The following is a 57671-nucleotide window of genomic DNA, read 5'->3' as shown; positions in this document are numbered from 1 at the left end:
CCACCGCCGGTTGTACTTGACCAGGGGCATGGAGTACAACACCGAAATAGCGCCCAGATGCCCCAAGAACAAGGTAATGCTCAGACGCGCATCGGTCAGGAACAGGCCCGCCGCTATTAGGCCGGCTACTGCGGCTAGCCCTAGCAATTCCCGGCGGTGCCCCCGCATCCACTGCTTACGCTTCGAGAGGCCCGGCTGCTGCCCGTGTTTGTAAGGCAGCACACTATCGAGGTTGTATAGGAAAAGAGTAGCCGTGAAGATCAGGGCGCCCAGCCGCGGCGGAATGTGAACCCGCCAGAACAAAAAAGTGGCCCACATCAGCCCCAGTGCCGCCAACGACAGCCACGTGCTGCTGTACAGCAAGGCGTCTGTCAGTGGTCTGAGGCGCTGAGCATGGGCACGGGCAGACGGAAGCAACAAACGAACGGACAGCATACGCGCTAACTCAGGGTGAGCTGGCACCCGCCTTCACCATCCCCGAATATACTGGAGCGGACTACTTCCCGGTTTCGGTGTGGGCCGCGTCTACCTGCTTGGACTCCGGCGAGCCATGCTGACGCAGGAAGATGGACAGCCCCACAATGGACACGATGGAAAGAAACTCGCTCTGCCAGTTCTGAAACGACTCAAACCAGAACCGGCTGGTGGTCATGTAGTCCAGGGTACCAACGGCGGACTTGCCATTGTGGACCTGCTCAATGCTGTAAACCTCAGCACCGCCCTTGGCGTGTAGCCAGAAAGACCCGAAAAACAGCAGAAAAAACGCAATGCTTAACGACCGGCGGTACAAAGCCAACTGCCAGCCGCCGCGCTTCACGGGGCCAGGGGCATCTTCCTTGGTTGGGTTGGGTTCCTGATCCACTTCCTCTTCCTCATAGAGCTTCTTGGATTCAGAGGAGCCCCGCTGCCGCAGCCAGATGGTCAGCACTACATACAGGCCCATCTGCAGAAACTCACTTTCCCAATTCTCAAACGTAGCCTCCAGAAAGTGTCCAGATTGCGCGTACGCACCCAGGGTAAGAGGTAGCAGCTCCATGTCCTCCAGCTCCGAGTTATAGTCGTGCCACCCCGTAAAGAGCTGCCCAATTAGGGTAACCAGCACCAGCAAACCGCCCACCAGTAGGAGGCTGTTTTCGTAGAGAAATTTTAGAACATTGGACTTTGGGGGCTGTGTCGGCATACCCTGCTTCATACGCTAAGCGAAGCCCGAAAGGATACTACGCTTGAGCTTGCCAGGCTTCCGCGGGCCCCAAAACACAGCAGCGCCCGACGGTCAGGTAGACCATCGGGCGCTGCTATGGGTGTAGAGAGGTTATGTACTCAGATTAGCTCAGGGCCTCTCTTACGTCTACCTCGTTCTGGGGGTTGCCTTTCGGGAAGGTTTCCTCATATAATTTAATGCTGTCCTCGATGATGCGGTAGGCATCCTCACGGCCCATGAACCGCTCCACGCTTACTTGCTTGTGCTCCAGGGCTTTGTAATCCTCGAAGAAGCGCTGCATTTCCAGCAGGGTATGGGGGGTAGGTCGGCAATGTCGTTGTAGTGGTTCACCGACACATCGTTGGCAGCCACAGCAATGATTTTATCGTCTTCCTCATCCTGGTCAATCATCTGCATCACACCAATTACTTTGGCGTCTACCAGGCACATCGGCACGATATCCACGGAGCAGAGCACCAGGATATCCAGCGGGTCCTTGTCGTCGCAGTAAGTTTTCGGGATGAAGCCGTAGGCTGCCGGGTAATGCACGGCCGAGAACAGCACGCGGTCCAGCTTGAGCAGGCCGCTGTCTTTGTCCAGCTCATATTTGCCTTTCGAGCCTTTCGGAATTTCAATGATGCCGTTTACAACTTTGGGAGCGTCTTCGCCACGCTCTACGTCGTGCCAGGGGTTAAAATGGGCCATTTTTTAGTAGCTGTTAGCTGTTAGCTGTTGGCTATTAGCTGAAAATTGAGAGAATGAAAACGTGTTATGACCAGCCATGAGCTGTTAGCTGCTGACTGCGGGCTTCGTTAAACGGAAAGCTAGCAACCAGTAGCTAACAGCTCATGGCCAAAAATTAAAAGCCCAGTACTTCGGGCAGCGGCTGCCCGGTGCACCCGTCGGGCTCCTGAATATGGAGCCAGCGGGCCAATGTGGGCGCAATATCGGTAATCTTTGCCGGAGCCGATGACTGTCCGTGCTTTACGTGCCAGCCCCAGAATACTACCGGCACGTGCGTGTCGTAACTACCCGAGGAGCCGTGGGTGGTGCCTTTGTTAACGGGGTACTGATACGATTCCAGCCAGCCCGGCTCCAGAATCACCAGCACGTCGCCGGAGCGCTTGGGGAAGTAGCCATTTTCTAGGTACATCAGCATCCCGCTTTCCCAGTGCGACTTCTGCACATCCTCAGCGGCCAGGGCCCGCGTAACGCCGGCGTAGCCCAGCATGATGCCGGCCACCTCGCGCTGCATCTGGTAGAGGTCAAGGTTTTTTTCGCGTAGCAGCGGCCGGTTCAGGTATACCTGCTGGTTTTCGTAGCTGAGCACCCACTTACCGGGGCCGTGCAGACGCACCAGCTGCTGCTGCAAGGAGTCGCGCATCAGGCCCGGACCCACAGAACCAGCCGGTATTTTCTTGTCAATCAGGAAATTAGGCGAGTGGGCCGCTCCGTGGTCGGCGCTGAGGAATACCAGGGCCTGCTTCTTTCCTACCGTTTTATCGAGGGTGGCGAACAGGCGCTCCAGGTCCCGGTCCAGGCGCAGGTAGGTGTCTTCGGCCTCAATGGAGTTGGGCCCGAACTGGTGGCCTACATAGTCGGTGCTGCTAAAGCTCAGGGCCAGAAAGTCGGTTTGGCCGCGCTGGCCCAGCTGCTCGGCCCGCATGGCTTCCAGGGCAAAGTCCAGGGTCAGGGAGTTGCCAAAGGGCGTGGAGCGAATCAGGTCTAGGTTGCGGGGGGTAGCGGTGGGCGCCTTCTCGCCGGCGGCTTCCATATTGCCTTTTACCGCCGTGGTGGGCGCTGCGCTCAGCGTCGGTAGGTCGTGGGGGAATACGGGCTTGGCTTCGCCCTTAAAGGCTCCTTCCCAGGCCACGTCGTCGGGGGAACTTTCGGTGTACTGCGCAATGGGCAGCAGCGTGTTCCAGGCCTGATCCAGGTACTTGGCGGCCCGGTTTTCGGCGTTGAACTTGGCTACCCACTCCGGTAGCTGCTGGGTGTAGAAGGTGCTAGTAATAAACGCCCCGTTGCCGCCATCGTACCAGTAGGCCGCGTTGGCCGCGTGCCCGGCCGGCAGCACGGAGCCCCGGTCTTTGATGCAGACGCCAATAACCTTGCTCTGGAAGTTGGTAGCCAGGCGCAGCTCATCGGTGATGGTGGTCGTCAGCATGTGGCGCGGCGACTGTTGCCCAGCCGCCGCCGAGCCGCCTACCGCCTGCACGGTTTTATCCTCGGTTACGTAGGTGCCTTTGCCTTCCTCGCGCACCAGCCAGTTATTACCAATAATGCCGTGCACCGAGGGAGTAGTGCCGGTATAGATGCTGGCGTGACCGGGCCCGGTGTAGGTAGGCACGTAGTTGTAGTGGGCGTTTTCGTAGCTGAAGCCTTCCCCCAGCAGGCGACGGAACCCGCCGCGGCCGTACTTGCTCCAGTAGCGGTAGAGGTAGTCGTAACGCATCTGGTCAACCACAATCCCGACCACCAGCTTGGGGCGGTCCAGGGGTTTACCTTGTTTCTGTGCGAGGGCAGGTACAGCCAGCGTAGCGGCCAGCAATAGGCTCAAACTCTTTTTCTTCAAAGTGGACAGGACGTTATGACGCTACCCTGCGGGCGGCGCCGGATTCGGCGGGCGCAAAGATACTCCGCGCGGCCGGGGAACCAGCTCGTCCACAGTCAAAACCGCCCCGTGCGCGTAGGCAAGAATGGGCGTTCCGCTGGCGTCTGACTTGCCGGCGCGTCGTTCTTGCTGCTTTACTGCATTCCTCATCCTTTTTGCTATGCCTGCTACCCCCCAGCCCTACGCGCTGATCTTCGATATGGATGGTACCATCATCGACAACACGGCCTTCCAGGCCAAAGCCTTTCAGCTGCTGTTTCGCGACTTAGGCCTGACCACCAACGCCCGCAAACTGCTGAACCGGCTCAACGGAATGCCGGCTACTAACATTCTTAAAACCGTCTTTGCCCATCCCGTCCCCGATAAGCAGCTCAAGGAGTACGCCGCCCAGCGCGAGTTTCTGTACCGGGTGCTGTACTGGGACAAGCGGCGCGAAACGGCTGGCCTCACCGCGTTTCTGCAGGCCGCCCGCGCCGCCGGATTTAAAATTGCTCTCGGCACTGGCTCTGCCGCCGACACCATCGGCTACATCATCGACCACCTAGACCTGCGCCGCTACTTTGATGTGGTGGTAGGCAAGGACGACGTGGACCGCGGCAAACCCCACGCTGATACCTACGTGGCTACCTCGCGGCAACTGGGCATTCCGCCGGAGCGCTGCCTGGTATTCGAGGATGCCATTATGGGTGAGCAAGCCGCATACAAAGCGGGTATGCGCTGCATCACCCTAACTACCACTCTGAAAGCCGCTGACTTCCAGGCCCCTCTTGCCGTCATCAAGGATTTCACGGAGCTTACCCCCGACAAGGTGGTGGAGTTGCTGGAGCAGCACCCCGCAACGCCCAAGCCCAGCAAGGAACTGGCCAAGCGCCAGTACATGCAGCTGTAAAAGCGCACCTTTGGCGCCTCATCGCAGCTGATTTCATTCCCCTTGAACAACCAACGTAGCCGGGCTACGATGAAACGCGAAAGGTCGCGCCCTTACAACTATTCTAACGGCACAGCAACAGCACGAAAAGGCCCGCTTCCTTGCGAAAGCGGGCCTTTTCAGTAATGTCTGAGCTATATCCTTACCGGCTGGCAGCCAAGGCTTCAGCACCACCCACGATTTCGAGAATCTCGGTGGTGATGGCGGCCTGACGGGTCCGGTTGTAGGTTAGCTTCAGTTGTTTCAGCAGCTCGCCGGCGTTGTCGGTGGCCTTGTCCATGGCCGTCATGCGGGCACCGTGTTCCGAGGCGTTGCTTTCCAGTACTGCCTTGTAGAGCTGCACCTTCAGCGACTGAGGAATCAGGGTCCGCACGATTTCCTCCTTCGAGGGCTCAAAGATGTAGTCCACATTCGAGGTAGCGGGCGCGTTAGTAGGCTGCTCGGTGGGCACCAGCGGCAGCAACTGCTCAGTCCGGATGATTTGGGTAGCAACGTTTTTGAACTCGTTGTACACCATCACCACCTCGTCGTACTGACCGGCCCGGAAGCCGTCCATGACCTGTTCCGCCGCTTCCCGGACGGTATCGAAGGAAAGCTTGGTGAAGACGTGCTGGTAGTCACCGAGCAGGGGCAGGCGCTTGCCGAAGTAGTCGTGAGCCTTGCGGCCGATAGCCATTACGGTTACGTTGCCAGCCGCGGCCTGGGCCGCGTAGCGCTCCTGAATCACGGCGTTAGCGCCTTTGAACACGTTGCTGTTGAACGCGCCAGCCAGACCCCGGTCCGAGGTAATGGCAATGATCAGCACCCGGCGCACATCACGCTGCTCCGCGTACTCGCTCACCACATCCTCGCCAGCCAAAGCCGTCAGGTTGCCTAGAATGCTATTGAGCCGCTGGGCGTAGGGGCGCATGCGCAGGATGTTGTCCTGGGCCCGACGCAGTTTGGCCGCCGCTACCATTTTCATGGCTTTGGTGATTTGCTGCGTGCTTTGCACCGACGTAATGCGGCTCCGAACTTCTTTTAAGCTAGCCATCTATTTCGAATTAAGAATGAGGAATGAAAAATGAAGAACTGAGGTCAAGCCATAACGGTGTCACGACGTACTTCCCCATTTCTTATTCCTCATTCCTCACTCTTCATTAGTAATTACTTAGAAGCGTAAGCGGCCGACAGATCTTTGGCAACCTGACGGATAGCGCCGGTTGTCTCGTCGTCGAGCTTGCCAGCCTTCAGGCCTTTCAGCACCTCGGGGTAGCGGGTGTTCATCACCTGGGTGAACTCCTTTTCAAACTCACGCACCCGGTTTACTGGCACCAAGTCCAGCAGACCATTGGTAGCGGCGTAGATGATGGCAACTTGATCCTCTACCTTCTGGGGCGAGAACTGGGGCTGCTTCAGAATTTCAAGGTTACGACGGCCCCGCTCAATTGTGAGCTTGGTTGAAGCATCCAGGTCCGAGCCGAACTTAGCGAAGGCCTCCAGCTCGCGGAACTGCGCCTGGTCAAGCTTCAGCGTGCCGGCTACCTTCTTCATCGACTTGATCTGGGCGTTACCACCTACGCGCGATACCGAGATACCTACGTTAATGGCGGGACGCACACCCGAGTTGAAGAGGTTGGTTTCGAGGAAGATCTGGCCGTCCGTAATCGAAATTACGTTGGTCGGGATATACGCCGAAACGTCACCAGCCTGGGTTTCAATGATGGGCAAAGCCGTCAGCGAACCACCGCCTTTCACGAGCGGACGAATGCTGTCGGGCAAATCATTCATGTCCTGAGCAATGGCGTCGGAAGCGTTGATCTTCGCGGCGCGCTCGAGCAGGCGGCTGTGCAGGTAGAATACGTCGCCAGGGTAGGCCTCACGTCCGGGAGGACGACGCAGCAGCAGCGACACTTCGCGGTACGCCACAGCCTGCTTCGACAAGTCGTCGTACACCACCAGGGCCGGACGGCCCGTGTCGCGGAAGAACTCACCGATAGCAGCGCCCGTGAAGGGAGCGAAGAACTGCATGGGAGCCGGATCAGAAGCCGAAGCCGATACCACTACCGTATAGTCCATCGCACCACCTTTGGTCAGGGCGTTTACTACCTGCGCTACGGTGGAGGCTTTCTGGCCTACGGCTACGTAGATGCAGAAAACCGGCTCGCCGCGCTCATAGAACTCGCGCTGGTTCAGGATGGCGTCAAGGGCTACCGTCGACTTACCCGTCTGACGGTCGCCGATGATTAGCTCGCGCTGGCCCCGGCCGATTGGAATCATGGCGTCGATAGCCTTGATACCGGTCTGCATGGGCTCGTTTACTGGCTGACGATAAATTACACCGGGAGCCTTACGCTCCAGGGGCATATCGTAGGTAGCGCCCTGGATGGGGCCCCGACCGTCGATGGGCTGGCCCAGCGTGTTTACCACGCGGCCAATAATGCCGTCACCAACCTGAATGGAAGCAATTTTATTGGTACGACGTACCGTAGCACCTTCCCGGATTTCAGAGTAGTCGCCGAGCATTACGGCGCCTACGTTGTCTTCTTCAAGGTTCAGCACAAGGGCTTGGAGCCCGTTTTCAAATTCGATCAGTTCCCCGACTGGGCTTTGCCCAGGCCGTAGATGCGGGCTACACCGTCGCCTACCTGCAGAACCGTACCAACCTCTTCGAGTTCGGCTTCGGTTTTGAAGTTAGACAGCTGCTCCCGCAGAATGGCGGATACTTCATCCGGACGTACTTCTGCCATGGTGGGTTATAGTTGGGGTTGGTAGGGATTCTTCGAGAATTCGTTGCGCAGCTTGCGCAACCGGTAGCTCACGGAGTCGTCAATTAGCCGGTCGCCGATGCGCAGCACAAAGCCGCCGATCAGCGAGGCATCTACCTTTTCCGTGAGAGTAACATTGGCCAGGCCAGATTGCTGACGCACTACCTGCCGAAGGTGCTCACGCAGCTCCGCGGTTAGCGGGGTAGCGGTGGTTACTTCCGCCGCCTGCATGCCGCGCAGCAGGTTGTACTGGGTCAGAAACTCGGAGCCGATAAACTCCAGCGCGCTTTCGCGGTTGTGCTGGGTTACAATAGAGAAAAACTTCTCCGTCAGGGCCGACACCTTACCGCCAAACACGGCCTGCAGAATAGCAAGCTTCTTGTCGTGCTTCACGATGGGGTTGCGGAGTAGCAGGCGCAATTCACGGTTCTCATTCAGCGTTTTGCTGAACAGGTCCATGTCCTGCTTTACTACTTCCAGCTCGCCGCGCTCCTCGGCCAGATCCAGCAACGACTTTGCGTAGCGGGAGGCAACTCGTAGTTCAGACATTGTTAGGGATCTTAGGGTCTTGGGGCTTAGGGTCTTGGATAAAGCAATGGGTCAGGATAACCCAAGATCTTAAGCCCCAAGACCCCAACAACCTAATTCAACTTTACTTCTTGCAGGTACGAGTCCACGAGTTGCTGCTGGGCTGGCTGGTCGGCCAGTTCGCGGCGCAAGATGCGCTCGGCAATATCAATGGAGAGCTTGGCAGCAGTGTTTTTCACCTCGGCCAAGGCAGCGTTTTTCTCGTTCTGGATGGCTTCGCGCGCCTGCACAATCATGCGGCTACCTTCTTCCGTAGCCTTGTTCTTGGCCTGCTCAATGAGCTGGTTAGAAACGTCGGTGGCTTCTTTCAAAATACGGTCGCGCTCCATGCGAGCTTCGGCCAGCAACTTCTCGTTGCCCGCCTTTAGCTGCTGCATTTCCAGCTTGGCCTGGTCGGCCATGCGCAGCGCACCTTCGATTGAGCTTTCACGCTCTTTCAGCGAGCTAAGAATTGGTTTCCAGGCAAAGGCGCGCAGCAAGAGCAGCACGATGCCGAAAATCACTAGCTGCCAAAAGATAAGGCCAAATTCGGGCGTTACAATTTGCATCGTAGAAACTAGTAGGTAGTGAGTGATAGGTACCGGTAACTCGGGCGGTGGAGACGGAAGTTCCGCCTCAGCTTAAGGCCGCCGGCTGGTACCGGAAAAGCCAAGACAGCCCGCTACGCCGTGCGCTGAAGCGACGCGCGCAGCGGGCTGCTCGTGTACTACCTCTATTCCTAGAGATTGAACGAAATCAGCAGGCAGACTACTACTGCGAACAGCGCCAGACCTTCAATCAGAGCGGCTACGATCAGCATGGCAGTTTGGATCTTGCCCGAAGCCTCCGGCTGACGACCAATGGCTTCCATAGCCTGACCACCGATACGACCAATGCCCAGACCGGCACCCAGAGCAACCAGACCAGCACCAATAGCAGCACCGAATACGGCCAGACCAGCAGAATTAGTAATGGCCTGCAACAACAGAGAAAGAAGCATAAAAAAGAGGTTTGTGGGGAATGAAAAACAAAAAAATCAGGGGTGAGAAAGGCTTAGTGGCCGTGAGCCGGCTCGGCAGCGTCGCCACCACCTATCTGGTAATCAGCGTCGTGATGCTCCTCTACCGCGCCACCGATGTACATGGCCGTCAGTAGGGTGAAGATGTAGGCCTGCAGAATGGCTACCATTAGCTCCAGCGTGTTGATGAACAAGCCGAAAGCCAGCGAAACTGGGGCAACACCAATGTTGCGGAAGATGAAGATGAGCGAGATAAAGCTCAGGGTTACAATGTGGCCGGCCGTGATGTTGGCAAACAAACGAACCATGAGGGAGAAGGGCTTCACGAAGATGCCAATCACTTCTACCGGAATCATGATGGGCAGCAGGGCCTTGGGTACGCCGGGCGTAGCGAAGATGTGGTGCCAGTAGTTCTTGTTGGAGCTGAACAGGGTGATGAGCAGCGTCAGGACAGCCAGGGTCAGGGTAACGGCAATGTTACCGGTGAGGTTAGCGCCGCCTGGCAGCAAGCCCAGCAGGTTGTTAAACCAGATAAAGAAGAAGATCGTCAGCAAGTAAGGCATGTAGCGCTCATACTTCGGGCCAATCGACTTTTTGGCTACTTCGTCGCGAATGAACACGATAATAGGCTCGAAGAAGGACTGAATGCCGCGGGGGCACCGCTGCCGCGCTTGGCGTAACCACGAGCTACAGCCGTGAAAACGAGGAGCAGCAGCGCGGCGCTCAGCATCAGGGAGGCTACGTTTTTGGTAATCGAGAAGTCGTATACCTTGCTACCATCCTCTGATACTAGGTGCTCGTGCTCCAGCTTCAGGCCGTCATAGACTTTACCTTCCGCCAAGCGAGAAGAGGAGAATACGCTCAAGCCTTGCGTGGGGCGGTAGGCAATAACGGGCAGCGGAATCGTGAGGTGCGTACCATGCTCTCCGCCGCCGAGGGTAGCAAAATGCCATTCGTGGGCGTCTCCGATGTGGTGCAAAATCATCTCACCGGGTTTGAAGTCCTCCGTGTCGGTGGCTTCTGCGGTAGTAGCCGCCGGTTCGTTGGCGTACACCGAGAACGATAGGAAGCAGAAGAGAGCTAAAAGTAAGCGCTTCATTCAGAGGGGCTTAGGGCTATATGCACAAAATCTTCATTTTGTATTTTCACCCGGTTTTGAAAACGGGCGCAAGTTACTCAGAACGCTCCAGACTTCAAACCCAGCAAAGAGAAAATACAGGATGAAGAAGCTCCCGAGGAAGGCCCAGCGGGCGTCGCCTTCCTTACCGCCGCCCCGGAAAAGGTACACCAGCACTAGCGTCAGGGACAAAAGCAGGCGTACTACCATGGTCCCGAAATAGGCTACCATAAAATTATCGGGATTGGCTTGCACCAACCGGGCCGTGACGCGGTAGGTCAGAAACGTCAGGATGGCGAAGAAGGCAAATGTGTAGGGCGTGAACGGATGAATGACCCGCGGCCCAAACTGGCTGTACAGGGCGTACAGGATTGCCCCAGTCAGCAGGCAGAAGAGTAGGTAGGGACGAAGGAAAGGCTTCAAGGCAAGTAGAGGAGAGGGTGCGTATGGCTGATATAGCGGAGCAGATGGGAAGCTTTTAGCAGGTCAAATGAGGTGAAATCCTCCTCGGACGCTTCTTGAACAGTCCGCCAATCGTCACTGAGCTGGCCTATGGTCAAGTCCTCAGGGTTCTCCTCCACGAGGTAGAGTTGTTCTTTAGGAATATCCCAATAGAAATCCTGTTCTAGTGGAATATGACCGTCCTGCCCGTATTGGTGCTTCAGAGCTTGTAAAGAGAGAAGCAGCACTTTCTCTAGCTCAGCAATGGCAATAGAAGGTGTAGTGTCGCTCATTACTGTTCCCTAGTAACAGAGCGAATGACATTATATAAGGCGGCAAATAACCCGAGCAGCATCAGGCCCAGGGTAAACCAGGGCGTCTCGGTGCGGTAGTGCTTATCAAGCCAGTAACCGGCCCAAGTGCTCAGGCCAATGGTTGCCATCATCTGAACCGCAATGCCGGAATAGCGGGCGAAGGCACGCATTCGGTCGGAATTGCCCTCGGAGTCGGGGCGCCGGGGGGCGAAGGTGTGGGACTGGACATGAGGCGGGGGTAGCGGTGAGTGATGCAAAACTACGCGGCGCAGCGTTAGGAGTTGGCCCTGGACTGCCGACAATGATGGGTCCGGGCAGAAACCTGTACTTTTACCTACCATGCTACGTTGTGGGAAACACCCGGCGGCCGAACGATTCGGCGGGGCCGCTGTGTTTTCTGTTTGCACCTTTCGCCCTGAGCTCTTTGCTGCTTTGACGACGACAACTTTTTCGCTTCTACGCCTGCTTTCCGCTCCCACTGCTGCCTTCCTCCTGCTGGCGGCGGGCTTGGCTGGATGTGCTTCCGAGCGTCCGTCCTTGATTGGGCACGCGTACGATAATGTGGTGGCGCGCGACAACGCGTATTTTCTGGCCCGAGAGAAAATGCTGGCTACGGAGGCAACCTTATATAAGGCCCGCGTTAACGACTACAACCGCGTTCTGCCGCTTTTCCCTACCCTGAACGATGCCACGGTAACTACGGTCACGGCCGACCTAGATGACATCATCAAGAAGGCCTCCCTACCCATCCAGCACCGCCCGGGCTCCGACTGGACTGATGACAGCTACCTGTTAGTGGGTAAGGCTCGCTACTACAAGCGCGAGTATGAGGACGCGGCTAAGACGTTCAGGTACATCAATACCACCAGCAAGGATAACAACGCCCGCCACGAGGCCCTGATTTGGCTGATGCGCACGTTCCTGGCCACGAAGGAGCTGGAAAATGCAGCGGCCGTATCGGATTTGCTGGACAAAGAACAAGGCACAGAGCGTAATGCACGGGAGCTGTTCCTGACGCGGGCCGAGTTTTTCCTGCTCACGGGCGAGCAGGCCCGAGCCATTGAGAACCTGGAAAAAGCTATTCCCTATATCGAGCCCAAGAATGAACAGTCGCGCACCCGCTACATTCTGGCCCAGCTGTACCAGGCCCAGGGTGAGGATAAAAAGGCGTACGCGCAGCTCAACCAGATTCTGAAGAAGAACCCGCCCTACGAGCTGGACTTTTTTAGCAAGCTCATGCTTGGCCAGGTGTCGGACCTGAACCAGACTGACCGGGCCCGGCTGGACAAGTACTTCGCTAAGCTGCTCAAGGACACAAAGAACAAGGAGTACCGCGACAAGATTTACTACGAAATGGGGCGGCTGGAATACCGTCAGCAGCGCTACCCCGAGGCGCTGGCCCTTTTGCAAAAAGCAGCCCGCACGCCTTCCACAAACCGAGTGCAAAAGTCGTATGTGTACTTGCTCAGCGGCCGGATTTACTACGAAAACCTACAGAAATACCGACTGGCTGCCGCCTACTACGACAGCACCGTGCAGGCTCTGCCCGCGAGGCGCCAGAATACGCGGCCATTTCTGAGCGGGCAGCCATTCTGAAAGACTTTGCCCAGCAGCTCACCATTGTAGAAACGCAGGACAGCCTGCAAGCCTTGGCTCGGCTGGATTCTGCTACCCTGCGTACCCGCCTAACAGCTTATGCTCAGGCAGAAGTAGATGCTCAACGCAAGGCTGCGGAGCAGCTAGCGGCCCAGCAGGCCCGGCAGGAGCAGCGTTCTGGGCAGGCCCTGGGAGGTATTAGCGCGGGCCGGGACTTGCAGCCGGAAGTGAACACCGACGACTTTCTGGCGGCTAATACGGGCGTTAAGTGGTACTTCGATAACCCCACTGCTTTAGGTACGGCGCGCAACGATTTTATCCGGCGCTGGGGCGACCGGCCGCTGCAGGATAACTGGCGCACGGTTAGTCAGGCGAGCAGCTCGCCGGTCACGAACCGGGGCGGCAATGTACCGGTCAGCATAGCCGGCAACGCCAGCACTACCGTAAACGGTGCCGGTGGGCTGGGCACAGCGGCTACCCCGGAGGCCGACCCAGCCGTGCAGTTGCGGACCCTAGTGGACCGCTACCGCCAGAACATTCCTCTAACGGAGCCCCAGCGCAAACAGTCAGATGCTCTGACGGAGGAAGCCTTGTACGCCTTGGGTAGCATTTATAACCAGCAGCTTCGGGAGCCAGTGCGCGCCGCCGAAACCTATGAAACGCTGCTGACTCGCTATCCGCAGGGCCCGCATACGCCCGAAACGCTTTACATTCTGTACCTGATTTATAAGCAGCAAAACAATTCGGGCAAGGCCGAAGGGTATGCGGAGCGTCTACGCCAAGCTTATCCCAACTCTTCTTATGCCCGCTTAGTAGCCGACCCAGAATACCTGCGGCGCACTTCCGTAGCTAATGCTCAGGTAGCTGTTCTCGTTGATTCGGCTTTCAGCTTCTACAAAAACCAGGATTTCAAGAAGGCCGGCGCTGTGCTGGTCCGGGCGCGTAAGCAGTACCCCGAAAATGACCTGAATGACCGAATTGCCTTCCTCAATACCCTGCTGACTATCCGGACTCAACCGCCGCTTACAGCTAAAGCAGCCGTAGAGAAGTTTTACAAGGATTACCCCGAAAGTCCGTTGGCTCCGCAAGCTGCTACTCTGCTTAATACATACAAGCAGCAGGCCGAGGGGCAGATAACCGGCGCTCTGGCCTCTACTGACAAGCCGGTAGTATCTGTGTTCAAGCCGGGTGAGGTAGAAAACCGCATGCGGATTTACTATGGGGAAAATGAGTCGCCGGCCGCGCCAGTTACCCCGAACCCTACTACCTCTTTACCTGCCCCCGCAGCTTCGCCAGCTCCTTCTGCGCCAATTACCACCTCTCAGCCAGAGCAGCCAGCCGCCGTTACACCTGCCTCCCCTGCCACTACTCCCCCGTCGGAGGTTTCACCCCAGCCTGCCTCCTCCACTCCCCCACCGGTAGTAGATGAGGCCAAAGCAGCCCGAATGGCCGCCGCTCAGGCTCGTGCCCGCGGCAAGAAAGCTCCCGCTGCCTCAAAAACAGCTCCCCCGCAACTACTTCTGTAACTACCCCACCTGGCCCTGTGGCCGGAAACACTTCTGTTTCTGCGCCTACCCTACCCAGCACCGCTGCTACTACGGTAACGCCTCCTGTTACGAGCACTCCCGCTCCTACGGCTCCGGTAGGTACGCCCTATAAGGCCACCCCGGCAGCAGCGCACGTAGTCGTGCTGGTGCTAGCCAAGGATGCCCCGGCACTGCAAGGCTTATCCGAACAACTCAGTGCTTACAACAACCGGTACTTCAAGGCCAATAATCTGCTGGTGCGGCAGCAACCGTTGGGAGCTGGGCAGGAGGTAGTGCTTATCGAATCATTGCCCGGCGTGAAAGTGGCGCAGAGCTACGCCTTGAAACTGCGCGGCCCTCAGTCGCCGCTGAGTAAGCTGCGGGGAACGGGTTACCAAACCCTCCTGATTAGTATTGATAACTTGCCGCTCCTGCTGCAAAGCCAGAACCCTGAGGAATACCAGCGCTTCTACCAGCAGAACTACTCTAAATAATTGCCAGTGGCCCCGGTTCAAAGGCTGTCTTATAGCCTCCTATAACCGGATTTTCTTGGCCCCTGGCACGTAGCACCTTTTTTTGCAATGGCTCAATCTGCCACGAAAACCAAGTCCTCCTTTCGTAAAACCAACCAGCCGGGCGCTATACCGGGTGGGCCCGCCTGCTATGGATTATTTTCGGCGCGGGTGTTTTAGGCACTGTGCTGTACGTACTGGCCGTTAGCGTAAACTTTCTGAACCTGTTTGGGCGAATGCCCAATCTGAAAACGCTGGAAAACCCGCGTAGTGAGCTGGCCTCGGAAATCTACTCCGCCGACGGAGTGCTGATGGGCAAGTACTTCCGGGAAAACCGCACGCCGGCGGAGTATGAGGACCTTCCCCAGCACCTGGTAGACGCCTTAATTGCCACTGAGGACGCCCGCTTCGAGGAGCATTCCGGTATCGACCCTAAAGCTACCGGCCGGGTAGTAGCGGGCCTACTCACGGGCGGCAGCGGCGGCGGGGGTTCTACCCTAACCCAGCAGCTGGCCAAAGTGCTGTTCCGGACCCGGGAGGACCTAAATGACGGCAAGCTCAACGACGTTCCCGGCGTCCGGATGCTTATCACCAAGACCAAGGAATGGATTTTGGCCGTTCGGTTGGAACGCAGTTACACTAAGCGGGAAATCCTGCGCATGTACCTGAATACCAATGACTATGGCTCTAATGCCTTTGGTATTAATACGGCCGCTAAAACCTTCTTCAGCAAAACGCCTAAGCAGCTCACCCGCTCGGAGGCTGCTACCCTGGTAGGCGTGCTCAATGCTCCTTCCCGTTTCAGCCCCAAGTACAACCCCGCCCGCTCCAAAGCGCGGCGCAACTGGGTGCTCCGCCAGATGCAGAAGTACGGCTACGCGGACGCCCAAACCCTGCAGGCTGACACGCTGAAACCCATTGTTCTGCGTTACAACGTTGAAAACCAGAACGAAGGTATTGCGCCTTATTTCCGGGTAGAGGTGAGCAAAATGCTGCGGCAGTGGGCCAAGGAAACCGACCATGACCTGTACTCCGACGGCCTGAAGATTTACACGACCATTGATTCGCGGATGCAGAAGTACGCTGAATCGGCGGTGGCCGAGCATATGAAGCTGCAGCAGAAATGGTTTGACGCCCATTGGAAAGGCCAGCAGCCCTGGCGCGACGAGAACGGGCGCATTATCCCGAACTTCCTTTCTACCTCTATTCAGCGGACGGAACGCTACAAGTCGCTTACTAACCGCTTCGAGGGCAACCGAGACTCCATCAAGTACCACCTTAATAAGAAGTACCGGATGAAGGTATTTACCTGGAACGGTGGGGAAAAGGAGGTGCTCATGTCGCCGATGGATTCGCTGGCCTACTACAAGCGGCTTCTGCATTCTGGGTTCATGGCCATGAACCCACTGAACGGCCAAGTACGAGCCTGGGTGGGCGGCATCAACTTCAAGTACATCAAGTACGACCACGTCAAGCAAGGCAAACGCCAGCCGGGCTCCACGTTCAAGCCCTTTGTGTACGTAGCCGCCATCGACCAAGGCTACTCCCCTTGCTACCAACGCCCCGACGTAGCAACTACCTTTCCGGCGGAACGTGGCCGGGCTGCCTACACGCCCAAGAACTTTGAAGGCGGTTATTCGGGGCGCGTTTTCACGTTGCGCCAAGCCCTGGCCCGGTCCATGAACTCTATTACGGCCTGGCTGGTGCAGAAGCTAGGCCCCGAAACCGTAGTTAGCTACGCCAAGCGGTTGGGCATTACCTCCCCATTGAAGCGGTACCGGCCGTAGGCTTTGGCTCCTCCGATGTCAGCATTTATGAGTTATCAGGCGCTTACAGCACTTTTGTTAACAAGGGCATCTGGACGGCTCCCATGATGGTTACGCGCATTGAGGACAAGAACGGTAACGTACTGCGCGAATTCACCAGCCAAACCCGGGAAGCCTTAAGCGAAGAAACCGCCTACCTGATGACGCACATGCTACGCGGGGCCACGGAAGAGCAGGGCGGTACTAGCATCATTCTGAAGGGCGGCTTCAAATTCCCCTACGAAATAGGTGCCAAGACGGGCACCACCTCCAACTACTCCGATGCCTGGTTTATGGGCCTCACACCCGACCTGGTGTGCGGTACCTGGGTAGGTGGAGAGGACCGTAGTATCCACTTCCGCACCGGGGCCTACGGGCAGGGCTCCCGCTTGGCGCTGCCCATTTATGGATTGTTTATGCGCAAAGTGTACGCCGATAAAAGCATTGGCATTAACACCGGTCCTTTCCCGAAGCCGACTCAGCCCCTGAGTATCGAAATTGACTGCTCCCGCTACTATAACGGAGCCGGCGCCCGAGACACAATTCCGTATGAGCAGAAGCTAAATCAAGTAGAGCTGGACGACCTCAACGAGGAAGATATTTAACCACCTCGTTGAGCCCAGCATATTTTCCAGAGCGTGGCCGGGACTTCCCGGCCACGTTTTTTGTTAGAACCAGTGCCTCTTACACTCGTGGGCTGAACCTTGGCCGCCACGCTTTGCGTACCTAACTTCCTACCACCCTCGCTCTTTTAGCGTTTTTTCTGCCCCTTATGGCTGCTAACGCCCAGTTACAGGAACAAATCCGTCAGCTTCCCCACCGGCCCGGTGTCTATAAATACTTCGGCGACGAGGATACAATTATTTACGTGGGCAAGGCAGTCGACCTCCGCAAACGCGTCAGTAGTTACTTCACCAAACAGGACCATAATAAGAAGACCCAGCAGCTGGTAAAGAACATCCGTCGGATCGAATTCACCATTGTTGACTCGGAATCGGATGCTTTCTTGTTGGAAAACAACCTGATTAAGCAGCACCAGCCTAAGTACAACATCCTGCTGAAGGATGGGAAAACCTATCCCTATTTACTGCTGACCAATGAGCGTTTCCCACGCCTAATTCCAACCCGCAACAAGCGCCCCGGTGACGGCCGGTACTACGGCCCTTACGCCAATGTAACCGGCATGAACCTGCTGCTAGAACTTATCCGGGCACTGTATCCGCTTCGCACCTGCACTTATAACCTCTCGTCTCAGAACGTGGAAGCTGGCAAGTTTAAGGTGTGCCTGGAGTATCACTTGGGCAACTGCAAAGGCCCCTGCGAGGGTCTTCAGGATGAGGAAACTTACACTCAGCACATCCAGCAGATTCAGCAGATTCTCAATGGCGACCTGCGTTTGCCCAAGCAGTACTTCCGCGAGAAGATGATGCAGGCGGCCCAGGAGCAGCAATACGAGTTGGCTCATCAACTTAAGCAGAAGCTGGACAAGCTGGACGAGTTTCAGGCCAAGAGTACCATCGTCAATGCCAACCTTACCAACATTGACGTGTTCAGCATTGCTTCCAACGAGAAGTCAGCCTTCATCAACTACCTTAAGGTGATGAATGGTAGCATTATCCTCACCCAATCGGTGGAGGTACAGAAAAAGCTCGACGAACCCGACCATGAAATTCTGGCTCCCATGATTATGCAGATGCGGGAGGAGTTCGAAAGTCAATCCAAGGAGATTCTGACCAACGTGGCGGTGCCCGACCTGCCGCTGCCTGGAGTTAGCATTACTCAACCGCAAATCGGCGACAAACGAAAGCTGCTGGAGCTCAGCATCAAAAATGTACTCTACCTGCGCAAGGAGAAGGAGAGCATGAATGACCGCAGTAAGGACCTCAATGAGGTGCGGATTATGGAAACTATGAAGAAGGATTTGCGCCTCACCGAGCTGCCCAAACACATTGAGTGCTTTGATAACTCTAACTTCCAGGGCGATAACCCAGTGGCCGCTATGGTGTGTTTCCGCAATGCTAAAGCTAGCAAGAAAGACTACCGCCATTTCCACATCAAGACCGTGGTAGGCCCCAACGACTTCGACTCCATGTACGAAATCGTGACCCGTCGCTACCGCCGCTTGCTCGATGAAGGGGCCAGCCTACCTCAACTCGTCATTGTAGATGGCGGCAAGGGCCAGTTGGGCATGGGGGTTAAAGCGCTAAAAGACCTTGGCCTCTGGGGACAGATACCCATCATCGGCATTGCGAAGCGCCTGGAGGAAATCTACGTTCCAAATGATCCACTGCCCCTATACATCGACAAAAAGAGCGAAACCTTACGCCTAATTCAGCGCATGCGCGACGAAGCGCACCGCTTCGGCATCACGTTCCACCGCTCCCGCCGCGACGCTGCTACCCTCAAAACCGAGCTAACGGATGTCAAAGGGTTAGGACCCATTACGGCTGATAAACTTCTGACCAAGTTTAAGTCTGTTAAGAAGATAAAGGAGCTAACTGAAAATGAACTGATAACAGAGGTAGGCAAAGCCAAGGCGCGCATCTTACTTGAATACTTTAGCCAGCAAGATGCTGTGGCCACCAATGAACCAAGCGAATAAGTTAGTAGATACAATCAGGTATATAAACAAAAAGCCCCTGCTAAATAGCAGGGGCTTTTTGTTTATTCTAATTCTGTGTACCTCAAGTAATCCGGTTAATCCGTGATTTTAGAAACTCCACAGGTTGTACTCGTACTCAATCAAATCGGCCGCAGCCTGCTGAGAAGCAAGGATACCTTGCTGCTGACCACCATAGATTTCATCTAGGCGAGCATCATTGGGGTTCGACACCTTCACGATGTACGAGTTGAACAGCCACAGTTCGAAAGCATCCGCAAGGTTCTTGTGCTGAGCGTCGTTCTGGGGGTTAAACCAAATAGCCTTATCTGGGTTAGCCCGGAACACTCGTACTAGGTCGCTGTACTTGAACGTGCCAATAGGCTTCTCAATACCAGACGTGTTAGCACTCAGCGTAGAGGGAACCAATAGCGTGATGGCTTTAATATCGTGATACATCCGCGACCGTTTCTTGTCGAAGATCATATCCTCTTTCATCTCCATCTGGTAGATGTCCTTGGGGCGATACTCGTAGCTCGGTGGCGCGGCCGGAGCAGCCTTAGCTGTTGATTTGCCTTTGCCTTTTTTCGCTGGAGCACCCCAATCGTCACCTCCGCCCAGGTCACTGTCAGAGAAGCCAGCGGCCTTCTCCTCATCACTCAAACCAGCACTGGCTTCCACAAACGACATGTTTGAGGTTACCTCAGCACCAGAGAGGGTTGTGGTTAGAGAATCATTCCGATACGCCTGTAGCTCACCGCGCTTCACTGCGTCCAGGATTACACGGCTGATTTCCTTGCCCTCCGAGAACATAGGTTTGTTCTGCTTCTCGCGCAGGTCAATCGCACGCGTAATGGTCTTGCGGAACAAAATGTCCGAGGCCGGAATGGGGCGATACGAGCCATTGCTGCTCGCGGTGGTAGCTTGTTCCTGAGCCGAGGCTGCCACCGACAGCGTCAGGCCGGCCGACAGAGCGGCGAAGGAGAGGAATTTGTTCATACCGTGATAATCAAAAAAGCGCAGTACTTGGTTCAGGTAAGAACGCTTAAATCAGCGGAATATTGAAGGTCTTCGAAACGTTTACCGTTTCCGTGTTGCCCTGGAAGTTCATACGCTGTACCTCTTTTACTTCAATATACAGACGGTCACCTTCACGAGCGGTATTCACTACGTCGTTCAAGTTGGCTTCAGGCCCGTTGATAGGACGGGTAGGCATAGCCGGACGCTTACCCCGTACCAGCGTGATTTCGTAACGAGTAACGCGGTAACGAGCATCCTCGGGCAGGAAGGTAGCGAAGCCAGCATCAGCAATAGCGCGCAGCTGCATGTTGCGTACTGCCGTAATTGGAGTGCCTTGCTTTTCATTAGCCTCACGACCACCTACTATGCACTTGATGTCCGGCTTAGGAATGGGACGAACTTGGAAGGTTTGCGAGCCAATGGGGTTACCACCGCTGCTTACGCTCAAAGTCACTTCCCGTGAGTTCGGAATCAGGGTTACCTCGCCCTTAGCCGAACCTTTGATAGTAGAAGCACCCGAAGCCGAGAAGCTAGGATCGTACTGAGCACCTAAGGCGGGAACCTGTACGCTTAGCTTGTTACCACACTTGAAGTACAGCGCCTGCACCGATGCCGACTGAATCTGCATTACGGGCTTGGTTACCGTGTACTCCACCTTTTTAGTAAAGGTAGTGTCGCGGCCGTTCTGCTTGAAGCGAATTGTGCCAGTCCAAGAAGCTTTGGCATTTCCAGAGGCATCAAAGCCACCAGGGCGAGCCGTGAATTCTACAATGCCATGACCATTCGGATCAACACGCAGGGGCGAACCGTTTAGCGTCATGGTAGGACGCAAGTCCGAAGCCGATGCAGTCAGGAAAAGTTCTGCTTTGTACTTAGTACCAGCTGCTACCGTATTCGACTCAGCGCTAGCAAAAGCACCTATTTTGTCGAATACGATGGTAGTAGCGCCAACCTGTGCCGCCAGCTTGTTCAGGGCGTCAGCCTCGTACTTCAATACCTCCGTTTCTTTCTGTGACAGTACTGCCAAAGCAGCTACCACCGGTGTGTTCTCGAAGTTCAACTGAGCAAAGTCCTTGGACTTCTGATCAGCGGTTACGCTCTCGTCATCTTTCGGCTCCAGAGCCAGGGCCGGAGCGGTAAAGCCGGGCACCATTTTCTGCAGGTCAGAAGCATAAGCATTCAGCTCGTCCTTCATCTTGTAGCCCAAGCCATTGCGGCTACCCGCCCCACCGAGCATTACGTTAGCTACCTTATCGGCAGCTTCCATATTCTTGTACTCGTTCTTGCTTTTGTTTTCCGTGGCGTCCAGCAATTTGGTGCGGATGTCACGGAGGTAGGCGACCATTTTAGCCGTCCGCTCCCGTACACCTTCGCTTTGCTTTAGAATAGCAAGGTCTTTGGCTTGGTTACGGTTACGAGCTACAATTTCCTCAATACCTTTTACGGCACCTTGGTTGGTTTTAGCAGTCTTATCGTTTACCCCGATCAGGCTGTCATCTAGAAATTTGAACTTCAGCAAAATAGCTGAATTCACTTGTAGGGCGAGAAGTGCAGTCAGTACCAAGTACATCATGCCAATCATCTTCTGCCGTGGAGTTTCTTTTCCTCCCGCCATCGTATCTCTCTGTGTCTATAACTGCTGAGTAGAAAGAAGAGCGCCCAAGGTTTGCTCGGGCACCATCATTACAATCTTGGCAAATTAGTTGGTAGCGCGCATAGCGTTCAACATGTTGCCGTACACGCGGTTGAGCGAGCTCAGGTTCGAAGTCAGGCTGGTTACTTCCTGCTTGAACTGATCGGTTTCTTTGCCGGCCTCCGTCAGGTTTTCCATGGCCTGGGTCAGGGTGCCATAGAACTTATTCATAGACTTCAAGTGCGTATTGGCGTCCTGAAGTTCCATTTCGTACACAGCATTCAGAGCACCCAGATTCTTGGTTACATTCTGAACTTGTACGTGATACTCGCGGGCGTCATTGGTGGCATCGGCCATAGCCGTCATAGCCTGGGCCGTGTGCGCGTATGACTCGTTGATACGCTCGAGCGACTGGGCAGCGGAACGAACTTTCGAAGTGTATTCTTCGGTAGCGTTAGTAGCATCACCCAGGGTAGAAAGCTGCTGCGTAGTGGTGCTGAGGCGGTTCAACCCCTGGCCCAGCGAAGCAATAGCCTCGGGAGTTACGTTGGCATCCTTCAGCATATCGTCCAGCTTGCGGGTCAAGCCCGTGCCTCCATTGTCAATAGCGTTGGTGCGGAAGCTGGGGTTGCCAGTGGAAGGGTCATACCCCTCGCTCAGTTCTGGGTAAACCAACGACCAGTCTACTTCTTTGGGATTGGGCTGAAAGGCACTTAGGAAGAAGATCAGAGCTTCTGTTCCCAAACCAACGATGAGCATTTCGTCAGCACCCTTCAAGTGAAGAATTTTAAATAGAGCCCCGATAATTACGACTGCAGCCCCGATGCCGTAAATTTTCGGCATCACCACATCGTAGAAAAAGTTACCGCCCTTTGCTGCCATGTTGTAAAAGATTGAAAAAAGGTAGTTGGAGTGATTGTGAAAAGTCGAAACGCAAGTCAGAGAAAAGCCGCAGCCGGCAGAACGGGTAAGGAAACCGCTTAGTTTAAGGCTCCGTTGGAACCCATACCAATCTGAATCATGGCCGTGCGGAAACCGATATAAGAGCGGGCGGAATCCTGATACTCAAAGTTGCGGGTACCCGTCTCAAGGAAGTAGGCAATGTCCTTCCAAGAACCGCCGCGTACTACTTTGCGCGGTTCGTTGTCGTCCGGGTTAGTTGGGTTCATATCCCATACTACAGGCACGGAAGCCTCCATATAGGCGTCATCACACCACTCCGATACGTTGCCTGACATATCGTACAGGCCGAAATCGTTCGGGAAGAAAGCGCCAACTGGCGAAGTATAGGCATAACCGTCAGAGGCGTAGTCACCGCGGCCTGGCTTGAAGTTGGCCAGCATGCAGCCTTTCGAGTTACGCAGGTAGGGGCCGCCCCAAGGGTAAGTAGCTAGGTCACGGCCACCGCGGGCAGCGTACTCCCATTCTGCTTCAGAAGGCAAACGAAAGTTCGGCGTGGGAGCCAAGCCAGCCTCGGCGTTGGCGGCGTTCTTATTTTTGGTGCGCCAGTTGCAGAAATACTTAGCGGCAAACCAGTCTACACCTACTACCGGGTAATCATCGAAGGCAGGGTGGGTGTAATAGTACTCCATGAGCGGGTCACCCATGTGATACGTGAAGTCACGCACCCACACGGTAGTATCCGGGTAAAGCTCCGTCATCACGTACTCCTCGCCGAGTACATCGATAGAGTCTTGCCGGATGGCATTCATAAACTGACGGTATTCATTATTGGTAATCTCCGTCTCATCCATGTAGAAGCCGGCGATGGTCACCTGCTTGTTCATGTTCACCATGGAAGCCGAGATATCCTGGTCCGTCTGGCCCATATGGAAGGTGCCGCCGGGGCAAGGCACCATACCGAAGGGAACTTCCTGCGGGTTAAACTCCGGACGGTCCTCCGCCCCGACTAGGTCGCCTTGCGGTCCAGTACCGAAACCACAGCCCCCAGGATAAGCGTCGAAAGCGCGACGAGAGGCAATAAGAGAAACTTGTTCATGTGAGAAAGAAAAAGACTGTCTAGGCGGCGATACCCAAAGATTACAATTTTCCGAGCTGGCAAATCTAGCAAAACATCCGGTCGTAAACAAGCCAATCGGCCAACACTAACAGTTTGTCTACGAATCACTTTCACAACCAGCTTAACGAAGAAGGCCAGCAATTTATTGAATGCCCCATGGAGATACAATGGGCAAACCATTGTAAAAGGGCTATTTTCTATTTAAAAGCCCTAAAATTAGAAGCTGTACCGTGGAGTATGGATTGCCGGCTTAATTTTTAAACCGGGTTTTGGCAGCCGGTATCCCAACATTATTTCAAATGAGCTAGATGCTTTCGCATCTTGGCCAAATGCAATTATGTCATAAGCTAGTCCCAACCGCAATGCATTATCCTTAGCAAAGCTAATCCCTCCCAAAGCGGTAAACGCGTCCCCAGATCGGTATCCTAGTCCTCCCAGTACCGATCGTCGAAAGTAGCCCTTGCGCCAAGCTCATATGAGTTATTACGCAGGGAAAACTTATCCTCATCCCCAAATTCGCCCGGCAATACCATCTTCACAAGAACAGTTGGTGTTAGGACAACGGATGAAGTCAGGTCAATATTGTAACCTGCTGTTAGATAGGCATGATTCTCATTCAAATATCGGGCCGAACGCCCGCTAGTAGCGACCTGGCTATTGAATTTATACTCCGAGCGTAGCAGATTATTAACGCTTAAGCCTGCATACAGCCTGGGTGCCTCATACCATAAACCAGCTCCTACATCAATCTTCCCATCCGAACCTTCTAACGGCACATAGATATCGTTTTCGTCGTTGGCTCTGAATTTACCTTGGTAGATATTATTAAATACACCTTGGATACCCAAGCCTAACCGGCCTTCGCCAATGGTAAGATGCCGAGAGTAAGACAGTTGCACGTTTGTTGTGTTGAGCTGTGCTATTCTATCTCGATAGACACCGATGCCTATGCCACCAGCCAAGATAGGTAGGGGCAACGATGCTGTAATAGAAGCAGTGGTAGGCGAGCCGCCCTCATCGAAGGTGCCGTTGTAGCCGATATATTGCGAGCGGCCAAGAGCAGTAATTTCACCGTAACCTTTTACCCCAGCGTATGCAGGGTTGAGGTACATGCCGTTAAACCCATAGTGGCTGAACTGAGGCTGCTGCTGAGCTACAGCTTTACCCATGAACAGAACTGCACAAAGGCAGAGTATACTTCTCTTCATATCAATAAACGACAAGCCAGGAACAGATGAAAAACGGCAGGCAGGACGTCTTCAAATGTAACGAAAAAACTGCCTAGAACATTTCACGGCGTATACGCAAGAGGAGCAGTAGTGGCTGCTCCTCTTACCCTATTACTCAGATACTTTACTTGTTACTCTTTTTCTCTTTCATGGCATCTGCTCCGTGGTGCAGACGGATGTAAGCCTCAATAGCCCCCGTCATGGATGGAGCATTCGGCTGAGGAGCCTCAATATCTAATTCTAAACCTGCTTCGAGCACAGCTTTGGCGGTAGTGGGGCCAAAAGCAGCAATGCGCGTTCCATCCTGCTCGAAATCAGGGAAATTGATGAACAACGAGCTGATGCCAGACGGGCTGAAGAATGCAATGCAATCGTACTTCACATCGGATAAATCCGACAAGTCGCTGGCTACAGTGCGATAGATAACTGCTTCCGTAAACTTGAAGTTGTTTGCCCGCATAAACTCCGGAATATCATCCTTCCGAATATCGGAGCAGGGGTACAGAAACTGCTCGCCTTTATGCTTCTTGATGACATCGAACAGATCGGCAGCTGTCCGCTGGCCCACGAAAAGCTTACGCTTACGCAGCACGATGTATTTCTGTAGGTAATTAGCCGTTTGCTCCGAGATGCAGAAGTACTTCATTTCTGCAGGCATCTCAATTTTAGCCTCCTGGCAAATGCGGAAGAAATGGTCAACGGCATTGCGGCTCGTAAAAATAATGGCCGTGTGCTCCTGAATGTTGACTTTCTCTTTGCGGAAATCCTTGTAGGAAACCGGCTGAACCTCAATAAACTCCCGAAAGTCTACCTTGATGCCGTACTTCTCGGCAATGGCAAAGTAGGGGAAACGTCGCTAGAGGGCTTTGGCTGGGTGACAAGAATGCTGGAGATACGCTTGGCATGACGGCCCGTCCCCGGTTTGTCTTTGCTCTCGGCCATAAGGTAGAAAAAAGGGTAAATCTAAGGCAATAAGGAGAGGGTGCGGGCAGAACCGGTGCAGGCCGGTACAAGGTGTGTCAGTAGGTAAAAACGATCAGCTTGAGCAGAACGATCAAAGGAATCACTTCTGTGGCGCAAAGGTACGAAAACAAATGTAGATTTAGTAGGGATGTCTTATGATGCAAGGTGCGCCCAACCCGGAGCACAGTACCAATCAACAGCAAGGAAACCACCCCGTTGGAAACCCACAGCACCGTCTCAGGTAGGCGCTGATTGAGACCCAAATACAGGAGCATAACGGCGGGCAGGAACAGCCCATAAACAGGATGGTGCGGATAAACTCGCGGTACTGAATAGTTACTAAATCCGCTACATCGAAAATGTAGCCCATCAACTCCAAAAACAGGTATTTACCAAGTACAAACCCCGCCACTAAGGCCGTGTACAGCAATACCCGCACAACAATTGCCGATTCCGCCACATCAAATAGGCGACGCAGAATAACTATGCTTTGGATGTTGGTGTGGATGGCAACGAGCAGCAAAGCAAAGGAAAGCGCGAAGAGCAGCACTAACACTAAGTTCAGCCAGGTTAGCGTGGGCTTGATTAGAAAATCCTGCTCAGCGGAGCCTTTGCCCCATAAGCCCTCTAGCTGATAGATGCGGGTGAAACCTGGCTGGTAGGTAGCCCGCAAACCACCATAACACAGGCCAATCAGCAGCAGAAAGCCAACGAATACATTCTGGCCTTGATGCCCGCGCGGACGGGGTTGGGCGTCGAGGGGAAGGGCGGCGGATTTGCCCGCCTGCGTAGGCTTAGCAGGCACGGCGTTTACAAAGGAAGCCAGGTTGGGCGAGGCATCGGGCTGCCACACGCACAGCAGATGAGGGCCTGGCACGCTACCCGGGGGTAGCAAACGGGCTAGGTCCAGGGTATAGGTGGCTGGCGTCTGGGCGGTGAATACGAGCCGGTTGTCAATGAATAAGCTCAGCCTTTCCCGGGCCGTAAAGCTGATGAGCAAAGACTTGGCAGGCCGAATTGACAACCACTGATAGTAGGCGTGAGCCGGCGGATGGTAGTCGGATAGGTAAAGGACCAGGCGGTTACGTGCTTCGTCGTGAATCAGCCAATCTTGGGTTAGGCCCGCGCGCGGAGCCGGCGGCAACGGCCGGTATTCGGCGGCCCGAAGCAATAGCGGAAACAGGCTCAGACCAGTTAGCCAGAGCAAGGCCCAAAACCGACGAAGGCTGCTGCTACGCACTGATAAATGGCGTACTAATTTGAGGCTACCCGCTGCCGCTCTGCCCGGCTGTGATACACCCCCAGGAATACGCTCAGTACCAAGGAGAAAGCAACTAGCGCACAGATTAACAAGGTGTTACCCAGGTAGGCAAAGTTAATAACGAACAGAATCACTACCACATTCAGCAGGCCCAGCAGCACCACCGTGCTGATTTGCTGAAAACCCATGGCTAGAATGCGGTGATGCACGTGGTTCTTATCAGGGGAAAAGGGCGACCGGCCGGCCATCATCCGAACAATAAATACCCGTAGGGTGTCAAACAAGGGCACGAACAGAATGCCGGCCGCTACGGATGGTGCCGAAGAAGCAAAGGGCTGACCTACCTTCAGGCCCATCTCGATGAATTGAATGGTCAGGATGGATACAATAAAGCCGCAGACCAGGGAGCCGGTATCACCCATGAAAATCGTGGCTTTGTGGAAGTTGTAGCGCAGAAAGCCCAGCATCCCTCCTACTACACAGACGGATACGAATACGTAGTTACCAAACTGCTCGCCCCGTACTGGTAAAAGTAATAGCCGAATGTGCTGACGATAATCAGGACGATGGAGCCCGCTAAACCATCCAAGCCATCAATCAGGTTAATGGCGTTGGTTATTCCAACGATGGCAAAGAAGGTAAAGGCGTAGCTAATGCCCACTGGCAGTTCTTGAATGCCTAAAATGCCTTGAAAGCTGGTGATGCGCACATCCGCCATTATCATGACGATGCCGGTAGCTAGGAGCTGACCCACAAACTTCTTGGAAACCGAAATACTTACTAGGTCATCTTTCAGACCCACAAAAAACAGCACGATGCAGCCTGCTAGCAGTTGCTGTACGCCGTTGTTGAGGGGAGCGAAAATGGTAAGGGCCGACATAAAGCCAGCGAATACAGCTACTCCGCCCAAACGCGGAGTAAGCGACTCATGCACGGTCCGCACATTGGGCGTGTCGAGCATGTTTTTCAGGTGGGCAATGTATATAATGGACGGAACGGCGAACAATGCCACCAGAAACGCCCATAGGGAGGACAGACCCAACTGAATTCCGAGTGCATTCATTGCGGTTCGGCGCTTACGGTAAGATGTATCCCAGGATGGGATAGGTAATTGAGAGGCAAAGATACGGCTAACTATGCAGTACGCCCGGCCGCTCCAGCAAAGCAATGTGCGTTAAGTTGTCAGAAACGATGGAGTCGGGAACGAAGATGAATTTTTTATCAAAAATCTTCGAGTCAACATAGTAGCTCACCCAGTACTGATTGTTCAGGTGGAATAAGGCTGGGTCAATGGGCTCGATTAGCACAGCAGACCGCGGCTCTACTTCCAACATAACGTGCCGCAGGGTTGAGGTGCGGATTGGTTCTCCTTCCGGGTCAACCCCGTAGCCATTAGAGCTTACAATGACATTCTGCAAGGCGAAGTCGTTGTGATTCAACAGGTACACCTGCCAGCCCAACTGGTTTTCTGAGGCTTCTGTCGCGTTGTCGTCGGGCACTACGGTGATGGACACTCCTTCAACGGGGTCGAAAACGATGTCTTTTTTCATGGGTTAACTGTTCTCGTACATCTCGGCACCTAGCAACTGGCTCAGGTGCGGAAGCAACCGGTCCTGCACTTCTGCTAGGGTACGGGCCGTCCTAGTTCTTGCTCCAAGGAAGTCACGGCCTTATCAGTGATGCCACAGGGCACGATGTGACCGAAGTAGGCCAAGTTGGTATTGACATTGAGGGCAAAGCCGTGCATGGTCACCCAGCGGCTGCACTTCACGCCCAGCGCGCATATTTTCCGCGGGTTAGCAGCCCCCTCCTCAAAATCAATCCAGACGCCCGTCAGGCCAGCAATCCGACCAGCTCGTACGCCATACTCGGCCAGAGTAAGAATGATGGCTTCTTCTAGCACGCGCAGGTAGCGGTGAATGTCAGGGAAGAAGTTGTCGAGGTCGAGGATGGGGTAGCCAACTAACTGCCCGGGACCGTGATACGTAATGTCGCCGCCGCGGTTGATGCGGTGGAATGTGGCCGCGTGAGCCGTTAGGCCAGCTTCATCTAGGAGCAGGTGCTCGGGTTTACCGCTTTTTCCCAGCGTGTACACGTGGGGTGCTCGCAAAGCAGTAAGTAATTAGGAGTTGGCTCAGGCAAGGCACCAGTTTCGGCAGCTTGGCGGTTGCGAGTTTTCACCGCTAAGGTATCGGCTAGTAGTTGCTCCTGCAGGTCCCAAGTCGGCTGGTATTCACCTACTCCCAAACGCCGTACTTCCACCCGGCGGTTTTGTCCGGTGGCAGCTACATTAACAGCACCGACTGGGGTAGGAGGAGTGCCCGTAGAATCCGAACTAGCGCAGGCGGAGTACATGGTCATGTGGCAAAGCGAAAGGAAAGGGGCCCGAAAGGAGGTAGCCAACAGCTACGGTTTCTTGGCTGTTTTCTCCTTGCTTTTCAAGCCTGGCAAGCTCCCCATTAGCGGGTTACATCCGCGCCTGAAGAACTCACCTTCTCCGTGTAGAAACAGTCAAAGGTACTAGATTTAGTCCCAAACCAGTATATCTGGCTGCTGTTCTCCTTGGCTTACCCAGCTTTTGTCATGCGTATACCCTCCCACCAACTTGGGCATGATGGTGAAGAAATTGGCCTGCGCTACTTGTTGGCGCAAGGATATGAACTGGTATACCGCAACTACCGCTACCGCCGGGCGGAGGTAGACCTAATTGTGCGGCAAGGCACTCAGCTACTAGTGTTCGTGGAAGTTAAAACGCGTTCCTCTGTTCTGTATGGCCACCCCGAAGAATTCGTCACGGAGCGCAAGCGTCAGTTGTTGCGCCTGGCTGCCGAGCAGGTACAGGAACAGCTACAGTGGCGCGGCGACATTCGCTTTGACATCTTGGCCCTGCAACCCACCCACGAAGGGCTACGCGTGGAGCACTTTCAGGATGCTTTCTATTAAGCTGTCATTTTCACGACCCAAACGCACGGCACTACTTTAGTTTTTAGCACCCGGACGAGACGTGTCGGGCTTGTCCCGGTTATCGAACTTGTCCTTCTCGAAAATAGCCACGCCGTTGCGGTTGTACTCTTTGACCAGTACGGGCTCCGTCACTTCTGGCTCGTAGCCAGACTCACCGTATTCATACTCGTACCGCAGGCGGTTGCGGGTGTTCCGAAAACCCCAGTAGCGGTTCCAAGTTCCGATGCGCTTGCCATTCTCAAACTGTCCTACCCACTCCAGTTGGCCGTTTTCATTGTAACGCACGTAGTCGCCTTCCAGCTTGCCGTTCACGTACGGGATAACCTCCTTTACCTGCTTCTGGCCCGCATCGTAATACGTGACGTTGGCGTCTCGCGGGAAGCCCATTTCATAATGGGTTTTGCTGACTAGAATATTGTCGCGGGTGAATTTCTCCCAGCGTAAGTGGCGGGTGCCTACGGCATAGAAACCGGTTTCAACCACTTTCCCGCCCTGCATTTTCTTGTAGGGCCCGTGCAGCACTTTTAGCTGGCTGCCATCAACCTCGCCGGGCGGCGCTTTAAAAATACGGCGCTTCTTGGGGTCAAATACGTAACGAGCGGGGGCGTACACATTGGGTTGCTGGAAAGCACGCAGGTAATAGAAAATTTCAACCGCCTGGTTTTTACCCTTGGGTCCAGATTTCACATAACCCTTCTTGATTTGCTCTCCCAGGAAGATGTTCTTTTTCTTGCGGGGCTTGCGCTGAGCTGCTTTTTCCTTCTCCTTGGCTGCCCGCTCCTGCTCCTTGGTCATGGTTACGCGCTGAGCTTCCAACGACGGGGCATTAGTCGTGTCACGGGCCTTGGTCAGCGTGTCCGCAAGGGCAAGCCCCCGGCTGCTTCCGGGCGGCTATTAAACGATACCGTTTTTTTGGAGCAGGCTCCTACGGCTAGTACCAGTAGAAGCAATAGAGCATACGGACGCAACAGACGCATTAAAGTAGAGGGCAGGATTCGCAGCATCGAACGTAAAGATATAGGGATTTGGTGCCCAGTTGCGACGCCCTTGCATACTCGAACCCATAGGCAAGTGCACCTAAACAACGGGCGCATTCCTTACAACGACAAAACCCCAGCAACCTAAGCCACTGGGGTTTTGTACCAACATAGACTTTAAAGACTTTCTAAGACTACTCCGCGGCTAGTAAATCGGCGCTGCGCTTCACAAAGGCAGTTAGCGCCTCGCCTTTCAGCAGGCCTTGGGCTAGCAAAGCCAAGTCGAACGCCTGACGGGCCAGCGTAGAGCCTGCCTCACCTTCGGCCTGCAGTACACGCTGGGCTACGGGGTGGTTGGCATTCACGCTTACGGTATAGGAGTCGGGTAGGGAGCCGAACATCTGCATACCTCCCCCACCGCCTACTCGCTGCATGTCTTTCATGCGGCGCATAAACTCAGGTAGTGTGATAATCACCGGCGCATCCTGGGGCGACAGGGCTTCTACCTGCACGTGCATGTGCTCATTGCTGATGGCCTGCTTGAACACGTCCTGCAGCTTGGTCTTGTCATCGTCGCTCAGCACGCTTTCTGTCGCCTCGTCCTTTTCAATAAGCTTGCTAACCGTATCAGCGTCAACCCGCTTGAAAGTGGTCTTTTCAAGCTTCTGCTCCAACTGCCCAATGAAGTGCGGGTCCAGTACCGCATCTAGCTTTAGCACGTCGTAGCCCCGCTCCGTAGCCGACTGCACGTAAGCGTGCTGGGCCTCCGGGTCGGAGGTGTATAGCACAACGGTCTGGTCGTTCTTATCCTTCTGGTTGGCCTGAATAAACTCTTGGTATTCAGGCAGCGTGAAGTATTTACTGGCCATGTTCTGCACCAAGGCAAAATCTTTAGCCTTATCGTAGAACTTCTCGTCCGAGAGCATACCATACTTCACGAACAGGCCAATATCGGACCACTTCTCCTCAAAGCCCGCGCGGTCCTTGCGGTACAGCTCGGCCAGCTTGTCGGCTACCTTTTTGGTGATGTAGGTATTGATCTTGCGCACGTTTGCGTCGGCCTGCAGGAAGCTCCGCGACACGTTCAGCGGAATATCCGGCGAGTCGATAACGCCGTGCAGCAGCATCAGGAACTCGGGCACTACGTCCTTTACCTCGTCGGTAATGAACACCTGGCGCGAGTACAGCTGAATCTTGTTGCGCTGAAACTGCAGCTCGTCCTTCACTTTCGGGAAGTACAAAATACCCGTCAGGTTAAAGGGGTAGTCTACGTTGAGGTGAATCCAGAACAGGGGCGGCTCCGAGAAAGGATACAGCTCCTGATAGAACTTCACGTAGTCCTCGTCGGTCAGTTCCGAGGGTTGCTTGGTCCAGATGGGGGCCGTTTGGTTGATTACCTCGCCCTCAAACTCAATTTCAACCGGTAGGAACTTGCAGTATTTGTTGAGAATCCCTTTCAAGCGCGCCGCTTCCAAAAACTCATCGGAGTCTTCAGCTACGTGCAGGACCACGTCGGTACCCCGGTCGGCCTTGTCGGTCGTTTCAAGGCTGAACTCGGTGCTACCATCGCATACCCAGTGGGCGCCTTCAGTATCGTCTTTGTAGCTCTTAGAGAAGATTTCTACCTCTTTAGCCACCATGAAAGCCGAGTAGAAGCCCAAGCCAAACTGACCAATGATTTGGTCTTTAGCCGCCGCGTCCTTCTCCTTGTACTTCTCTACAAACTCAGTGGCCCCGGAGAAGGCAATTTGGTTGATGTACTTTTTAATTTCCTCGGCCGTCATCCCCAGGCCACGGTCCGAAATGGTGATGGTGCGGGCTTCCTTGTCCACGCTTACTTTCACCTTCAGCTCCCCAGCTCGCCTTTGAACTCCCCTAGCTGCCCCAGGCTTTTCAGCTTCTGCGTGGCATCTACCGCGTTGCTTACCAGCTCGCGCAGGAAGATTTCGTGGTCGGAGTACAGGAACTTCTTGATGATGGGGAAGATATTCTCGGTATGAATCGAGATGCTACCTTTCTCTTGCATAACAGGTCAGGAAAGTTGAATGAAACGAAAACCATGACGACTTGCCCGCCTTGTGGGGCGGTAGCCGTGCCGGCAGCGCGTTTCAAACCTTGTTCCAGCCCCGTACGGGCTGCCAGCTTGGCAGCCCGTGGCCTTATGTGCAGTGTAGAGTAGAGTGTATTCGCTAGGCAGCCTCGTATGCGTTGTGTGACACTGTCCACCGCGTGCCTTCCGCGTTACTGGATTGTTGCAGCCATTCCAAGGCCGTAGCGCTGTCGTCGAAGACCTGCATATCAAAGGGCGGAGACACCACGCTGGACTCCAGCAAGGCCTGATGCTGCATGTACGACGTGAGAACCAGCGCCAGCTGCTGCAACTGCAGGCCCGGTAGCTGCTGTTGCACGCGCTTCTCTAGCACGTAACAATCTAGCACCGATAACTCAGGCATGCCATCTAAGTTGAGCAGCAGGCGCTGAATACGTTGGGCGCGTACTTTTTCCAGCACACCCAGCAGGCAGTCTTTTGCCTGATGCGTGGAGGATAGCGCCCGCCAATGCACCTGTAGTAGACCGTGGTCTGTTTCGTACCAGATCTGGAAACAATCGTTATTCACTAGCTTTTCGTCCAAATTACCCATAACACCATGCGCGTCGCCAACAGTTTTGCGGCGAATAACAAGTCAATACTACTAGGTCGAAAACTTGCAAATTAAGCAACTCGGCCACCTCAAGTCAACACCCGGTCAATTGCACATTTTAGCAGACAAACCTGTTATAGTCGAGATTATAAGGTATATCTGCCTGACTTTATTTAACTTTCCCAATCTGAGAGCATCTCAGCTATGGTCGTTTCAAAGTTGGATTATCAGGTAGTAAAGCGCAACAGTTACTCGCGGTCAAGTTGCTTCTTACAGCAACAGCAGGCTCTCGGCAGTAGGCTGCAACTTCGCGTGTTCCCACTGCCGCTCTAAGTCAAGGGCCTGCGCAACGGTAGGCGCAAGCCAATCGAGGGCGGCCGGAATATCTGAGAAGAATTGCACCTCAGCCCGCGCATACCGCCGCCCATCCGTCAGGACGTTCTCTACTACCAGCTGGTTGTGAAGGCCCAAGGGCATAATGAGGGCCACAGAATGAATTCCTACGGTGGCAAATTCGGCCAACCACGCCTCACTTAGCCACGCCTGCTCATCGGTGCCAACCGGAGCCATGCGGGACACATCCGCCAGCCAGCTAGTTACCTGATGGCGCTTCGAGTATGCCACTAACTTCTTAAATACAGCTTGAAACTCGCCCGTTGAAGTAGGCCCGCACCACTCCCACCGTAGTAACTGTAGTGTTGGCTCCAGATGAACCAAAAGCGAACCAAACGCAAAAAACATAACAAAAAGCAAAAACCGGGTACTATTACTACGTCAACAACCATAAAAGTAAAAAGTGCTTATCTGAATAAAATTACATTTCGTCAATCCCTATATTCTGCTCGACAGATACCCTGATTATGCCGCTTGAGTTAGAGCAGCCTCTCCCGATGGGAACGTTCAACCAAAACAAGTAATGGCACCTTACCAGGCTTTATTGCCTGATAAGGTGCCACCAGCTTACCTAAGATCAGTTTTTAGAATGTTCTCCTTCCTACATCTCAGATAGGAGACTACACAAATAGTTGCTCCTGGTCTGACTTTTCCTCTTGTTTAATCTGAGGACGCAGGTAGCGCGCTATGCGTAACAACAGACGAGCTTTCAATGCTTTCATGTCAATTTCTGTTTATCTTGATACATACAAAGCTATGATTGTATTATTTCCTTATCACTGCGTAATTATTATGCTATCATGACTACGCAATTTTTTTACGCTACTCTTTCGTAATTCGCTTTTACCAGTACATTTGCTTTACTGCTGCTACAACGTTGCAAATGCGTACTTTTCGTTCTCGTCTGGCTCTTGTGCTGCTCCTGTGCTTTGTGCGGGTGCTGCTGCCCGACGCGTGGGTACTAGCCTTGCACGCTCACCAGCACACCACCGAAGAGCCCACGCAGGCCCTGAAGTGGCCGAAAGGCAAGGCCCTGCTCTCAGCCAAGCACCAGCACTGCGACGCAGATCAGTTTTTTAAGTCGGCTTTTGAGCCGGCTGTACTCCCGGCGCTGCTTGATGGCAGCGCCCCGCAATTCGCTATTCTACCCCGCTAGTATCGTCGGTAGTTTGGGCCGCCGTTTTGCCGGCTACCGCCTACCTCCGTGGCCCGCCGCGCGAGGCGTAAGCGCACTGCTGCTCCAGCAGTTTTTCAATTCCAGCAGTGAGCTGCGGCGCCTTTAGCGTCGTCAGCATCTTGTGCGCTCCGGGCTATTTCTGGCCAGTTGAGCGGTGGTAGCTGGTTGTTCGTCCATACTCAAGTGCCCGTTGAGGTTACCTCCGGCACGCCCAGCGCCACCTAGCGCAAGCAGGCGGTTGCCTCGCTTTCTTCCTCTTCTGTAAAGCTGCGGCGGGCATTATGTGCCTTGTCTGGCTTAGCTGGCGCCCCTGTTCGTGGCGCTGCACAACTGCCAACGCAGAACTCAGCCCGGTTCGCTTCCCCGATTTTCAGCGTTTTTCTCCCTGTTTGGTTGTGGAGAAACTGAGGGAAGGCATCGGTTTCTGGCTGGTGCTTTCCTTGGTTTCGCCCCGGGCAGCTTTTCCCATTCACCTGCCATTCATTGGCTTCGGGTAAATAACCTTTCTATGCCTCAGTTTTCCTTAACTGCCGGGCTGCTGCTGCTTTCTGGTAGCGTAGTGGCACAAACCTCAGTTGTTTCGCCTAGCCCTGCGGCGCCCGCCAACCCAGTGCCGGTGCGTGCGGCCCGCGTGGCCGCCCCACTTGTAACCGGCCGCGTTACCGATGCCGCTACCGGTGAGGTGTTGCCGGGTGCTACCGTTGTTTTCCCTGACCTGCGGCGGACCACCGCGGCGGGCACCGACGGTACGTTTCAGTTCGCTAACCTGCCGCGCGGGCGCTTTCTGATGCAAGTGCGCTTTGTGGGCTACACGGCTGTGGTGCGCACCATTGATACCGGTACAGGCCAACCTTTGGAAATAGCCCTCACGCCCGCTGAAACCGAGATTGGGCAAGTTGTTGTCACGGGCGTTTCGGCTAGCACGGAAATGCGCCGCTCGCCCATTCCCACCAACGTAGTAGACCAAACCCGCCTGCGCCAAACGGCCTTTACCAACGCCATTGATGCCATTGCGCACACGCCCGGCCTCAACCAAATTACTACCGGGGCCGCCATCAGTAAGCCCGTTATTCGGGGCTGAGCTCGAACCGTGTCATCACGCTTAACAACGGCGCTAAGCAGGAAGGCCAGCAGTGGGGCGACGAGCACGGCATTGAAATTGACGAGTTCAGCATTGATAGAGCCGAAATTATTAAGGGGCCCGGCTCCTTATTATATGGCTCCGATGGGCTGGCGGGCGTTATTAACTTTCTGCCCCCGACCCCGTAGCGGACGGCCGCATTCTGGGCTCGGTAACGGCTAACTACCAAACCAATAACTACCAGCAGGGCTACTCCGTCTGGAATGCCGGCAACCTCAACGGCTTTAACTGGCAGGTGCGCGGCTCGGGCAAGGTAGCCGCCGATTACCGCAACCGCTACGACGGCCGGGTATACAACTCGGGCTTCCGGGAGCTAAACGGCAGTGGCTACGTGGGCCTGAACAAAAGCTGGGGCTATTCCCACCTTACCGTCAGCAGCTTTAACCAAATTCTGGGACTGATTGAGGGCGAGCGGGATTCGGTATCGGGGCGGTTCCTGCGCACCAACGACCTGGGCGAAACCCAAATAGTAACGGGCAGCGGCTTTTCGGGCTACGGCTTGGATGTGCCGCGTCAGCAAATCAACCACCTACGCCTGGGCACCGACAATAACTTTATCCTGGGTCAGCACCGCCTAACGCTTAACGTGGGCTGGCAGCAAAACCTGCGGCGGGAGTTTGGCAACCCGGAAGATTATTACGAGAAGTCCCTGTTCTTTCAGCTGCGCACCGTAGACTACGCCTTGCGCTGGTTTCTGCCTGAGTTAAACGGCTGGAACTCTACGTTTGGCACCAGCGGCATGCAACAGCAAAATCAGAACAAAGGCGTGGAATTCCTGATTCCGGCCTACCGCTTGCTGGACGGGGGCGTGTTCGGCGTCACGAAGAAAACCTTTGGTAAGCTGGATATAAGCGGCGGCCTGCGCTACGATATCCGCCGTATTACCGCCGACGCGCTGTACCTGGACGCCAACGAGCAGCCCGTACCATCTGGGCAGGGCGACCAAAAATTCGAAGCCTTCCGAAGCACCTTCCGCAACGTGAGCGGCAGCGTGGGCGGCGCTTACAGCCTCAGTGACAAGCTGCTGCTGAAAGCCAACGTAGCCCGGGGGTTCCGGGCACCCAACATTGCTGAGTTGGGCTCCAATGGAAAGCACGAGGGCACGGTGCGCTACGAAATTGGGGAGCCCAACCTGAAGGCCGAAACCAGCTTCCAGCTAGACGGAGGCCTGAACTTCACCTCCGACCACGTCAGTTTTTCGGCCGATGTATTCCGCAACCGCATCAGCAACTACATCTTCCCGCGCAGCTTGGCTACCCCTAGCGGCGCCGACTCGGTTTCCCTGGAAGGTGACCGGGTATTCCGCTACGGCCAGGGCGACGCGCGCCTGGCGGGCGGCGAGGTCAGCGTGGATTTGCACCCCCACCCGCTGGATTGGCTGCACTTTGAAAACTCCTTTTCCATGGTGCGGGCCGTGCAGTTCGACCAGCCGGAGGGCCAGCGCAACTTGCCCTTTATTCCGGCCGATCGGCTGCAGTCGGAGTTGCGGGTGAATTTCAGGAAGGTTGGTAACTCGCGCCTGCATAACCTGTACGCCCGGGGCACAGTGGAGCATAATTTCGCCCAAAACCGCATCTTCTCGGCCTTTGACACGGAAACGCCTACCCCTGGTTACACCCTGGTAAATGCCGGGCTGGGAGCGGACATCGTGTCGGCCAAGGACCGCACGCTATTCTCGCTGTACGTGGCGGCTAACAACCTTTTCGATGTGGCCTACCAAAACCACCTGAGCCGCCTGAAGTATACGGCCGTCAACTATACCACTGGCCGGCAGGGCGTGTTTAACATGGGGCGTACCCTGAGCGTGAAGCTGGTGGTGCCGCTGAGCTTTAAGTAGCCTACCTTGAACTACAGCCAGCACCCGGCTTGTTTTCCAGATCCGCGGCAGAAATAGCGTATTTTTAGCAGGATAGAAATACGCTATTTCTGCCGCCGGCTTTTGGTACCGTTGCCACTTAGTACGGTCCGTTCCTTTTGTCATTCCAGTTTTTATGGCGCACCACCATCACGGCCACGACCACGCGCATCACCACCATGGCCCGCCCGCGGACGGCAACTTCGGGCCGGCTTTTGCTGGGGGTATTGCGCTGAACCTGCTGTTTGTGGCCGGCGAGGCGGCGGGAGGCTTGTGGGCCAACTCCTCCGCCTTACTTTCCGACGCGGGCCATAATCTGTCGGATGTGCTAAGCCTGGCCTTGGCGTGGGGGCGGCGCTGCTGGCTAAGCGGCGTGCCACGGAGCGCTACACTTACGGTTACAAGGGCGCTACCATTCAGGCGGCGCTGCTCAATGCTGCCCTGTTGTACTTGGCCCTGGGCTTCATTCTCTGGGATACTATCGACCATCTGCGCAGTCCCGCACCGGTCAATAGTACCGTGGTAATGGCGCTGGCTGGGCTGGGCATCCTGGTTAATGGCTTCACGGCCTGGCTGTTCCGGCGCGGGCAAAAGGGCGACGTGAATGTACGCGGGGCCTATCTGCACATGCTCACTGATATGCTCGTGTCGGTGGGGGTAGTAGTGGGCGGGGCGCTGGTGTACGTTACGGGTTGGCTTTGGCTCGACCCGGTTATCAGCTTCCTGATTCTGACCGTGGTAGGTGTGGGTTCCTGGGGCCTGCTGCGCGAAACGGTACAGCTCGGGCTACAGGCAGCCCCCGCCGATATTGACGTGGCCGCCGTCCGGCGTTTTCTGCTGGCCCGGCCTGGGGTGCGTAGCCTCCACGACCTGCACATTTGGCCCCTCAGCACCCAGGATACGGCCCTCACGGCCCACCTGGTGCGCCCCGGCGGCCAGAACGGCAACCTTTTCCTGCGCGAGCTGCAGCACGATTTACTCCATGAATTTAACATCAGCCACTGCACCATACAGCTCGAAGACGACCTTCCCCTCATGGGCGCCCACGGCTGCTGCGATGAGCAGGTAGCGTAAGACGTGTTCGAGTTTCCGTGGTGGGTGCAACGGAATAAATAGAAGAAGCAGCCAGGAAATACAACCCCTCATGTCATGCTTCGCTATGCTGTGCACGACGTTCTTGTGGGTATTTACAGACTGCAATTGTTTACATAGTCTGGTTCTAAGAGGAGCAACGATACCGTTCTATAACACCTCCATACCCTACAAAGCGGTAATACGCAACCTCTGGGCATTTCACTGCCGAAAAAAACTCGTAATCTGCGGGCCCCAATTTTCTCCCGCATGCAGACGAATACTTCGCCTTCTCCTACCCCTACCCGCCCCACCGGACTGCTCAGCGCCATTGTGGTGGTGGCCGCCTTGGGCTACTTCGTGGACATCTATGACCTGATCCTGTTCAGCATCGTACGGGTACAGAGTTTGAAAGACTTGGGCATCACGGCCGCCGAAGAGCTTACCAACCAGGGTCTTTACCTGATTAACATGCAAATGGGTGGCATGCTGCTCGGCGGTATTCTGTGGGGCATTCTGGGCGACAAGCGGGGTAGGCTTTCAGTGCTATTTGGCTCCATTCTGATCTACTCCCTTGCTAATTTGGCCAACGGCTTCGTGCAAACCATTGAGCAGTACGCTTGGCTGCGCCTAATTGCCGGCATTGGGCTGGCCGGCGAGCTGGGCGCGGGCATTACGCTGGTTTCCGAAACCCTACCCAAGGAAAAGCGCGGCTACGGCACCATGATTGTGGCTACGGTGGGCGTATCGGGGGCCATGCTGGCGTACTGGGTTGGCGAGGCTCTGGGCTGGCGTAACGCTTATTTTGTGGGTGGCGGCCTGGGCCTGGCGTTGCTGGCCTTGCGGGTGGGCGTGTACGAGTCGGGCCTGTTTGAGCAGACTAAGAAAAGCGAGGTGGAGCGCGGCAACTTCCTGGCCCTGTTCACTAACCGCGCCCGGCTAGCCCGCTACGTGAAGTGCCTACTGATTGGGGTGCCACTCTGGTTTGTGGTGGGCATCCTGATTACGCTGGCTCCAGAGTTTGGCGCTGGTCTGGGCGTAACTGGCCCCGTTACGGCGGGCCTGGCCGTGTTCTGGTGCTACTTCGGCCTCGTGTTCGGCGACTTTGCCAGCGGCACTCTCAGCCAAGTACTGCGCAGTCGGAATCGGGCCTTGCAGTTGTTTCTCGTGTTCTGCGGGCTGCTGGTGGGAGTGTACTTATTTGCCCTGCGGGGAGCCTCGCCTACTGCGTTTTATACCGCCTGCTTCGTGTTGGGCATTTCCGTGGGCTTCTGGGCGCTGTTCGTGACGGTAGCGGCGGAGCAGTTCGGCACCAACCTGCGGGCTACGGTAGCAACTACGGCGCCCAACTTTGCCCGGGTTCAGTGGTGCTGCTAGTGCCGCTGTTTCAGGCCCTGCGCGGGCCGGCTGGGCTGGTGGGCAGCGCTGCCATTCTGGGCTTTGTATCCCTGCTAATTGCCTTTTGGGCCGTGAGCACCCTGCCCGAGAGCTTCGGCAAAGATTTGGACTACGTTGAGCGCTAGCCCTTTCGCACCCGCGCGTTTTCAGTAAGTGCCCGAGTTCAGGGGATTTTCGTATTAGCGGCTAGAAACTCACTTGGTTTCTTCCCCTCTTATGAAAAAGTTTCTTCTCCTTACGGCCCTTGCTACCCTGCTAGGTGGCTACGCGGCCCAGGCTCAGACGGCCCCCGACTCAACCCAAGCCCGCTTGCAGATGCAGCAGCAGCGCGCTGCCGAAGCTCAGGCTGCCCTCGACGCTCGCAAGCAGGAAGCCGCCGCAACGCGCAGCAGCGTGGAGCAAACCAAATCTCAGGTGCGGGACCAGGAAAACGCCATGCGCGAACAGAAACGGCAACTTAAAGAGCAAAAGCTGGAGCTGAAGCGCCAGCAAAGTGCAGCCAAAGAATCCCGCCGCCAGGAGTCAGCGGCCAAGCAGGCAGCCCGCGACGAAAAGCGCAAGGCCCGTGAGGCTCGCAAAGCAGCCTCCCTGTAGCCCACGCCACCACTCAGTACTGAAAACTCCGGCTCCGGTCGGAGTTTTCTTGCTTCCTGCTTTCTCTTGCCTACAGCTCCTTCCCAGCAGAACGTAGTTTTCCTATTTTGCCGGTCCTGCATGGCCCTTTGTCCCTAGGCCAAATCCGTTTTTTTACCAGTCCGACCCCTTTTTTATATCCCTAACTTCCTGTTCTATGCCTCCTGCCCAGCCTACCAAGAACACGCCCATGTATTACCCGCTGCACCACTTTGTGTTGCTGCCAGCGGCGCTGGTGTTATTGATCTACAGCGTCCGGCGCTACCTGGCCGTAGCCGGCGACGACTCCGAGATTTCACGGCTGTGGTTTACGGTAATGCTGTTAGCAGTAGTTGGTTTTGGCGCCCTAGTGATGCTGCGCCAGCACTACGCTCTTACCCTGCAAGACCGCCTTATTCGGTTAGAAGTGCGGCAGCGCTACTTCGAAATTACTGGCCAGAGCTTGCGCCCGCTGGAAGAGCAACTGCAACTCAAGCAACTGTTGTCGCTCCGCTTTGCCGGCGACGATGAGCTACCGGGCCTAGTGCAGGCGGCCATTCGTGAGAAACTATCGGCCAAGGATATTCAGGCCCGTATTCAGGCTTTTCACTTCGACCACATGCGGGTTTGATGGCTCGCACTGGATTTTTTGGCTGATTTTTGTGTTCTCCTATTCTGCTGCTATATAAAGCAGTGGCTCTTTGGCCCTTCATCAAGCCCTAACTCTCATGATTCTTTACAACGTTACGACCAGCCTCGACCCGGAAATTGCCGACCAGTGGGTGGCGTATATGCGGGATACGCACATGCCTGACGTAATGGCAACGGGCTTTTTCTTGAAAAGTCAGCTCTGCCGCCTTCTCAATGAAGAAGATAACGGCATTACCTACGCCGCCCAATATTACTGCGTAAGCCTAGAGCAACTCGAAGAGTATCAGCAACTAGCTGCTCCTGCCCTGCGCAACGAAATCGAAAAACACTTCGGCGGCCGCTACGCCTCCTTCCGCACCATGCTTGAGGTAGTAGACTAAGTGGTGAACTAGTGAGCTGGTGACATGGTAAGTTTTATGTTCACCTAGCCTAATGCTAGCCCTAGCGGGCTAGCATACCAGTAGCGCAACCGCCACCCAAACAAGCAAAGCCCTCCGCGGGATGACCACCAGCCGTTCAATGGCTAGTGTCGCCCCGCGGGGCTTTGTTCTTTTACTCATTATGCATCCCACTGATATGCCGCCTGGCGAGGCCAGCAGAACGAAAACTCACCATGTCACCACCTCACCATTTCACTAGTTCACGACCTCCGCGGGTAGGCGTGGATTTGCTCAGCGGTGAGGTTGCCGTTGTGCCATTCGGGTCGAGGTTGGCGCCTATTTTCTGGTAGAAGCCAATGGCGGGCTCATTCCACTCTAGCACCTGCCACTTCATGCGGTGGGCGCCGGTGTGGCGGGCTTCGGCCACTACGGCATCAAAGAGGCGCTTGCCAATGCCGGTACCGCGCAGCTCTTCCGTCACGACCAGGTCTTCGAGGTAAAGCATGCGGCCTTTCCAGGTAGAGTAGGCCGTGTAGTACAGGGCGATGCCGATGATGCGGCCGTCGGGCTGCTCGGCCACGAAGAACTTGAAAATAGGCTCGGGCCGAAGCCGTCGCGCTGCATGTCGGCCAGCGTGTTGGTGACTTCGTGCGGGGCGCGCTCATATTCGGCTAGTTCCTGAATCAGGGCCAGTACCTGGGGCAAATCGGGCTCTTGGCCGCGGCGGATTGTAAGCGTCGACATCGGAAGAAAGGTAAGAAGGAAAGCTGCCAGCCAAGGTAACACGGGCAGCCGTATCGTGCAGCTGCAAATGGCAACGCCCTTCCGCGGGTGGCGGAGGGGCGTTGCACGGGTAGCACAGCCGAAGCGGCAGTGCTTACATGGTGGGCTGCATTTTCTTGATATCCTCGGTGGCATTTACCGCGTTGATTTCGCGGGTAGCCTCGTTAGCAGAAGGCGTTTTACCACCCGTAGTGTCGGGAGCGGCCGGAATAGGAGGCAGTGGCGTGGTGGCTACGTCTTCATCCGATTTGATATCGGGGTTTTTGCAGGAAGTAGCGGACAGCATCAGCGAACCGGCCAGCAGACCGAACAGGAACGTTTTTTTCATATCTGAAAGCAAAAGAACAGAGGCAAGTACGGGAGTTGCGGCCGCGAAGATACGGCAAATGAGTTGCCAGTAGATAGTTGGCGTATGGAATAGTTGCTACTAAACTGGTGCCAGCGGGCGGTCATCAAGTGTCAGGGAACAGCAGGGCCAGCTACCTGCCGCCCTGCCCTCAGTGTCTGCTGGCACTTGATAACTCGCTACTAGCAGCTTATTTTTTATAGGGCTTCACGCCCATATTCTGGTAAGCAAAGGCCCAGATATCAGCCCATTCTTCAATTTGGAGCTTGGTGCTCTTACCGGCCCCGTGGCCCGCATTCACGTCAACGCGAATGAGCTGGGGCGCGAACCTTCGTTGGCAGCCTGCAAAGCGGCGGCAAACTTAAAGGAGTGAGCCGGCACTACCCGGTCGTCGTGGTCGGCGGTGGTGATGAGGGTAGCGGGATAGCTGGTGCCGGGTTTGAGGGTGTGCAGGGGCGAGAAGCGGTAGAGGTTCTGGAACTGCGCGTAGTTATCGGAGGTGCCATATTCCGGGGCCCAGTTCCAGCCAATAGTAAACTTCTGGTAGCGTAGCATATCCATCACGCCCACGGCCGGGAAGGCCACACCGCAGAGGTCGGGGCGCTGGGTCATGGTAGCACCCACCAGCAGGCCGCCGTTGGAGCCACCAGCCATGGCCAGCTTTTCGGTGCTGGTGTAGCCGGCTACTTTTAGGTACTCGGCAGCGGCAATAAAGTCGTCGAATACGTTCTGCTTATTGGGCGTCATGCCGGCTTGGTGCCAGGCCTCACCATACTCGCCCCCACCCCGCAGGTTCGGAATAGCCAGCACCCCACCGTTTTCCAGCCACAGCATGCGGGCCACGCTGAAACTCGGCGTGAGCGAGATGTTAAAGCCCCCGTAGGCGTAGAGGTAGGTCGGGTTCTGGCCGTCGAGCTTCACACCTTTTTTGTGGGTGATGAACATAGGCACCTTCGTGCCATCCTTGCTCTTGTAGAACACCTGGGTGGTCACGTAGTCCTCGGGTTTCACATCTACGGTAGGCGCGCGGAACACCGTGCTGGTGTTCGTGGCTAGGTCGTACTTGTAAATGGTATTGGGGTAGGTAAACGAAGTGAAGGCGTAGTACACCGTTTTGGAAGTGCGTCGCCCCCGAAACCCGCGGCCGTGCCAATGGCCGGCAGGGCCACATCGTGCTTGAACTCGCCCTTTTCGGTGTACACTTTCACGAGGGAGCTGGCATCCTTGAGGTAGGAAGCTACCAAGTAGCCGCCCACCTGGTCCACGCCCTCCAACTTATTCTCGGTTTCGGGCAGCACCTCTTTCCAGTTAGCTTCGTGGGGCTTTTTGGGGTCGATGAGTACGACGCGGTAGCGCGGGGCCTTGTAGTTGGTGTACACCAGCAGTTGCCCGCCCACGTTGCCTACCACCGAGTTGTTGTACTCGTAGCTGCTGATGAGGGCGTGAAGGCGTTGGCCTGCTTGGGGTCGGTCAGGTCCCGCACGGAGAGGCGGTTGCCGTCGGCTTTGCCGTCGGTGAGGTAAAGCACCAGGAACCGCTCGTCCTCGGTAGTGCCCACAGTGCGGAAGCCCAGGGGCATCTTGGGGTTTTCGTACACCAGCTTATCAGTGCTCTGGGGCTTGCCGAGCTGGTGGTAGTACACCTTGTGAAACTCGTTTTTGCCCGAAAGCTGATTTTCGCCCTTCTTCGGCGCGTCGTAGCGGCTATAGAAGAACCCATCCTTGTACCATGCCGCCCCGGACACTTTCACCCACTGCAATTCATCGGGGAGGGGCTGGCGGGTTTTCAGGTCCAGCACTTTGAGCTTCTGCCAGTCGGAGCCGCCCCAGAGGTAGCGTAGGCCAGGTACCGGTGGTCGGTGGAGAAGTAGGTGCCGGCCAGGGCAGTAGTGCCGTCCTGGGAAAACTTGTTGGGGTCGAGCAGCACGTCGGGCTGGCCTTCCTGGCCATTCTGCTGCACGTAGAGTACGGCCTGGTTTTGGAGGCCGTCGTTTTTGCTGAAGTAGAGCTGGCCGCCCTCTTCCTCGGGCACTCCAAACCGCTCGTAATTCCAGATTTTGGTGAGCCGCTCCCGGATTTTGTCGCGGAACGGAATCTGTTCCAAGTAGCCGAACGTGACCTTATTCTGCGCCTCTACCCAGGCCTTGGTTTCCGGCGAGTCGAGGTCTTCAAGCCAGCGGTACGGATCGGCTACAGTGGTACCGAAGTAATCGTCTTTGTGGTCTATTTGCTTGGTTTGCGGGTATTGCACAGCAGAGGAAGATGAGGTGACGGCTCCTTTGGCCGCGGCCGCCGAGGTAGCAGCGCCGGCTCCCGGAGCACCAGACTGGCTAGAGCGGCACGAAGCCAGCGCTGCCAGAGCTAGTACGGAAATCGTAAGTTTTTGCATGCAGAAATAGCGTGGGAGAGCCCCAAGATAACCACAGACCAGGTACCTAGCCTGTTCAGGCCCATAGTTCTGTCGGGGACAGCCTTCCCTCCCCCACCGGTTTACTCCTACTGAATCCGCCCGATTTTCGGAATCACCTGAATCAGAAAGCGTTTGTTGTCGCCCTCGCGGCGGCCACTGTAGCGGCCGGTACCATAAAAGCCACTACCCCCAATAATCAGCTCAATTCCCTTGTCTTGCCCGAAGTTCAGGCCGTTCTGCTTCCAGAGGTTGAGCAGGTTCAGGGCGCGGCGGTAGCTGAGCTGGTAGGTATTCTGTTCTTCCAGCCGGTTGCGTGGGTCGCCCCGGGGTAGCGCGCGGCCATGCCTTCCACAATCACGAGGTAGCGCACGGGCTGGTCGGTTTTGATGTTTTTGAGCACGGTGCGCAGGCGCCGACCAGCTTGCAACAAAGCTGGTTTGTAGGCCTCCTGAATTTCGTCGCGGCCGGCCTTGAATTGCACCGGTACCAGCAGTTCGTGCCGCTCGTTGGTGGGGTCGTAGCGGAAGTAGCGGCCCTCCAATTGCTGCAAGGAGCGGCGGATTTTAGTAATCTGCTCCAGCTCGGCAGCCCGCACTTTTAGCTCGCCGTTGGCCTGCTTCAGCTCCCCTTCCCGGTCCTTGAACAGCTTGAAGCTGTACACGAACAGCACCAGCATCACCACAAACAAGGACGTCATCAGGTCCACGTAGCTGGGCCAGAAGAAGTCGTTGCTTTGGCGGTTGTTGGAAGTGGAGTTGTTCATTTTTTACAAAACTGTCATCCTGAGCTGAGCGAAGGACCTTGTTACGCGTGGACGAAACCGCTTGGTGGTAACTCAGACGTGATAAGGTCCTTCGTCGCCGCTTGATGCGCGGAATGCTCAGGATGACAAACGAATATTGGTTACTGCGGCCGAACGCCGCCAAACAGCTTATCCATGAAACGCTGGAAACGGTTCTTGGAGGTAGCTTTTACCAACACGGTATTCAGGTTGGACAGTTCGGATAATAGCTTGGCTTGAATCTGGGAGTCCAGCTCGATTTTGCGCAGTAGTTCGCGCTGGGTGGCCGTGACGTCGCGGCTGAGGTCAGCTTGCTGGGTGTTGAGGTTTTGGAAGGGCTCCAGCTGTTTCAGCAGCTTCTCGAAGATGTTGTCGGCGTTGAGCTTGTCGAAGTATTGCTGCCACTTCTCGTAAGCGAGCTGGGCCTGCCGCTCGTTTTGGGCCTGGCGCTGGGTCATAATGTCGGCCAGAGAAACGCCGGCCTGGTCGATGTGCTGTTCGGCGCGGTCCTTAAGGTTGCGCAGCTCTACTTGGTGCTTCTGGAAGAAATCCAGCATGAGTTGCACCGAATTGTTATTGCCGCCAATATACTGCCCCAGGTCGTTAATACCTTTCTCGAAGCCGCGCAAGCGGTCCAGAATGCTGTTCACGCTTTGCGCCGACTGGTAGCCGTTCTGGAGCATTTCGTTGAGCCGCTGCTGGTAGCCCGTGAAGGCGGCAAACATCTCTGCCGACTCGCGCACCTTCTCAAACACCAGGATGTTGGCCGCCGCCATCTTATCGTAGCCAATGGTATCGAGCCGTTCCAGGAAGTCGCTCTGCACCCGAATGTTCTGGGTAACCTTGTCCATGAGCGGATTGAACAGCTCCACCTGCCCTACAAACTGCTGGTTAAAGGCATCCAGCACCGACTTCAGGTTGGTCAGGGAGCTGGCCATGTCGGCGTGCAGCACGGGCAGCAAGCGGGCCTGCAAGAAGGTGTAGTACTGGTTCTGGAGCCGGTCGAGCTGGTGACGGGCCTGGCGCAACACGCCGTTGCCCAGCAGCGTCAGGAGCAAACCCACGAAGGAACCCGTCATGGCAATGAGTACCCCAGTCAGGAAGGGAGTCAGCGCGTTTTCGTCGGATACGCCATTGCGGGCAATGCCCACCAACCCCAGGATTACACCCAGAAACGTGCCTAGCAGCCCTAGGTAGAGCGGCGTGGCCACGTCGGCCTGCACCTCATTGTCCAGCACCTCGCTTTGCCGCTCCGAAATGTCTTTTAGAATCCCGAAATCAGCGGCGGCGCCTTTGTTGTGGCGTAGGTAGTCGTTGGTATCAAGGAGGATAGCCTGAAACTCAGGCGAGGCGTTTTCGGCCTTGATAAGGCTAGAAGTAAAGGATTCTGGGGGCGCATCGGCGGCATAATCGGGCAGGTCGCGGCCATCGGGCAGCACAATGCGGTGGTCCACGCGCAGGGCCTCCTTGGGTGGGTACAGCTGAGCCAGCCGCAGGGCATTGGCCCGCGTCCGCAGAAACGTGCGAATCTGCAGGCCTACCACCACCGCTACCACGGCTACTTCGAGAATGATTTCAAGCATAGCGTGTAAATAACGGTATTTCGGCTTTGCTGTTCAGCAGCCGGTCTTAGGCTAGGGCTCATTTCACTGATTCCAGAAACGAAGTACTGAGGTAGACCCAGAGCATGTGGTAGGGTTTGCCGCAATTGGTGGTGCGACCTGTTCCCCTCCCTAGCCGGCCACTTGCAAGGTAGTCAGGGGTGCAATTCGGTAGTTGTTAAACGCCAGGGTGGCAGGCCGCTTATTTATTACGATTAATTCTAAATAACTATTTAGAATTAATCCATTTAATTATACTTTTGCGGCCACAACCACCCAAGCTGAACCGTACCACCCACCCTATGTTTCCCACCCCTACACTCTTACTTTGCACTACGCTGGCAGTTACGGCCCCAGCCCTGGTGCCGGCCCCAGCCAGCGCTTACGTCTTGCCCGATGCGGCTAGCCTTGAAACCGGCCGGGGCGCCACCCTCACTGGTACCGTGCTCGACCGCACCGGGCAGCCGGTAGAAGGCGTGTTAGTGAGCGTAGCTGACCGCTCGGCCCTGACCGACGCGCGCGGCGAATTTCGCCTCTATGGTCTGCCCGCCGGCGAAGTCACCGTTACCGTCACGGGCCTGAGCATCAAGCCGGTAACGCAAACAACCACCCTGCAAAACAGCCAAGCCCAAACCCTGCAGCTTACCATTGAGGAAGCCGTGCGTGAATTAGCGGGGGTGACGGTGGCCGCCAAAGCCACGCGCTATGCGCCGGAGGTGGATGGCACCACGGTAACGGCAGGCAAGAAGAATGAGGTGGTGCAGCTCAGCAAGCTCGACGCTAACCTGGTAGTGAATAGCAGCCGCCAGGTGTTTGCCAAAGTGCCCGGCATAACGGTATGGGAAAGCGACGGCTCGGGCCAGCAAATTAACGTGGCCACGCGCGGCCTCTCGCCCAACCGCTCGTGGGAGTTCAACACCCGCCAGAACGGCTACGACATTAGTTCCGACCCCTTCGGCTACCCCGAGGCCTACTACAACCCACCGCTGGAGGCCGTGGAGCGTATTCAGATTATCCGGGGCGGGGGCTCGTTGCAGTACGGGCCGCAGTTTGGCGGTCTGCTGAACTACGAGCTCAAGCGCGGCCCCCGCGACAAAAAAGTTGAGTTTGAAACCAGCAACTCGGTGGGCAACAACGGCCTATTGAGCACCTACAACTCGCTGGGCGGCACCGTGGGCAAGGTTAGCTACTTCGGTTACTACCAGCAGCGCGTGGGCGGCGGCTGGCGCGACAACTCGGAGTTCAACATCCGCAATGCCCATGCCAACGTGACGCTACAAGCTACCGATAAACTGCGTCTCGGAGCCGAAATCAGCCATCTGTACTACGTGATTCAGCAGCCGGGCGGCCTTACCGACGCGCAGTTTTACCAGGACAACGTGCGCCGCAGCAGCCGCGCCCGCAACTGGTTCAGCACCCCCTGGACCATCCCGGCCTTCACGGCCGACTACCAGTTTTCCGACCGCACCCGCCTGAGCCTGAAAACTTTTGGGCTATTGGGTGAGCGGAATTCCATTGGGCTAGCCAGCAGCGTGGGCGTGAACCAGCCCGACGCGGTAAACCCGGCCACTGGCCAGCCGGCCAACCGTCAAATTGACCGTGACCGGTACCGTAATCTGGGCGCGGAGCTACGCCTGCTCACCGACTACGGCCTGCTGGGCCAGCAGCACACGCTGGCGGCGGGCTTGCGCGGGGCCGGCGCCTACCTTACCCGCCGCCAGCTAGGCAAGGGCGACACCGGCCGCAATTTCAACCTGGACCTGCAAGCCCCGCGTTTTGGTCGGGAGCTGGACTTCCGCACTCGCAACTACGCCGCCTTCGTGGAAAACATTTTCCGCGTGGGCTCGCGCCTGACCCTGACGCCCGGCCTGCGCCTAGAGGTAATTGACAACGAAGGCCGGGGCTACCTAAGTCTGAACGCCGACGGCTCGGAAAACCGCCTAACGCAGGACTCGCGCCGCCGGGTGCTGCTTTACGGAGCCGGGGCCGAATACCGCCTCACCGACCAAACCAACCTGTACGCCAACTACTCGCGGGCCTTCCGCCCAGTAACCTTCGGCGACCTAACCCCACCCGCTACCTCCGACGTTATCGACCCAAACTTGCGTGACGCCACCGGCTACAACGCCGAGCTAGGCTACCGCGGAACCTGGGCGGACGTGCTTACCTTCGACGTAGATGCCTTTTGGCTGCACTACAACGACCGGATTGGCACCCTACGGCGGCCCGTGCCGGGTAGGGCAGCTGGTCAGACCCAGCAGTTCCGCACCAACATTGGCACGAGCGTGCACAAGGGCGTAGAGGCCTACCTAGAGCTGAACTTGATTCACGCCCTGACGCGCAACTTCCAGTTGCCCCGCCTCGATGTGTTTGTGTCGTCGGCGGTGCTGGATGCGCGCTACACGCAGCTGCGTACCACTACCCTAACGGCCGGCAACATTCAAGAGGGCGACCTGAAGGATAACCGCGTGGAATATACCCCGAAGTACACCCACCGCGTGGGGGCCACGTTTGCCTATAAGACATTCTCGACTACGGCCCAACTCACGCGCGTGGCCCAGGTGTTTACTGACGCCAACAACACAGTGGCGCCTAATGCTGCCGCTACCACCGGCCGCGTGCCCGGCTACTCTGTCACCGACGTGTCGGCTACGTACCGTTTTGCCAAGCGCTTTACCCTACGTGGTGGCGTCAATAACGTGTTCGACAAGAATTATTTCACCCGTCGCTCAGGCGGTTACCCCGGCCCCGGCCTGCTGCCAGCCGACGGCCGTACCTGGTTTGCCTCGGTGGGTCTTAAGCTCTAAGGGCTACCGACAACACACTGCCGGCCGCCGGATTCTTCATCGAATCCGGCGGCCGGCAGTGTTTTAAGGGCTGCGCATAGTACACAGGCACTTAACAATGAACTGGTCTGCAAGGGAAACAGCCGAAGCGGCCCGGCGCAGTTCCTTAAGCGGTAGAGCGGACAGCATGCGTCAGCCGTTGCTTACCTATACAATAAAGAGAAATGCGGCTACGACACCTAACGCAGTGTGCCGTAGCCTGCATGATTTACTCGAATCGAATAGCCGCCTTCTGCTCAATCTGCCAGGTGCCGGCCACTTTGCGCAGCACACCCTCTTCTTCCGTTATGATGCGGGTAACCGGGCCAGTAGGCTGCTGATACTTACAGGCTTCGCGCAAGGAGTACTGCGCACTCTGAATGGCGTAGGCGTGCACCGCCGAGTTAGAAGTTACGCTGAAGGTAGCCAGCTCGGGCCACTGCGGATCCAGATGAATCTCGTAGATGCTGTCGTGCTGGGGCTCGTCGCTGAAGTCATACTCGCTAAAAGCACCGTTGACGGGCACCTTGACGTAGCGCGTTTGGGGTAGGGCAGCCGCCGGAACCGGGGGCGCGGGCAGCTGCACCGGCGGAACCAAGCTGTCAAATTCATCCTGCGGAGAGGCGGAGGGCGGCCCGGCAGGTGTCAGGGGCGGTACCGCCGATAATTCCGTGGGCTGGGCCGGAGCGGAGTACACGGCCGCCACTTGCGCAGCAACTGGCGCCGCAGGCTGTGGTAGCGGCGCTGGCGCCGGAGCAGGTGCGCTGGTGTTGTCTGGCTGGGAAGGCGTTGCCACGGCAGCAGCTGTGGCAACGGCGGGCGCTTGTCCTCGTAGCTTTTTCATTTCCTCCTCCACGCGCTGCTGCACTAGCTTCTCCACTTCGCGCAGTTGGGCTGGTGTCAGCCGGTCGGCGGCTGGTGTCCCAGCAGATCGGGCTCCACTACCTGCCGGGGCACTTTGCAGGGCCAGTATCTCGTCGCGGCGCTTGTCGATGCGGGCGCTAAGCTCCTTTTGAAACGCCCCGATGTTTTTGCGCATCAAGGCGTAAAGCACCAAGCTGAGCAGCGAAAGGATGAGTGCCAAGGGCCCGAAAAGCTTATTCATAAGGCTCTCCCCTGCTCCACTGCTTGTTTGAGCCACGGGAGTAGCTACGCCAGCTTCCGCTAAGCCAGCATCACCGGGCGTAGCGGCGGCGGTGGTTTCGTCGGTGGTGGCAGTGGTATCAACTGTTTCGGCAGCAGCGGCTTCGGAGGGAGCCAGCTCACCGATGGGCGTACCGTTCTGCACGTAGCCGTTCAGCGCCGTTTCTAGGGTCGCCACGTTCTGCATGCGGGCTGGGCTGGCCCGGCGAGCCGGCGACGACTTCAGCCGGTTAATGATTTCCGTGGTTAGCTTCTGCAGACGGGACGAGTTGGAGCCCAGGCCCTTGTACATGGTCCCGCGCGCCTCCAAGGGCTGATACAGCGCCGAGTACACCCGCTGGCTGTCGGCCTTGATGCTATTCTCAAACTCTTTTAAAGAGCCCCCACAACGCAGACTACCCTTGAGGTTGGGCCGGCCAGTATCCTCGTACACGAACTTGGCCGTAGCGCACCAAATCTGCACCTTCTGCTCATCCAGCGTAGGCTGACCGAGAGGCGTTTGAGCGTGGCTGCCCGCCGCCAGAAGCAGTAGGCCGGTAAGCAAAGAAGCAGCGCGACGGGAAAGGGTCATAGGGTGTTGGGTAGGTCTGGAAAAGTTAGAGCTAAAGCTAGTTCCTCTCCTTAGAAAGGAGGAGTTGGGGGTGGTTGATGAGGGTAGAACAGTTTTTAGAGTTAGCTCTAGTGCTCGTTCAACACTTCGGTCAACCACCCCTAGTCCCTCCTTTCCAAGAAGGGAACTAGCTCCTAGCTTTAGCTATTAGCTATAAAATGGTTGTTCAGCACTACGCTTGTAACTCGCGGCTCAGGTTGTACAGGGCCTGTTTCAGCGGCAGGAAGAACAGGGTTTCCGGCAGGGTTTCGTCAGAGGAAAGCTGGCGCTGGAACTGGTGCAGGCCTAGGCTTAAGCTGTCCTCAATTTCGCGCTGCAGAATGTCCTTTACGCGCTGACGGTCTACGTCCACGCCTACTTCGCGCAGGTAGGGCGCTACTTCATCGCCTTCGAGCACGAGCGTCAAATACTGCCGCACGTTTTCCAACACTTGGTCCTTCAAGGCAGCATCTACCTGCGGGAGCTTGAGGCGCTGCTGGTTTAGCTCGGTGCCTTCCACGGTGCCGCTGTACTTCACGGGTTTGATGCTGTCGTAGTCCGAAGTGTTGCTTTTCTCCTCGAATAGCACGCCGCCATTGGTAGTAGCCTCTTTGGGGTTATCGGCCAGGATGACGCGGAAGTTATGGGGCGGCTCGGTGCCGGTTACGGCGTGGAAGATGGCTTTGGTAATCTTCTCAATAGAGACCAAAGAACTGCCACCAGCCAATAGGCGCAGGTAGAGGCTGCCTTTGCCGGAGAAGCAGAGGTAGCGCGGCGTTTTCAGACCGAGGTGCTTGGTCAACTGCGCCGTGTGGTAAATGATACTGGTGTAGTGCAGGTAGAACAGCACCCGCAACTGCCGGCCTTTACCGAGGCCCAGGGCCTGGGTAAAGCGTAGCGCGTCATCGTACTTGAATAGCAAGCTGGTCACGTCAGCAGAACCAAAATCAGTATTGCTAAGGGCAGCACGCAGGTAGCCTTTATACTCCTGATTTTGCTCGGAATCGGGCAGACTTTCCACATGGCCGACGCCCAGGCGAAGCAGGCCGTTTTGCTTGGGCGCACCCTGCACGCGGGCATAACCGTCGCCCCATAGGTCGTCGCCGGCGAAGCGGAACGAGGTGCTGTAGGCGGGTTTCTGGTCGGCGAAGAGTAGCAAGTCGGTGGTGCCGCCGCCGATGTCGATGTTCACCACGTTTTCGTCGCGGTTGGGCACTACCTGGTTGGTGGCGGTGAGGTAGTAGTACGGGGCCACCGATTCGGTGAGGCAGATGGTGGGGCGGCGGGCCTTGAACACCTGCTGGAACGACTCGTCCCAGACTTGCTGGAACTGGTTGCGCAGGAACCCATCAAAGCTCAGCGGCGCAAACCACACCACGCGGGTATCTTCCAGAATGCCACCATGCAAAGCCGCCTTATGGCGCAGCAACAGCAGAATTTCCTTGAAGAAGGCCTCAATGCGCGACACGCCCTGCGGGTCCAGCTCCGCCGACCATTTCAGGTTGGTAATGAAGCGGTTCTGGGGTAGCTCCGAGGCGTTTTCGGTGTTGATGCTAAAACCGATGTTGATGTTGCTGAGCACCTTGGCGGGCTCATTGGCAAATGACGTGGTTTCGCAAACCGCCGTCCGAATCGGAAATTCATACACCGAGCCGCCTTCACCCACGAAGGAGGGCACAAACTCGCGGTTTTGCAGGGTAGCAATGTAGGTCCAGATTTGGCCGGCCCCGGTGCGGTAGCGCTGGGCCGCTGAGAGGCCCGCATCGGCTACCGGCGCGTGCAGCCACTCCACTTGCACATCAGCCTCGCCAATAGTGAGCGGGCGGGGGTGCGCGGTGGGCGAATCGGCGTAGGCAATGTGGGTGTTGGTGGTGCCGAAGTCTACCGCGAAAGTGAAGCGGCGGGTACCACGGTCTAGCTCGCGCCAACGCGGTACGAACAGGCCGCGGGCCGGCTCCGCGCCGATAGTAGCGGGCGGGCAGGTCAGCTCGACGAGGTCGAAGTGGGTGCCGGTCACCTCGTAGTAGGTGCTGCCGGCGGTGGCCATGCTCTTCTGGGTACGCTCGTAGCGCGTGGCGCGGCGAGCGGCACCCTGCTCCGTGATTCGCTCCCCGTTCACGAAGAACTGCAGGTCGTAGCGGCGGCTGAGCATGGTGGGTGAGTTGTCGGCATCCACCAGCATTACCTTGTAGAGGTCGTTGTACTCGGGCTGGTAGCGCACTTTGTAGAAGGGGAACACGCCCACGCCCACGGTGGCTTTCACAATGCGACCCTTCTCCAGAATCTCGCGGCCCTGGGCATCCTTCGGGTTCTGCGGATTGGTGTAGTAGCTGCGCTCGAAGGTGATAAAGCGCCCCGCCTGCACCGGTACCCGCAGTTGCACGCGCACGTGGCTGAGGTCGATGGTGAAGGTGAGCAATTCGGCCAGCTCGTTCTCCGTGAAGTACTCGAAGAAGGCTTGCTTCAGCGGGAGCAGGTAGGGGAAACGGGCCCTGCCCTGCCCGTCGGCGCCGTACTGGAAGGTGACTTTGCCAGTGTGGAAACGCTGGGTGTTCAGCTCGTAGGGCAGTTCTACCAGCGAGTCTTCCAGCAAGTCGCCTACGGTGAGGTAGGGGTATTTGAAGCCTTTGCCGGGCAGCACGCGGTTTTCCAGGGCCACTTCATCATGGTAAGGCACTGGCGTGCGGTCGTCCCAGGGCTGACCGTTGAGGTAGTTCGCGCCGGGCATCGTGAGGTTCGGACGCAGCACCAAGGGGCGCGGCCGCCCGCCCACAGCTTCCCGGGTAGGCTGAATGAACAGGTCGGAACTGGTCACAGCCGATTGGTCGGCGCGGCCGGGTAGCGGCACCCCTTTCACGCTAACCAAGTTGCCGTGCACGTCTACCAGCGCGGGGTAGCGGCTGGCGAACTGCTGCGCGCTCCGGTCGCCCTGCATCTGGAGCTGGTTGATTTTGCTCCGGTCGAGGCCCGCGTACACGCTGCCGGCAAACTCGCGGCGCTGCAGCTGCGGGTAGGCCAGGAATAGCTCATACACGAACTCCCGGAATTGCGGATCCCGGTCTTCGAGCAGCACGGTTTGCTTGTCGAAGTAGTGGCCGCGGGCCTGGGGGCGCTCCAGGTCCAGGGGCTGCACCTCAGGGCCGGTGAACAGGATGGTCAGCGGCGAGGTACCGCCCAGCAGGCGCGTGCCACCCGCCAATTCCGGCGACTCATAGTACACCAGGTACATGTCGGTGAAGTCACGGAACCGTTCGTCCTGCATGTAGAGCTGCAGGGTTTCGCCCAGCAGGCGCGTACCTTCACTCTGTCGCATCCGCCGGATTTCTGCCTCGGCGTTCCAGCGGCGTAGCGTGATTTTGCGGCCTGCTTGGGTGTAGAGGTGGTAGTTGTAGAGCAGTTCCAGCAGGTCCCAGAAATGGGTCGTCAGCTCGTGGTACACCGAGCCCGGGTTGCGCTGCCCTTCGCGGGCCAGGAAATCGAAGGCCGTTTCAAACAGGTGCATCCGCGCAAAGGGCGTCGGAATGCTCACGGCCAAGTTGCGCGACTTGCCCCCGGCCGGGTCCGTAACGGTGTTGATTTCGGTGCTCGTTACCGGCGCCGTTTTCTGCCAGCCCTGAACTTGCTGGGAGCCATTATTATGTAAGCGAAGGACTTTGGCCATATCGGGACCCCACCCCCGGCCCCCGGCCCGGTGGGGAGGGGGTGCCAGACGACTATGGGAGGTTGTACGGGGCGTTTTACTGCTAGAAACTACAACTAGAAAACTAAGACTAGAGCCCCTCCCCACCGGGGAGGGGTTGGGGTGGGGTCACACCACCTTCACCTTCTCCTCAAACGCCTTATCAGTCACCTCATAGAACAGTTCCAGCATCTTGCGGAAGCTGTCGGGTTCTTGGATGGACTTCTCAGTTTTGTTGAGGTTGTCGAGGAGGTAGTTGTGGCTGAGGCCTTTGTTGAAGAAGTCGTTCCACTTCTTTTCGACGGGCTTACCCAGAATCATGGCGTTGAAGTCGTCGGTCTGCAGGTCGAAGGGACGGAAGGAACGGCGGTTTTGGGCCAGTTCTACTAGCCACTGGTCGGCGCCCAGGTCTTGGCCGTGCAGAAAGGTGTTCAACTCCCGGAAGATGGGCTCGTTGCGCATGGCGTAGTCCAGCTTCAGGTTGTCGGCGTAGGGCGCTTTGTCGGTGGGCAGGTGTTGCTTGTGGTAACGCGTGAAGTACAAGAACTGCGTGAGCTGCTTGGCAATGATTTCGCGCGACTCATCGGGCAGGTGGCTAAACTGAATTTCTGGCGCGTCGGCCTGCAAGCCGTACTCGTGGAAGTGCGGGCCGCCGGTGCGCAACTCCGTGGGCGAGTAGCGCATGAAGTCCACGATGCTCAGGGCCGCCAGCAGCTCAATTACGTGCGCCTTGTTTTTCTGCTGGGTACCGCCGGGCTGGTTTTCGTAGGGCGTATCAGGGGTGTCGGCGAGGTAGTACAGCGCGTCGAGGCCCTGGAGGTTGTGCTCGTAGTAGCTGAGCGCCGCCTTGGTTTTCGTCAGGAAGTTGTTGGAGTCGATGACGGCGTTGTCTTCGCTCTGGAGGGCAAAGTAGGGCATCACCGTTACGGCGCCGGTGGGGGCGTCGCGCAGGTAGCGGGCGTTGCTGAGGCGGGTGTTCGTGTCCTTCAGGTTCTTGAGCATGAGCGGGAAGCCCGCCGCGCCCGTACCGCCGAAGATGCTCGACACAAAGAACACCCGGTCGCCGTCCTGGAAGTTATCCGCGAAGAACCGCATTTCGGGGCTTTCCACCAGCTTGTTCAGCACAATACTGCCTACGTTCGG

The 57671-nt window shown here is 56.3% G+C and carries 47 protein-coding genes and 11 pseudogenes (2 of these 58 cut by a window edge); 18 read left to right on the top strand and 40 right to left on the bottom strand.

Annotated elements, in window-relative coordinates:
• The 4 genes and pseudogenes from MUN84_RS13655 to pafA form a co-directional block, all read right to left on the bottom strand.
• Positions 1-318 carry the 5' portion of a UbiA family prenyltransferase gene (locus tag MUN84_RS13655; RefSeq protein ID WP_244694569.1) on the bottom strand. Its footprint begins 480 nt before the window's first position, so 318 of the gene's 798 nt are visible here — the first part of the coding sequence; the start codon lies at positions 316-318; the stop codon falls past the left edge of the window.
• A gap of 178 nt (positions 319-496) precedes the next feature.
• Positions 497-1180 carry a DUF6766 family protein gene (locus MUN84_RS13650; RefSeq protein WP_317238939.1) on the bottom strand — a complete coding sequence of 228 codons (684 nt, stop codon included), beginning with the start codon at positions 1178-1180 and terminating at the stop codon, positions 497-499.
• Positions 1181-1325: 145 nt separating this feature from the next.
• A pseudogene (locus MUN84_RS13645) lies at positions 1326-1906 on the bottom strand (inorganic diphosphatase).
• Between the two features lie 154 nt (positions 1907-2060).
• Entirely contained in the window at positions 2061-3776 is a 1716-nt protein-coding gene (gene pafA / locus MUN84_RS13640) for an alkaline phosphatase PafA (protein WP_262920528.1), read from the bottom strand.
• A 199-nt stretch (positions 3777-3975) separates the two neighbouring features.
• Here pafA and MUN84_RS13635 point away from each other — a divergent pair, with 199 nt between their 5' ends.
• A complete protein-coding gene (locus tag MUN84_RS13635; protein ID WP_244694567.1) occupies positions 3976-4704 on the top strand; it encodes an HAD family hydrolase in 729 nt (242 codons plus the stop codon).
• A 181-nt stretch (positions 4705-4885) separates the two neighbouring features.
• Here the strand turns inward: MUN84_RS13635 and atpG are convergent, their stop codons facing one another.
• From atpG to MUN84_RS13590, 9 genes and pseudogenes are all read right to left on the bottom strand, one after another.
• The gene (atpG, locus tag MUN84_RS13630) at positions 4886-5776 is read right to left on the bottom strand and encodes an ATP synthase F1 subunit gamma (RefSeq protein ID WP_244694566.1); all 891 of its coding nucleotides are present in this window, start codon (positions 5774-5776) and stop codon (positions 4886-4888) included.
• Positions 5777-5889: 113 nt separating this feature from the next.
• A pseudogene (gene atpA / locus MUN84_RS13625) lies at positions 5890-7472 on the bottom strand (F0F1 ATP synthase subunit alpha).
• 6 nt (positions 7473-7478) lie between these two features.
• Entirely contained in the window at positions 7479-8039 is a 561-nt protein-coding gene (gene atpH / locus MUN84_RS13620; protein ID WP_244694565.1) for an ATP synthase F1 subunit delta, read from the bottom strand.
• Positions 8040-8131: 92 nt separating this feature from the next.
• A complete protein-coding gene (locus MUN84_RS13615) occupies positions 8132-8626 on the bottom strand; it encodes a F0F1 ATP synthase subunit B (RefSeq protein ID WP_188557936.1) in 495 nt (164 codons plus the stop codon).
• Between the two features lie 170 nt (positions 8627-8796).
• Positions 8797-9057, bottom strand: a complete 261-nt coding sequence (gene atpE, locus MUN84_RS13610) for an ATP synthase F0 subunit C (protein WP_019946527.1) — start codon at positions 9055-9057, stop codon at positions 8797-8799.
• A gap of 53 nt (positions 9058-9110) precedes the next feature.
• Positions 9111-10174: pseudogene (gene atpB / locus MUN84_RS13605) on the bottom strand (F0F1 ATP synthase subunit A).
• A 33-nt stretch (positions 10175-10207) separates the two neighbouring features.
• Positions 10208-10615 (bottom strand): hypothetical protein, encoded by a 408-nt coding sequence (locus tag MUN84_RS13600; protein ID WP_244694564.1) that lies wholly within the window; start codon positions 10613-10615, stop codon positions 10208-10210.
• Positions 10612-10926, bottom strand: coding sequence for a hypothetical protein (locus MUN84_RS13595; protein WP_244694563.1), 315 nt, complete (start codon positions 10924-10926; stop codon positions 10612-10614). Before MUN84_RS13595 ends, MUN84_RS13600 begins: the two co-directional genes overlap by 4 nt.
• The gene (locus MUN84_RS13590) at positions 10926-11117 is read right to left on the bottom strand and encodes an AtpZ/AtpI family protein (RefSeq protein WP_244694562.1); all 192 of its coding nucleotides are present in this window, start codon (positions 11115-11117) and stop codon (positions 10926-10928) included. The genes MUN84_RS13595 and MUN84_RS13590 overlap by 1 nt, the downstream gene beginning before the upstream one ends.
• 262 nt (positions 11118-11379) lie before the next feature.
• Here MUN84_RS13590 and MUN84_RS13585 point away from each other — a divergent pair, with 262 nt between their 5' ends.
• From MUN84_RS13585 to uvrC, 6 genes are all read left to right on the top strand, one after another.
• Complete coding sequence (locus MUN84_RS13585) at positions 11380-12543, top strand: tetratricopeptide repeat protein (protein WP_244694561.1); 1164 nt, start codon at positions 11380-11382, stop codon at positions 12541-12543.
• Between the two features lie 53 nt (positions 12544-12596).
• Positions 12597-14069, top strand: a complete 1473-nt coding sequence (locus MUN84_RS13580) for a tetratricopeptide repeat protein (RefSeq protein WP_244694560.1) — start codon at positions 12597-12599, stop codon at positions 14067-14069.
• Positions 14070-14086: 17 nt separating this feature from the next.
• Positions 14087-14563, top strand: a complete 477-nt coding sequence (locus MUN84_RS13575) for a hypothetical protein (RefSeq protein ID WP_244694559.1) — start codon at positions 14087-14089, stop codon at positions 14561-14563.
• A 203-nt stretch (positions 14564-14766) separates the two neighbouring features.
• Positions 14767-16368, top strand: a complete 1602-nt coding sequence (locus MUN84_RS13570) for a transglycosylase domain-containing protein (RefSeq protein ID WP_317238938.1) — start codon at positions 14767-14769, stop codon at positions 16366-16368.
• On the top strand, positions 16347-16991 hold the full coding sequence (locus tag MUN84_RS23880) for a penicillin-binding transpeptidase domain-containing protein (RefSeq protein WP_317239219.1): 645 nt from the start codon (positions 16347-16349) through the stop codon (positions 16989-16991). Before MUN84_RS13570 ends, MUN84_RS23880 begins: the two co-directional genes overlap by 22 nt.
• Before the next feature lie 167 nt (positions 16992-17158).
• The gene (gene uvrC / locus MUN84_RS13565; protein ID WP_244694558.1) at positions 17159-18988 is read left to right on the top strand and encodes an excinuclease ABC subunit UvrC; all 1830 of its coding nucleotides are present in this window, start codon (positions 17159-17161) and stop codon (positions 18986-18988) included.
• A 108-nt stretch (positions 18989-19096) separates the two neighbouring features.
• Here the strand turns inward: uvrC and gldN are convergent, their stop codons facing one another.
• The 12 genes and pseudogenes from gldN to lipB all read right to left on the bottom strand — a co-directional run bounded on the left by gldN (position 19097) and on the right by lipB (position 29472).
• On the bottom strand, positions 19097-19984 hold the full coding sequence (gldN, locus tag MUN84_RS13560) for a gliding motility protein GldN (RefSeq protein WP_244694557.1): 888 nt from the start codon (positions 19982-19984) through the stop codon (positions 19097-19099).
• A gap of 46 nt (positions 19985-20030) precedes the next feature.
• A complete protein-coding gene (gldM, locus tag MUN84_RS13555) occupies positions 20031-21620 on the bottom strand; it encodes a gliding motility protein GldM (protein WP_262920527.1) in 1590 nt (529 codons plus the stop codon).
• 84 nt (positions 21621-21704) lie between these two features.
• Positions 21705-22520 (bottom strand): gliding motility protein GldL, encoded by an 816-nt coding sequence (gene gldL / locus MUN84_RS13550; protein WP_244694556.1) that lies wholly within the window; start codon positions 22518-22520, stop codon positions 21705-21707.
• A 98-nt stretch (positions 22521-22618) separates the two neighbouring features.
• The gene (locus tag MUN84_RS13545) at positions 22619-23467 is read right to left on the bottom strand and encodes an SUMF1/EgtB/PvdO family nonheme iron enzyme (RefSeq protein WP_410780051.1); all 849 of its coding nucleotides are present in this window, start codon (positions 23465-23467) and stop codon (positions 22619-22621) included.
• 407 nt (positions 23468-23874) lie between these two features.
• Positions 23875-24827 (bottom strand): annotated as a pseudogene (locus MUN84_RS13540) (PorP/SprF family type IX secretion system membrane protein).
• A gap of 184 nt (positions 24828-25011) precedes the next feature.
• Positions 25012-25829 (bottom strand): annotated as a pseudogene (locus tag MUN84_RS13535) (uroporphyrinogen-III synthase).
• 77 nt (positions 25830-25906) lie between these two features.
• Positions 25907-26125: a DUF4271 domain-containing protein gene (locus MUN84_RS24615; protein WP_410780050.1), complete on the bottom strand. Its 219-nt coding sequence runs from the start codon at positions 26123-26125 to the stop codon at positions 25907-25909.
• A complete protein-coding gene (locus MUN84_RS13530) occupies positions 26044-27057 on the bottom strand; it encodes a hypothetical protein (RefSeq protein ID WP_244694554.1) in 1014 nt (337 codons plus the stop codon). The genes MUN84_RS24615 and MUN84_RS13530 overlap by 82 nt, the downstream gene beginning before the upstream one ends.
• A gap of 47 nt (positions 27058-27104) precedes the next feature.
• Entirely contained in the window at positions 27105-27578 is a 474-nt protein-coding gene (locus tag MUN84_RS23055) for an MraY family glycosyltransferase (RefSeq protein WP_262920526.1), read from the bottom strand.
• A gap of 8 nt (positions 27579-27586) precedes the next feature.
• Entirely contained in the window at positions 27587-28174 is a 588-nt protein-coding gene (locus tag MUN84_RS23050) for a glycosyltransferase family 4 protein (protein WP_262920525.1), read from the bottom strand.
• A gap of 67 nt (positions 28175-28241) precedes the next feature.
• On the bottom strand, positions 28242-28661 hold the full coding sequence (locus tag MUN84_RS13520; RefSeq protein ID WP_244694553.1) for a hypothetical protein: 420 nt from the start codon (positions 28659-28661) through the stop codon (positions 28242-28244).
• Positions 28662-28664: 3 nt separating this feature from the next.
• Positions 28665-29472, bottom strand: a pseudogene (gene lipB, locus MUN84_RS13515) (lipoyl(octanoyl) transferase LipB).
• Between the two features lie 222 nt (positions 29473-29694).
• On the opposite strand from lipB, the gene MUN84_RS13510 reads away from it, so the two are divergent.
• A complete protein-coding gene (locus MUN84_RS13510; protein WP_244694552.1) occupies positions 29695-30054 on the top strand; it encodes a YraN family protein in 360 nt (119 codons plus the stop codon).
• 36 nt (positions 30055-30090) lie between these two features.
• Here MUN84_RS13510 and MUN84_RS13505 read toward each other — a convergent pair whose 3' ends face one another.
• The 4 genes and pseudogenes from MUN84_RS13505 to MUN84_RS13490 all read right to left on the bottom strand — a co-directional run bounded on the left by MUN84_RS13505 (position 30091) and on the right by MUN84_RS13490 (position 34318).
• Positions 30091-30891 (bottom strand): toxin-antitoxin system YwqK family antitoxin, encoded by an 801-nt coding sequence (locus MUN84_RS13505; RefSeq protein ID WP_244694551.1) that lies wholly within the window; start codon positions 30889-30891, stop codon positions 30091-30093.
• Between the two features lie 355 nt (positions 30892-31246).
• A pseudogene (gene htpG, locus MUN84_RS13500) lies at positions 31247-33078 on the bottom strand (molecular chaperone HtpG).
• A gap of 163 nt (positions 33079-33241) precedes the next feature.
• The gene (locus MUN84_RS13495) at positions 33242-33694 is read right to left on the bottom strand and encodes a hypothetical protein (RefSeq protein ID WP_244694550.1); all 453 of its coding nucleotides are present in this window, start codon (positions 33692-33694) and stop codon (positions 33242-33244) included.
• A 270-nt stretch (positions 33695-33964) separates the two neighbouring features.
• Complete coding sequence (locus tag MUN84_RS13490) at positions 33965-34318, bottom strand: hypothetical protein (protein ID WP_244694549.1); 354 nt, start codon at positions 34316-34318, stop codon at positions 33965-33967.
• Between the two features lie 652 nt (positions 34319-34970).
• Between MUN84_RS13490 and MUN84_RS13485 the strand changes: the two genes are divergently transcribed.
• From MUN84_RS13485 to MUN84_RS13445, 9 genes and pseudogenes are all read left to right on the top strand, one after another.
• Positions 34971-35243 carry a hypothetical protein gene (locus MUN84_RS13485; RefSeq protein WP_244694548.1) on the top strand — a complete coding sequence of 91 codons (273 nt, stop codon included), beginning with the start codon at positions 34971-34973 and terminating at the stop codon, positions 35241-35243.
• A gap of 529 nt (positions 35244-35772) precedes the next feature.
• Entirely contained in the window at positions 35773-36345 is a 573-nt protein-coding gene (locus MUN84_RS13480) for a carboxypeptidase-like regulatory domain-containing protein (protein ID WP_244694547.1), read from the top strand.
• Positions 36342-36533, top strand: a complete 192-nt coding sequence (locus tag MUN84_RS13475) for a TonB-dependent receptor plug domain-containing protein (protein ID WP_317239218.1) — start codon at positions 36342-36344, stop codon at positions 36531-36533. The genes MUN84_RS13480 and MUN84_RS13475 overlap by 4 nt, the downstream gene beginning before the upstream one ends.
• Positions 36534-36544: 11 nt before the next feature.
• Complete coding sequence (locus MUN84_RS13470; RefSeq protein ID WP_317239217.1) at positions 36545-38242, top strand: TonB-dependent receptor; 1698 nt, start codon at positions 36545-36547, stop codon at positions 38240-38242.
• Positions 38243-38507: 265 nt separating this feature from the next.
• Positions 38508-39334 (top strand): annotated as a pseudogene (locus tag MUN84_RS13465) (cation diffusion facilitator family transporter).
• Positions 39335-39601: 267 nt separating this feature from the next.
• A pseudogene (locus tag MUN84_RS13460) lies at positions 39602-40854 on the top strand (MFS transporter).
• Positions 40855-40945: 91 nt separating this feature from the next.
• Positions 40946-41323 carry a hypothetical protein gene (locus MUN84_RS13455; protein ID WP_244694545.1) on the top strand — a complete coding sequence of 126 codons (378 nt, stop codon included), beginning with the start codon at positions 40946-40948 and terminating at the stop codon, positions 41321-41323.
• A gap of 196 nt (positions 41324-41519) precedes the next feature.
• Positions 41520-41972: a DUF6526 family protein gene (locus MUN84_RS13450; protein WP_244694544.1), complete on the top strand. Its 453-nt coding sequence runs from the start codon at positions 41520-41522 to the stop codon at positions 41970-41972.
• A gap of 97 nt (positions 41973-42069) precedes the next feature.
• A complete protein-coding gene (locus tag MUN84_RS13445) occupies positions 42070-42372 on the top strand; it encodes a DUF4286 family protein (protein WP_244694543.1) in 303 nt (100 codons plus the stop codon).
• A 260-nt stretch (positions 42373-42632) separates the two neighbouring features.
• Here MUN84_RS13445 and MUN84_RS13440 read toward each other — a convergent pair.
• From MUN84_RS13440 to MUN84_RS13415, 8 genes and pseudogenes are all read right to left on the bottom strand, one after another.
• Positions 42633-43116 (bottom strand): annotated as a pseudogene (locus MUN84_RS13440) (GNAT family N-acetyltransferase).
• A 133-nt stretch (positions 43117-43249) separates the two neighbouring features.
• Positions 43250-43483: a hypothetical protein gene (locus MUN84_RS13435; protein WP_244694542.1), complete on the bottom strand. Its 234-nt coding sequence runs from the start codon at positions 43481-43483 to the stop codon at positions 43250-43252.
• 315 nt (positions 43484-43798) lie between these two features.
• Positions 43799-44335 carry a prolyl oligopeptidase family serine peptidase gene (locus tag MUN84_RS13430; RefSeq protein WP_244698893.1) on the bottom strand — a complete coding sequence of 179 codons (537 nt, stop codon included), beginning with the start codon at positions 44333-44335 and terminating at the stop codon, positions 43799-43801.
• A gap of 252 nt (positions 44336-44587) precedes the next feature.
• Positions 44588-44898 (bottom strand): annotated as a pseudogene (locus tag MUN84_RS23045) (S9 family peptidase); the annotation flags it as partial.
• A gap of 5 nt (positions 44899-44903) precedes the next feature.
• Positions 44904-45299 carry a hypothetical protein gene (locus tag MUN84_RS23040; RefSeq protein ID WP_262920524.1) on the bottom strand — a complete coding sequence of 132 codons (396 nt, stop codon included), beginning with the start codon at positions 45297-45299 and terminating at the stop codon, positions 44904-44906.
• The gene (locus MUN84_RS23035) at positions 45287-45889 is read right to left on the bottom strand and encodes a hypothetical protein (RefSeq protein ID WP_262920523.1); all 603 of its coding nucleotides are present in this window, start codon (positions 45887-45889) and stop codon (positions 45287-45289) included. Before MUN84_RS23035 ends, MUN84_RS23040 begins: the two co-directional genes overlap by 13 nt.
• A gap of 280 nt (positions 45890-46169) precedes the next feature.
• Positions 46170-46673 (bottom strand): hypothetical protein, encoded by a 504-nt coding sequence (locus MUN84_RS13420; protein ID WP_244694541.1) that lies wholly within the window; start codon positions 46671-46673, stop codon positions 46170-46172.
• A 140-nt stretch (positions 46674-46813) separates the two neighbouring features.
• Positions 46814-48274, bottom strand: a complete 1461-nt coding sequence (locus MUN84_RS13415) for a hypothetical protein (protein WP_244694540.1) — start codon at positions 48272-48274, stop codon at positions 46814-46816.
• 320 nt (positions 48275-48594) lie between these two features.
• Here MUN84_RS13415 and MUN84_RS13410 point away from each other — a divergent pair, with 320 nt between their 5' ends.
• Complete coding sequence (locus MUN84_RS13410) at positions 48595-51099, top strand: TonB-dependent receptor (protein WP_244694539.1); 2505 nt, start codon at positions 48595-48597, stop codon at positions 51097-51099.
• Positions 51100-51346: 247 nt separating this feature from the next.
• Here MUN84_RS13410 and MUN84_RS13405 read toward each other — a convergent pair whose 3' ends face one another.
• From MUN84_RS13405 to MUN84_RS13395, 3 genes are all read right to left on the bottom strand, one after another.
• Positions 51347-52831, bottom strand: a complete 1485-nt coding sequence (locus tag MUN84_RS13405; RefSeq protein ID WP_244694538.1) for a hypothetical protein — start codon at positions 52829-52831, stop codon at positions 51347-51349.
• 211 nt (positions 52832-53042) lie between these two features.
• The gene (locus MUN84_RS13400) at positions 53043-56510 is read right to left on the bottom strand and encodes a hypothetical protein (protein WP_244694537.1); all 3468 of its coding nucleotides are present in this window, start codon (positions 56508-56510) and stop codon (positions 53043-53045) included.
• A 147-nt stretch (positions 56511-56657) separates the two neighbouring features.
• Positions 56658-57671 carry the 3' portion of a hypothetical protein gene (locus MUN84_RS13395; RefSeq protein ID WP_244694536.1) on the bottom strand. The gene runs 435 nt beyond the window's last position, so only the last 1014 of its 1449 coding nucleotides appear in the window; its start codon lies off the right edge, out of view — the gene reads right to left on this strand; the stop codon is at positions 56658-56660.

Source organism: Hymenobacter sp. 5516J-16 (assembly GCF_022919335.1).
Taxonomy (GTDB): Bacteria; Bacteroidota; Bacteroidia; order Cytophagales; family Hymenobacteraceae; genus Hymenobacter; species Hymenobacter sublimis.
This window is presented reverse-complemented; position numbering and strand designations above follow the sequence as displayed.

Coding starts and splice junctions, on each gene's coding strand:
- MUN84_RS13650 (WP_317238939.1), bottom strand. CDS start 1,180: ATGCCGACACAGCCCCCAAAGTCCAATGTTCTAAAATTTCTCTACGAA.
- MUN84_RS13635 (WP_244694567.1), top strand. CDS start 3,976: ATGCCTGCTACCCCCCAGCCCTACGCGCTGATCTTCGATATGGATGGT.
- atpG (WP_244694566.1), bottom strand. CDS start 5,776: ATGGCTAGCTTAAAAGAAGTTCGGAGCCGCATTACGTCGGTGCAAAGC.
- atpH (WP_244694565.1), bottom strand. CDS start 8,039: ATGTCTGAACTACGAGTTGCCTCCCGCTACGCAAAGTCGTTGCTGGAT.
- MUN84_RS13615 (WP_188557936.1), bottom strand. CDS start 8,626: ATGCAAATTGTAACGCCCGAATTTGGCCTTATCTTTTGGCAGCTAGTG.
- atpE (WP_019946527.1), bottom strand. CDS start 9,057: ATGCTTCTTTCTCTGTTGTTGCAGGCCATTACTAATTCTGCTGGTCTG.
- MUN84_RS13595 (WP_244694563.1), bottom strand. CDS start 10,926: ATGAGCGACACTACACCTTCTATTGCCATTGCTGAGCTAGAGAAAGTG.
- MUN84_RS13590 (WP_244694562.1), bottom strand. CDS start 11,117: ATGCGTGCCTTCGCCCGCTATTCCGGCATTGCGGTTCAGATGATGGCA.
- uvrC (WP_244694558.1), top strand. CDS start 17,159: ATGGCTGCTAACGCCCAGTTACAGGAACAAATCCGTCAGCTTCCCCAC.
- gldN (WP_244694557.1), bottom strand. CDS start 19,984: ATGAACAAATTCCTCTCCTTCGCCGCTCTGTCGGCCGGCCTGACGCTG.
- gldM (WP_262920527.1), bottom strand. CDS start 21,620: ATGGCGGGAGGAAAAGAAACTCCACGGCAGAAGATGATTGGCATGATG.
- gldL (WP_244694556.1), bottom strand. CDS start 22,520: ATGGCAGCAAAGGGCGGTAACTTTTTCTACGATGTGGTGATGCCGAAA.
- MUN84_RS13545 (WP_410780051.1), bottom strand. CDS start 23,467: ATGGGCCAGACGGACCAGGATATCTCGGCTTCCATGGTGAACATGAAC.
- MUN84_RS24615 (WP_410780050.1), bottom strand. CDS start 26,125: ATGCTCCTGTATTTGGGTCTCAATCAGCGCCTACCTGAGACGGTGCTG.
- MUN84_RS23055 (WP_262920526.1), bottom strand. CDS start 27,578: ATGCTGGGCTTTCTGCGCTACAACTTCCACAAAGCCACGATTTTCATG.
- MUN84_RS23050 (WP_262920525.1), bottom strand. CDS start 28,174: ATGAATGCACTCGGAATTCAGTTGGGTCTGTCCTCCCTATGGGCGTTT.
- MUN84_RS13520 (WP_244694553.1), bottom strand. CDS start 28,661: ATGAAAAAAGACATCGTTTTCGACCCCGTTGAAGGAGTGTCCATCACC.
- MUN84_RS13510 (WP_244694552.1), top strand. CDS start 29,695: ATGCGTATACCCTCCCACCAACTTGGGCATGATGGTGAAGAAATTGGC.
- MUN84_RS13495 (WP_244694550.1), bottom strand. CDS start 33,694: ATGGGTAATTTGGACGAAAAGCTAGTGAATAACGATTGTTTCCAGATC.
- MUN84_RS13485 (WP_244694548.1), top strand. CDS start 34,971: ATGCGTACTTTTCGTTCTCGTCTGGCTCTTGTGCTGCTCCTGTGCTTT.
- MUN84_RS13480 (WP_244694547.1), top strand. CDS start 35,773: ATGCCTCAGTTTTCCTTAACTGCCGGGCTGCTGCTGCTTTCTGGTAGC.
- MUN84_RS13455 (WP_244694545.1), top strand. CDS start 40,946: ATGAAAAAGTTTCTTCTCCTTACGGCCCTTGCTACCCTGCTAGGTGGC.
- MUN84_RS13450 (WP_244694544.1), top strand. CDS start 41,520: ATGCCTCCTGCCCAGCCTACCAAGAACACGCCCATGTATTACCCGCTG.
- MUN84_RS13445 (WP_244694543.1), top strand. CDS start 42,070: ATGATTCTTTACAACGTTACGACCAGCCTCGACCCGGAAATTGCCGAC.
- MUN84_RS13435 (WP_244694542.1), bottom strand. CDS start 43,483: ATGAAAAAAACGTTCCTGTTCGGTCTGCTGGCCGGTTCGCTGATGCTG.
- MUN84_RS13430 (WP_244698893.1), bottom strand. CDS start 44,335: ATGCTGTGGCTGGAAAACGGTGGGGTGCTGGCTATTCCGAACCTGCGG.
- MUN84_RS23035 (WP_262920523.1), bottom strand. CDS start 45,889: ATGCAAAAACTTACGATTTCCGTACTAGCTCTGGCAGCGCTGGCTTCG.
- MUN84_RS13420 (WP_244694541.1), bottom strand. CDS start 46,673: ATGAACAACTCCACTTCCAACAACCGCCAAAGCAACGACTTCTTCTGG.
- MUN84_RS13415 (WP_244694540.1), bottom strand. CDS start 48,274: ATGCTTGAAATCATTCTCGAAGTAGCCGTGGTAGCGGTGGTGGTAGGC.
- MUN84_RS13410 (WP_244694539.1), top strand. CDS start 48,595: ATGTTTCCCACCCCTACACTCTTACTTTGCACTACGCTGGCAGTTACG.
- MUN84_RS13405 (WP_244694538.1), bottom strand. CDS start 52,831: ATGACCCTTTCCCGTCGCGCTGCTTCTTTGCTTACCGGCCTACTGCTT.
- MUN84_RS13400 (WP_244694537.1), bottom strand. CDS start 56,510: ATGGCCAAAGTCCTTCGCTTACATAATAATGGCTCCCAGCAAGTTCAG.